The organism is Amycolatopsis sp. NPDC043885, from assembly GCF_056435685.1.
This window is the reverse complement of the sequence record NZ_JBWKEA010000028.1, coordinates 1-57058: the sequence shown is the minus strand read 5'-3', so window position 1 is coordinate 57058 and position 57058 is coordinate 1. Positions and strand designations below refer to the sequence as shown.

The following is a 57058-nucleotide window of genomic DNA, read 5'->3' as shown; positions in this document are numbered from 1 at the left end:
CGTCGACCTCGCCCGCGGTGAGGCCGAAGTCCGCGAGGTCGTACCGGTGCAAGGGTTTCCTTTCCCCGGAACGGCTTTCGGCGTGCACCACGGTCATCGCGTCCCGGGCGGCATCGCTCAGCGGCAGCCCGAAATGCCGGTAGACGTCCTCGACCGTACCGATCGGGTCGGCGACGAAATCCTCGTACCGGACATCGCAGAACTGTGCCGGGTTGTGCCGTTTCCTTGCCTCCAAAGACTTTTCCGCACCGCGCGCCCAGAGGTCCAGCTGGCTGCGGCCGATCACGTCGCCGCGGAAGACGTCGGACCAGCCCGCCGACGCCTGCTCGTTCAAGCTGCACACCGACGCGACGATCGTGCTCGGCGCGCGATGGGTCTGGACGATCAGCGCGTCCGGGTACACCTCCAACAGCGCGTCGAGCGCGAAGAGATGGCTCGGGTTCTTGAGCACCCAGCGTCGTCCGGCGTCCGGCAGGCCGATGAGCTGCAGGTTGCGCCGATGCCTGCGATAGGCGTCGGTCCAGCTCTGCCCGTCCAGCCAGCGCGAGTACGAGGGCACGCGCGCGAGGCATTCGTAGGACACCGATTTCAGCGACTGCCGCAGGAGCTGCCAGCATTCCTCGACCTGATCGGCGGACATATGGTGCAGGCCCATGAATTCGGGATGTTCGACGTGGTGTTTCTCGTAACCCGCCTGTATGCCTTGGAAGACCGGGTTCGCCACCCAGGTCTCGCGCGGCGGACGCGGTTGCGGCACTTCGGTCAGCCAGACTTCCAGCCCCTGGTGCGCCGGGTCCTCGGTGAGCAGTCGGTGCAGTGCCGTGGTCCCCGTGCGCGGCAGGCCGGTGACGAAGATCGGCCGGTCGACGGGAACGTCGGCGTACTCAGGATTCTGCTTCCACGATGCCTCGCTCAACGACCTCGCCACCAGGGCGCCGCGCAGGAACGCGCGATGGATCTTGTTGCCGTACGGGGTCAGGCCCGCCTCGCCGGCGTACGAATCCAGCAGCACGCGGAGACCTTCGAGATGGTCCTCGCCGCCGAAGTCGTCCAACCCGGTGAGTTTCGCCGCCGACGCGTGCAGATCCTCCACGGTGCCGACGTTTTCCCGCCCTGGCAACATGTTCTCCCCTTCAGTGGTGGTATTCGCCGGCGTTGACGTCGAGGCACTGGCCGGTGACGCACCGGGCGAGCGACGAGGCCAGGAACACGACGGTGTCGGCGATCTCGTCCGGTTCCGGGAGGCGGCGCAGGTCGATCGTCTCCGCCGTCTCGGCGTACACCTGCTCCGGCGGCACCCCGCGTTCCTTGGCCAGATAAGCGAAGTACCACTTCAGCGAGTCCGCCCAGATGTAGCCCGGCGCCACGGAATTGACCCGGATCCCACGCGGCCCGAGTTCCGAGGCGAGACTCTGCGCGAGCGCGAGCAGGCTCGCTTTCGCCATCTTGTAGGCGCCGAACGTCCGCCGGGAATGCCGCAGCACGGCCGAATTGATCATCACCACCGAACCGCCGCTCTCGGCGAGCGAAGGCGTGAACAGGCGCGTGAGCCGAAGCGCGGCGAGTACGTTGGTCTCGAAGCCCGCTCGCACGTCGGCGAGGTCGACGTCGGCGAGATCCATGATCGGCGGGATGGCGAAGGCGTTGTTCACCAAGGCATCCACCCGGCCGAACGCCTTCACCGCGGCCTCGGTGAGGTTCGCCGCCGAAGCGTCGTCGGTGATGTCGGTGGGCACGGTGATCGCGCGGCGGCCGAGCGCGTCGACCTCCTGGGCGACCTCCGCGAGCCGGGATTCGGTTCGGGCGGCGAGAACGACGTCGGCGCCCGCCGCGGCGCAGCGCACGGCGATCGACCGGCCGAGCCCAGGGCCGACCCCGGAGACCACGATCACCTTGTCCCGCAAGAGATCTGTCATCCCAGCATCCTCGCCGCGACGGCCTTCTGCCGGGCCGAGATCCGGTCCGCCCATTCCCGCGGGGTCACGCGCGCCTCGTCGTGGAACGGCAGCCGGTCGGCGAGTTCGCCGAACTTCACCACCTCGACCTCGGGGCCGTCGGTCTTGTCCAGCGCGCGGGACAGGCGCTGCCAGCGGATCTGGACGTAACCGCGGTCGTGCCCGGTGCGTTCGAGCCAGTTCGCCAGGCCGGGGTCGCGTTCGCTGATCACGAAGCGGATCTTGCCGTCGGGGTCGACCCGCGCCTGGTCGGTGGTGAGGCTCGTCTGATGGTTGATGTAGTCCAGCGAGAGATACCAGACGCTGCCGAGCTGGATGCCCTGATACGGCGCGTCCGAACGCGGCACCGTCACGATCATGACCTCCTCGTCGCCGAGTTCGTAGTGCCCGGCCGACGAGTACTGCGTGGTCAGGCCGCCCGGCGTCGGGCGCGGTTCGGTCATCGTGTTCACCGGCAGGTTCAGGTAGAACCACTTCGGGAAGGCGAGGAAGGTGCGTAGCCTGCTCAGCAGGATCTTGCCGGTGACGCCGTACCGCTTGGCCAGCCCGTCACGGGTGAGCGGCGCGGGCGCACCGCCCGCGGTGTCGGCGCACTGGATCTGGATCGTGCCGCGGCGTTCGGTGGCCCAGTCGCTGTAGACCTCGCGCACCACGAGCATCGACGAACCCGGGCCGAGGACGAAGTAGTTGGGTCCAGGGTCGGGTTTCGCCGGCCCGAAGCGGAGTTCGAACGAGCCGTCCTCGGCGATCTCGATCTCGCGATCGTCGAAGGCGGCGAGACTGTCGGGCACCTCGACGGGTGAGTAGTCGCCGTTGAGAACCTGGAAGCTGACGTCGGCCGTGCTCCCCCGCGTCCCGGTGACGACGTATTCGCGGTCCTCGCGGATGTTCGCGTTGAAGTACAGCGTGTCCGGGTTGTCCAGGCCCATCTTCGTGTACGGCCCGGTGGACTGGGTGAAGAACGGATAGTCCCGTTCGTAGGCCCACGCCATCTGCAGGGACGCGCGGATGCTGCCCGCGAGGTAGTCGTACCCCTCGACCAGATCCTGTTCGGTCCGGATGTGCGGCGCCTCCGCGATGATCTTCTCTGCTTCGACGATCGCGTCCGCGAACGGTTGAGTGAGCACCGGCGACTCCTCATACTGGTACAAATACGTACCGGCCTGGTACGTTCTTCGTGTCATCAGACTAGAACGCGTTCTAAGGATGGGTCAATGACCCGGCGCTCACCGCCCACCGAGCGAGTCGTGCGGCTGCTCGACTTCTTCGCCGCGCACCCAGGCCGTCGCTTCGGCCTGTCGGAACTCGCCCGCCGGCTGGACCTGGCCAAACCGACCTGTCTCGGCATCGTCACCGAGCTGACGGCGGGCGGTTATCTGATCCGGGACCCTCAGCCGGTCACGTACCGGCTCGGACCGGCGATGGTCGCCGCCGGCCGCGTCGCGAGCGAAGGATTCGGTGCGAGCGCGGTCGCGCGCCGTCATCTGGAGGAGCTGAGCAGGCGATACGGCACCACGTGCACGGCGTCGGCCGTGGTCGGCGACCGGATTCTGATGTTGCAGAGCGCCGGTCCCGGCCGGATCAAACTGGGCGAGACCTACCCGTTCGCGCCGCCGGTCGGCCTGATGTACGTGCTGTGGGATTCCGACGCGGCGTTCGACGCGTGGCTCGCCAAACCGCCGGCGGTTCCGGTGCGGCTGGACGAAGCGCACCTGCGTCGCGTCGTCGCCGAATGCCGGGAGCACGGTTACCTGGTGGAGAGCCTGACGGCCGCGGGGCGGCGGCTCTACGCGCTGATGGCGGGCGTCGGCGCGGAGGAACTCCCGCCGGAAGTGCGGGGCCTGGTGGGAGAACTCGTGTCGAGCCTAGGCGAGCGCGTCTACCTCGGCGCCGATCTGGAGCCGCGCCGCAAGCACGCGGTGAGCCTGCTCGCCGCGCCGACGTTCGACGCTTCGGGACGGCAAGAGCTCGTGCTCACGCTCTCGGTCGGCGAACCGATCACCGGCGCGGAGATCGCGCGGCGGGGCGCGGCGCTGGTCGCCACCGCCGACGCCGTCACCGCCGAATCCGGAGGCCGCCACCCCCGCGTTTAGCCCTCTGAATGCGATAGTCGCGTGTTCCGGGTTCGTGCGGGTCAGGAAGCCCACCGGTTCGCGGTGAGCTTCAGGCTCGGCACGTCGTCCATCGACATCATCGTCTCGTACAGCCGGTCGTATTGGGTCGAGGCGGTCAGCCACACGCCGTCCACCCGCCGATAGGTGTCCTCGTAGTACGCGGCGCCCTCGATCACCACCCGGTGTTCGGGCACGATCACCTTGTCCCGCATCAGCCACGTGCCCGTCGCGGTGTCGCCGTCGACGTCGATCTCCGGCTGGCCGGCGAAGTGCACCGTCGTGACGCCGGGGCCGACCGCGTTCCGGAAGAACTCGACGATCGCTTCGCGGCTTTCGAAGGTCAGTGGTTTGCCGTACGACGGCGTGCCGTAGCGCGCGTGCGCGTCGGCGGTCAGGGTCTCGGCCATCTCGTCCCACAGCTTGAGGTCGAGGCAGCGGAGGTAGCGGGCTTTCAGGCGACGGATCTCTTCGAGCGCGACCAGGTCCATGCCGACAGCGTCCCCCAGCCCTTGACCAAGCACAAGAACTAGTTCTACTTTTCTGATCTCGAACCACGGAGGTCACGATGGCGTCCCCGGCATACGAGCTCACCCACCTCGAAGCACTGGAAGCCGAAGCCGTGCACATCTTCCGCGAGGTCGCGGCGACCTTCGAACGGCCGGTGCTGCTGTTCTCCGGCGGCAAGGACTCGATGGTGATGCTCCACGTGGCGGCCAAGGCGTTCTGGCCGTCACCGCCGCCGTTCCCGGTGATGCACGTCGACACCGGGCACAACTTCGACGAGGTCGTCGAATTCCGTGACCGCACCGTCGACAGGTACGGGCTCAGGCTCGTCGTCTCCAGCGTCCAGGACGACATCGACGCCGGCCGGGTCGTCGAAGACCCGAAGGCCGGCCGCAACCGTCTTCAGACCGCCGCCCTGCTCAGGGGAATCCGCGAGCATACCTTCGACGCCGTGTTCGGCGGAGCGCGGCGCGACGAGGAGAAGGCCCGCGCGAAGGAGCGCGTGTTCAGCTTCCGTGACGAGTTCGGCCAGTGGGACCCGCGCAATCAGCGGCCGGAACTCTGGGACCTCTACAACGGCAGGCACCGCAAGGGCGAGCACATCCGCGTCTTCCCGCTGTCGAACTGGACCGAACTCGACATCTGGCAGTACGTCGAAGCCGAGAACGTCGACCTGCCGTCGATCTACTACTCGCATCGGCGTCCGGTCGTCCAGCGGGACGGGATGCTGCTCGCGCACACCCGGTTCCTCACCCTGAACGAAGGCGAAAGTCCTTACGAGGCAACGGTTCGTTTCCGGACCGTCGGCGACGCGACCTGCACCGGCTGCGTCGAGTCGACGGCGACGTCGCCGGGTGAGGTGGTCGCCGAGGTCGCCGTCAGCAGGCTCACCGAACGCGGCGCCACCCGCGCCGACGACCGGATCTCCGAGGCGGGCATGGAAGACCGGAAGAAGGAAGGCTACTTCTGATGAGCGCTTCGCTGGTCCGCCTCGCGACCGCGGGCAGTGTCGACGACGGGAAATCGACCCTGATCGGCCGTCTGCTGTTCGATTCGAAGACGGTGTTCACCGACCAGCTCGAAGCCATCGAACGCACCAGCCGCGACCGCGGCGAGGCGTACCCGAACCTCGCGCTGCTGACCGACGGTCTCCGCGCGGAACGCGAACAAGGCATCACCATCGACGTCGCCCACCGCTACTTCGCCACGCCCCGGCGGAAGTTCATCATCGCCGACACGCCGGGGCACGTGCAGTACACCCGGAACATGGTCACCGGGGCGTCCACCGCGGATCTCGCGCTGATCCTGATCGACGCCCGCAAGGGCGTGCTCGAACAGTCGCGGCGGCACGCGTTCCTGGCCAGCCTGCTGGGCATCCCGCATCTGGTGCTGTGTGTCAACAAGATGGACCTGGCCGGCTGGTCTCAGCAGCGCTTCGAAGAGATCCGCGAGGAATTCCGCCGCTTCGCCATGAAACTCCAGGTGCACGATCTCACCTTCGTGCCGATGTCGGCGCTGCACGGCGACAACGTCGTGCACCGGGGCGCCAGTATGCCCTGGTACGAAGGGACTTCCCTGCTGCACCACCTGGAACAGGTGCATGTCGCCTCGGATCGCAATCTCATCGACGCGCGATTCCCCGTGCAGTACGTGATCCGGGAGCACAGCCGCGACTTCCGCGGCTACGCGGGAACAGTCGCGGGCGGGGTGTTCAAACCCGGCGACGAGGTCGCCGTGCTGCCGTCCGGCTTCACCACGACGGTGCGCGCGATCTGGGGCCCGGGCGGCACCACGGTCACCGAGGCCTTCGCCTCGCAGGCCGTCACGATCGAACTCGGAGACGACCTCGACCTCGGCCGTGGTGACCTGATCTGCCGCCCCGGAAACCGTCCCCACACCAGCAGGGACGTCGACGCGATGGTGTGCTGGTTCTCCGAACAAGGGGCGCTGAAACCCGGCTCCACCTACGTCGTGCGGCACACCACCCGGGAGACCAAGGCCGAGATCCGCGAACTGGACTACCGGCTCGACGTCACCACCCTGCACCGTGACGAGACCGCGGAGTCGTTGTCACTGAACGAAATCGGCCGGATCCGGCTGCGCGCACGGCAGCCGCTGCTGTTCGATTCCTACCGCCGCAACCGCTCCACCGGTGGCTTCCTCCTCGTCGACGAGCACTCCGGGGCGACGGTCGCGGCCGGCATGATCACCGGCCCGGGCGTGACCGCTTCGAACGTCGTCTGGCACACCGCCGCGGTCAGCAGGACGGAACGGGCGACACGCGGGCTGACCGTCTGGCTCACCGGGCTTTCCGCGTCCGGGAAGTCGAGTGTGGCCGTGGAACTGGAGCGGCGGCTGGTCGCGTCCGGCAGGCCCGCGTACCTGCTGGACGGCGACAACCTCCGGCACGGGTTGAACGGGAACCTCGGCTTCAGCCCCGCCGATCGCGCCGAGAACGTCCGTCGCGTCGCCGAAGTCGCGAAGCTGTTCGCCGACGCCGGGGTGGTGTCGGTGGTCTCCCTGATCAGCCCGTACCGGGCCGACCGCGAACTGGCCCGCGCCGCGCACGAGGCGGCCGGGCTGCCGTTCCTCGAAGTCTTCGTCGACACCCCGCTCGAAGTCTGCGAAGACCGCGACCCCAAGGGGATGTACGCGAAGGCACGGGCGGGTGAGATCAGCGGGTTCACCGGGGTGGACGCTCCTTACGAGCAGCCGGAGAGCCCGGATCTGGTGCTGCGCCCGGAAAACGGGGATCCGGCCGCGATGGCCGCGCTGATCCTCGCCGCCCTGGAGTAGCGGAAGGACGCTTTCCCCGCATCACCCAGGAACAAGGCGCGTTGCGAAAGTGGCTTTCGCGACATAAGCACCGACTCGACCGAGCGGGCGTGTCTGATTCGGACTCTTCGGCGGCCTGAGCGACCTGCGCCGTCCCGAGCACGGCGCCCGCGGCGGCGACCGTGCCCAGCCCCCAGCAGGCAACGGCGATCGACGTTGCCTGTCCACTCCGGACCCCTGCCCCGTTCAGCCCGCCGGTGTGACGAATCCGGTGTCGTAGGCCTTGATCACCGCTTGCGTCCGGTCTCTCGCGCCGAGTTTCGCGAGCACGTTCCCCACATGCGTCTTGACCGTCTGTACGCCAAGGTACAGCTCGCCCGCGATCTCCACATTGGACAGTCCGCCCGCCATCAGCCGCAGCACCTCGCTTTCGCGTTCGGTGAGCCCGGCGCCGGCGAGACCGTCCTGCGGGCCCCGGTTCGCCTGTCGCGCGGCCAGCCGCCGGATCGCGGCCGGGAACAGCAGCGACTCCCCCGCCGCCACCGTCCGGATCGCCGCGACGATCTCCTCGGGCCGGGCCCGCTTCAGCAGGAAGCCGCTCGCACCGGCGAGCAGGGCGTCGTAGACGTAGTCGTCGTTCTCGAAGGTGGTCACCACGATCACCTTCGGCGGATTGTCCATAGTGGACATCAAATGGGTGGTCGCGCGGATCCCGTCGACCGAAGGCATCCGGACGTCCATCAGCACGACGTCGGGCCGGAACCGCGAGACCAGCCCCGGCACTTCGGCGCCGTCGGACGCTTCACCCACGACCTCGAGGTCGGGCTCGGAGGCGACGATCGCCCGCAGCCCCGCCCGGATGAGCTGTTCGTCGTCGACCAGCAGTACCCCGATGCTCATCGCCGTTTCCCCCATGGCACCGCCACCTCGACCTTCCAGAATCCGTCCGCACGGCCCGCGGTGATCGTGCCTCCGAGCACTTCCACCCGTTCCGTCATTCCCCTCAGCCCCCGGCCGCCCCCGTCGCGAGAAGGCGCCGCGGCGCCGAGCGGGTTGGACACCCGCAAGCGCAACAGCTCCGTTCCGGCGTCGACGAGGACCGTCACCGGAACCTTACCGGCGTGCCGCAGCGCGTTCGTCAGGCATTCCTGCAGGATCCGGTACGCTTCACGGGAGACGACCGGCGGCACCGAGGACGGTTCACCCCGCACCTCCGCCGCCACCTCGGCGCCCGCCAGCCGTGTCGCCTCGACCAGCGCGGACAGCTCCGCCAGCCCCGATTGCGGGGTCCTCGACGACGCCTCGTCACGTAGCAGCCCGAGCACGTGGTCGAGGTCGTCCAGCGCGGCGCGGGCGGAGTCCTCGATGGCGGTCAGCGCCTGCTCGGTGAAATCGGGATCCGACCTCAGTGTGCGGCGTGCGGCACCGGCCTGGATGGTCACGACGCTCAGCGCGTGCCCGACCGAGTCGTGCAGTTCGCGCGCGAGCCGGTTGCGTTCGGCGAGTTGTTCGGTGCGCTTCTCCAGCTGGGCGATCCGCTCCGCGGCCGAGATCCCCAGCAGGCTCTTGGCGCAGCGGGTCAGCACCGCGCCCGCTCCCCACACGACGTAGGCCAGCGCGACGACGCCGAACAGGAACGCCAGCGGGATCCACGCGCTCGCCCAGCCCTTCGGCACCTCGATCGGGTCCTCGGCGGACAGTGCGATCCGGCCGGTGAACGGGGCCGCGATCGTGAACCCGAACGCGACCGGGACGACCAGGCTCACCAGACTGACGACGCAGCCGGTGCTCACGTGCAGCAGGAACATCGCGGTCGACCGCAGCCGGACGGGCCAGCTCGACGCGGGTCCGAACGTCACGCCGGGGACGGGATCGTCCAGGAGTTCCCGCACGGCCGCGCCCTCCAGCACCCGGACGGCGGGGATGAACGACGACGCGACCATCACCAGGACGACGGTGATCATCGCGACGGAGATGCCGCGTTCCACCGTCACGACGAGGGGAAGCAACGACGGCACCACGATGGCCGCGAAGAGGATGTACGGCACGCTCAGCGCGCCACCGAGGATGAAGTACACCCACCGGCGGTAGGTCGCCCGATCGACGAGCGGGCCGAAAAGTCGCATGCGCTCTTTCTAGCGTGCGCCGGCTTCGCGCGTATCCCTCACGAGTATCTCCGCGATCTCCCTCGCGAGCGTGACGCGGTGCGCGTCCCCGTCGATGCCGGTGTGCGCGACAGCGCCCTCGAGCAGGAGGAAGAGCTGTTCCGCGAGCCGCTCCGGATCGGCCGCGCCGGGGGCGTCCTCGCGGAGGAGCTCGGCGAACTTCGCCCGTACCGCCGCCTTATGCCGCCGGATCACGTCGAGTCCGGGATGCCCAGCGGGCAGTTCGGCGGCCGCGTTCAGGAACGCGCAACCCCGGTCGCTCCCGAGCCGGGGGTGATCGATGTACGCGTCGAAGACCACGAGCGCCCGAGGACGATCGGCTTCGGCCAGCCGCTCTTCGAGGTACGCCCACCAGACGTCGTGACGACGTCGCAAGTACGCGACGGTGAGCTCCGTCTTCGACCCGAAGCACGCGTACAGGGTCTTCTTCGTGACGCCGGCGGCTTCGGCCACGGCCGCGACGCCCACCGCGTTGAGGCCCTCGCGGTAGAAAAGCTCACTCGCGGCGCTCAGGACACGCTCGCCGGCTGGGGTCAGCATGGTTCCGACTATACCGATCGGTTGACGTGTACGCGAAATGCGGGAACACTCCCGAAGTATACCGATCGGTATACACAGGAAGGAGAGCAGCTGGTGTCTTCATACAAACGCGAACTGACCCTCACCGCGGCCGGGTTGTCGCTGATCGCGGTCTCCTACGGACTCGCGCGGTACGCGTACGGCCTCTTCGCGCCGACTCTCCGGACGGAATTCGACCTCGACGGCAGCGCTCTCGGTGCCATCGCGGCGGGAAGCTACGTCGCGTACTGCCTCGCCGTAGTCGCCTCGACCGCCATCACGACCCGCTGGGGAGCGCGGGCGGGTGCGCTCGCCGCCGGGACGACGGCCACCGCGGGAACCGCCTTGATCGCGGCCGCGCCGAACGCCGCCGTGCTCGCGCTCGGTGTCGTCCTCGCCGGCGCCAGCACAGGCCTGGCCTCCCCTTCGCTCGCCGACGCGGTCTCACGCGTCGTCCGGGCAACCCGCCGTGACCGTGCCCAGTCCGTGGTGAACGCCGGGACCGGGCTCGGCGTGCTGATCTCCGGCCCGGTCTCCCTGCTCGCCATCGGTGACTGGCGAATGGCCTGGTGGGCCTTCGCCGCGGCCTCGGCGCTGGTGACCTTGTGGATCGCCCGGGTCGTGCCGCCGGTCAAGGAAGACCGCGCGCGGGGCCTGCCGGTGCCGCTCTTCCCACCCGCCACCGGGCGGCTGCTGCCCGCCGCCGCGACGCTCGGCCTGGCAAGCGCCGCGATCTGGACGTTCGGCCGGGACATCGCCGTGAGCGCCGGCGGGCTCGACGAGACCGCGTCGACGGTGGTGTGGATCGTCCTCGGCGCGGTCGGCCTGGCGGGCGCGTTCACCGCCGAACTGACCTCCCGGGCGGGACTGCGGCGGGCCTGGTCGGCGGGGATGATCCTGTTCGCCTCCGCCACGGCGCTCTTCGCCCTCGCCACTCGGTCGCTCCCCGCGCTCGTCATCGCGGCCGCGCTCTTCGGGGCCGTCTACATCGGACTGACCGGTGTACTGATCCTCTGGGGCACCAGGGCTTACCCGACGGCACCCGCGTTCGGTGTCGGTGTGGCCTTCCTGGCATTGGCGCTCGGCCAGGCCGCCGGGGCACCACTCATCGGTCTCCTCGGCGATCTCCTCGACCTCCGTACGGGCTTTCTCGTGGCGGCGGCGATCGCCGTTCTCGGTGTCCTGTTCGCGCCCCGGGAGGCGACCACGACGTACAACTTCGGGGCCCGCTCCCTCTCAAGGGTGAGTACCGTCCCGCCGGAGCGGGAATCCCCCGCGGACTGCGCGTGATGTGCTCTTCGGCATGAACCTGCTGCTCGGCCTGCTCACCCTGCCCGTCTACGCGCTGATGCTGTGGCCGCTCGTGGTCGCCGCCCGCCGCGTGCTGGGTGTGCGGATCGGCGTGATCCGCGCGTTCTGCGCCGCCGGTTTCGGCTGGCTGGTCGCGGGCGGCATCCTCAGCGCGTTCCCCTCGCCGATGTACATGGGCGGGGCCTTCGCCGGGCTGGTCATCCCGGTGCTGGGCGGCGCGTTCCTCGCGACGCTGATCTTCCTGTTCGTCGCGGAACTCGCGCTGCCGTCGGGCTCCGGGCTGGGGCTCATCGGCAGGATCCGGTCACTTCGCCGCCGCGCGGCGCGGACGCGGCGCTACTCGCAGATCACCCGGATCGCGATCAAGCACGGCCTCGGCCGGTACCTCACCGGCCGTCGCGAACCCGGCCTCGCCCAGGTCCGGCACGCCAAACTGGCGCGATCGCTGCGGCGTGCGCTGGAGGAGGGCGGCGTGACGTTCGTGAAACTCGGCCAACTGCTCTCGACGCGGTCCGATCTGCTGCCGCCGGTGTTCGTCGACGAGCTCAGCAAACTCCAGGATCAGGTCGCCTTCGCCGACGCCGACGAGGTCGCGACAGTGCTGCGGGAGGAACTGGGCGGAAACCCGGACGAGATCTTCGCCGAGTTCGACCCGGAACCGATCGCGGCCGCGTCGATCGCGCAGGTCTACCGGGCGAAGCTGCGCGACGGACAGGAAGTGGTCGTCAAGGTGCAGCGGCCCGGTGTGCAGGCGCTGGTCGACCGGGACCTCGACATCATCCGCCGGGTGGCGGCCGCGCTGGACCTGCGCGCGGGCTGGGCCCGTTCGCTCGGCGTCGTCGACCTCGCCGAGGGATTCGCCGACGCGCTGGTCGAAGAGCTCGATTTCCGCACCGAAGCCAGGAACATCGAAGCGGTCGCCGCGGCGTACCCCGGCACCGAGGTCGCGCTGCCGACCGTCCACAAAGAACTGTCCACCGAACGGGTCCTGGTGATGCGGCGCCTCGAAGGCAAGCCGCTCGCCGCCGCGCGGGAGCAGGTCCCGGCCGCGGAACGGGCCGACCTCGCGCGGTCGATGCTGCGGTGCGTGCTCGGCCAGGTGATGGGCAGCGGTGTCTTCCACGCCGACCCGCATCCCGGCAACGTCCTGCTGCTCACCGACGGCAGGCTCGGCCTGCTCGACTTCGGCTCCGTCGGACGGCTCGACTCGGGCCTGCGCGGCGGGCTGCAGAACCTCATCCTCGCGCTCGACCGCGGCGACCCGGCCGCGCTGCGCGACGGTCTGCTGGAGATCGTCGACCGGCCGGACGAGATCGAGGAACGACGCCTGGAGCGGGCACTGGGTTCCTTGGTGGCCAAGCATTTCAACCACGGACAGGCGCCGGATCTGGACATGTTCACCGACCTGTTCCGGGTGATCGCCGACTTCCGGCTCCGCGTGCCCCCGCCGATCGCCGCGGTGTTCCGCGCGCTGGCCACCCTGGAGGGAACGCTGGCCGCGCTGGCACCGGGGTTCAACATCGTCGTCGAATCCCGCGCCTACGCCGCCGAGCAGGTCGGTGCCGGATTGCGACCGGAATCGCTGCGGTCCACGGCCACCAACGAACTGATGGCGCTGCTGCCGGTGCTGCGGCGGCTGCCGCGCCGCGTCGACCGGATCGGCAACGCGCTGGAACAGGGCAGGCTTTCGGTCAACGTCCGGCTGTTCTCCGACGAACGCGACCGCGACGTGGTCACCGGACTGGTGCACGAGATCCTGCTGGCGTTCGTCGGCGTGGCCACCGGGCTGATGGCCGTGCTGCTGCTGGGCAGCGCGACCGGTCCGGAGGTCCTGGACGGGGTCACGCTGCACCAGATGTTCGGCTACAACCTGCTGGTGGTCAGTGCGCTGGTGGGATTGCGGCTGCTCTTCGTCGTTTTCCGGCGGAGCGGACAACGATCACGATCGCCCCGATGACACCGAGGACGACGAGTCCGGTGCCGGCGAACGCGAGGTTCCGCGAGCTACGGAATCCGGTGTCGGACACGGGATCCCCGGGAAGTCCCGCTTCGACGAAAGCCGTGGTCTGCGAAAAGGGCTCGGCGCTCAGGGTGCTCCCCATGCCGACGACGACTCCGTAAACCTTGGAGAGGGGGACGGCACCGTCGCCCGACATGCCGACGTAGAGCCGCGAGTCCCGGGAGTTGTTCCGCTGATCCCCCGCGACGAACACCGCGCCCGGCGGAACCTGGACGCTGAACGGCATGTGCTCCTTGCGGCCGTACCCGTTGTCGTCCTCGGTGTAGGGCTCTTTGACCGGCTTCCCGTTGACGGTGATCAGGTTGTCGTTCGTACAACAGACGACCTGATCACCACCGACACCGATCACCCGCTTGACGATCCGGCCATCGCCGGGTGCCGCGTCCGGAAACGCGGCGAGATCCATGAGGACGACCGAGCCGCGAGGGATTTCGGGGAGAGCGGTCCAGCGGTACAGCACGACCGACCCCGGCGGGATCGTGGGCGCCATCCCGGTGCTGGGGACGCTCACCATGCGGTAGCTCAGCAGGGTCCAGAACCCATATCCGCCGGTGCCCACGCCGACGATCGCCACCAGGATCATCACCAACAGGAGCGGGGAGAATCTTCGCTTCGGCCCGGGTCTTTCGGGGGGCGGAGCGGGGAAGTCCGTTTCGGTCACAGCGCAGAATAGCGCCGATGGTCCCGGCTCAACCCCGGGGCGCGTACATGATGACCCCGACCCCGGCGAGGCAGATCAAGGCACCGATGACGTCGTAGCGGTCCGGCCGGTAGCCGTCGGCGACCATCCCCCACGCCAGCGAACCCGCGACGAACACTCCTCCGTACGCGGCGAGGATGCGGCCGAAGTTCGCGTCGGGCTGGAGTGTCGCGACGAAGCCGTAGAGACCGAGTGCCACGACGCCCGCGCCGATCCAGAGATAGCCGCGGTGCTCCCGGACGCCCTGCCAGATCAGCCAGGCTCCGCCGATCTCCAGCAGCGCGGCGAGCGCGAACAGCGCGATGGACCGGACGATCATGCCGGGAGCTTATTGCGACGCGCGCGCCGTCGCCGAGCCGTATAGGTCGTTATACGAAAGGGTGACTATATGGCGTTGACCTTGGCAGAGAAGCGCGTGAAGGCCCCCTTCCCTCGGGTGACCCGAGGGAAGGGGGCCTTCACGCGCAAAGAGGTCAGACGGTGAAGCCGAGCGCCCGCAGCTGTTCGCGGCCGTCGTCGGTGATCTTCTCCGGGCCCCACGGCGGCATCCAGACCCAGTTGATCCGGAAGTCCTTGACCAGCCCGGTTCCCCCGCCGACGAGCGCGGCACCGGTCTGGTCCTCGATGACGTCGGTCAGCGGGCAGGCCGCGGACGTCAGGGTCATGTCGATGGTGGCGGTGTTGTCCGCCTCGACCCGGATGTCGTAGACCAGCCCGAGGTCAACGACGTTGATGCCGAGTTCGGGGTCGACGACGTCGCGCATCGCCTCTTCGACGTCCTCGACCTTCGCCACGTCGGCGGCATCCGGGGCGGCGGCGGTCTCGGCGTCGAGGTCGGCGGCCGTGCGCCCCTCGCGGGTTTCGGTCTGCTGTTCGGTCATGCCGTCTCAACTCCGTTGGTCGTGCGGGCGACGGCGTCCTTGAACGCCATCCACCCGAGCAGGGCGCATTTCACGCGGGCCGGGTACTTGGCCACGCCGGCGAAGGCGATGCCGTCCTCCAGCACGTCCTCGTCGGGTTCGATCTGCCCTTTGCCCTGCATCAGCTCGACGAAGGCGTCCATGGTGGTGAACGCCTCCTCCACGGTGTGCCCGACGACGAGATCCGTCAAGACCGACGTGGAAGCCTGGCTGATCGAACAGCCCTGTCCCTCGTAGGAGACGTCGGCGACTTTCCCGTCGTCGACCTTCACCCGCAGCGTCACCTCGTCGCCGCAGGTCGGGTTGACCTGGAACGACTCGGCGTCGAACGGCTCGCGCAGGCCACGGCCGTGCGGGTTCTTGTAGTGATCCAGGATGATCTCCTGGTACATGCTTTCGAGGTTCATCACGCCACCCCGAAGAACTTCCGCGCCTCACGCACACCGTTCACCAAAGCGTCCACTTCGGACAGTGTGTTGTAGACGTAGAACGAAGCGCGCACGGTCGCGGGCACCGAGCAGGCCCGGTGCAGCGGCCACGCGCAGTGGTGCCCGACGCGGACGGCGACACCGAGACTGTCCAGCACCTGACCGGAGTCGTGCGGGTGGACGCCGTCGATGACGAACGACACCAGTCCGCCGCGGTCGGTCATGTCGGTGGGGCCGATGATCCGCACGCCAGGAATCTCGCCGAGCCCGGCGAGCGCCGCCTCGGTGAGGAGGTGTTCGTGCGCGGCGACCCGGTCCATGCCGATCGCAGACAGGTAGTCGGCGGCCGCGCCGAGGCCGACGGCCTGCGACGTCATCGGGGTGCCCGCCTCGAACCGCTGCGGCGGCGCGGCGAAGGTGGTCTGCTCCATGCGGACCAGCTCGATCATCGAGCCGCCGGTCAGGAACGGCGGCATCGCTTCGAGCAGCTCACGGCGTCCATAGAGGACACCGATGCCGTAGGGGCCGACCATCTTGTGCCCGGCGAAAGCGGCGAAGTCGACGTCCAGCGCGTGCAGGTCCACCGGGAAGTGCGGCACCGACTGGCAGGCGTCCAGCACGACCAGCGCGCCGACCTTGCGGGCCTTCTTCACCAGGAAGTCGACCGGGTTGATCGTGCCGAGCACGTTGGACTGGTGCGTGAACGCGAGCACCTTGGTCCGCTCGGTGATCAGTTCGTCCACATTGGACAGATCGAGCCTGCCGTCCGCCGTGACGGAGAACCACTTCAGCGTCGCGCCGGTGCGCTGGCTGAGCTGCTGCCACGGAACCAGGTTCGCGTGGTGCTCCATCTCGGTGATGACGATCTCGTCGCCGGGACCGATCTTGAACCGCTCGGCCCCGGGACCGGCCGTGGCGGCGTTGCTCATCGCGTAGGCGACGAGGTTGATGCCCTCGGTGGCGTTCTTGGTGAACACCAGCTCGTGCGGGGAGGCGCCGACGAACTCCGCGATCCGCACGCGGGCGGATTCGTAGGCGTCGGTCGCCTCCTCGGCGAGCTGGTGCGCGCCGCGGTGCACCGCGGCGTTCGAGGTCTCCAGGAACCGGCGCTCGGCTTCGAGCACCTGCGCCGGTTTCTGGGACGTCGCACCGGAATCCAGATACACCAAGGGTTTCCCGTCCCGCACCGTGCGGGTCAGGATCGGGAAGTCGGCCCTGATGGCCGCTACGTCCAGCGGTACAGAGTTAGCCGTGGTGGTGGTCATCGGGCCAACTCCTCTCGGTGTAGTCGTGAAGTTCAGTGATCAGACGGCGGCGGTCTCGGCGGAGCCGGTGTACTTGACGTACCCGTTCTCCTCCAGCTCGTCCGCGAGTTCACGGCCGCCGGACTCGACGATCTTGCCGCCGGCGAAGACGTGCACGAAGTCGGGCGTGATGTGCCGCAGGATCCGCGTGTAGTGCGTGATCAGCATGACGCCGGCGTCGTTGTTGGCCTTGAACTCGTTGACGCCCTCGGACACGACGCGCAGCGCGTCGACGTCGAGGCCGGAGTCGGTCTCGTCGAGGATGGCGATCTTCGGCTTGAGCAGCGCCAGCTGCAGGATCTCGTGGCGCTTCTTCTCGCCGCCGGAGAAGCCCTCGTTCACCGAACGCTCGGCGAACTCGGACGAGATCTCCAGCTTGCCCATCTCCTCCTTGACCTCCTTGACCCAGTGGCGCAGCTTGGGGGCCTCGCCACGGACCGCGGTGGCCGCGGTGCGGAGGAAGTTGGACATGGACACGCCCGGAACCTCGACCGGGTACTGCATGGCGAGGAACAGGCCCGCGCGGGCGCGCTCGTCGACGCTCATCTCCAGCACGTCCTCACCGTCGAGCAGGACCTGCCCGGAGGTGACTTCGTACTTGGGGTGACCGGCGATGGCGTAGGACAGCGTGGACTTGCCCGAACCGTTGGGGCCCATGATCGCGTGGGTCTCGCCCGACTTGATGGTCAGGTTGACGCCCTTGAGGATCTCCTTGGGGCCCTCCTCGGTCGTGACCGAGGCGTGCAGATCCTTGATTTCCAGCGTAGGCATTTCTTTCCTAAAGTCTGATGTGGACGGACGAGGGCTTAGACGCCCACGGCTTCGAGCTCGGCTTCGATCGCGGCCTCGAGACGCTCGCGCACCTCGGGAACGCCGATCTTGACCAGGATCTCGTGGAAGAACCCGCGTACGACCAGGCGACGCGCGGCGTCTTCGCCGATTCCGCGCGACTGGAGGTAGAACAACTGCTCGTCGTCGAACCTTCCCGTCGCGCTCGCGTGGCCCGCGCCTTCGATCTCGCCGGTCTCGATCTCCAGGTTCGGGATCGAGTCCGCCCGCGCGCCCGGCGTCAGCACCAGGTTGCGGTTGAGCTCGTAGGTGTCGGTGGCCTCGGCGGCCGCCCGGATCAGCACGTCGCCGACCCACACGGTGTGCGCGTCGTCGCCCTGCAGCGCGCCCTTGTACATCACCCGCGACTTGCAGTTCGGCACCGCGTGGTCGACGAAGAGCCGGTGCTCCTGGTGCTGGCCCGAGTCGGCGAAGTACAGGCCGAGCATCTCGACGTCGCCGCCCTTGTCGGCGAACGTCGCCGTCGGCGAGACGCGGACGAGGTCACCGCCCAGGGTGATGACGATGTGCTTGAGCGTGGCGTCGCGGCCGAGCTTGAGGTGCTGCTCGGAGACGTGCACCGCGTCGTCGGCCCAGTCCTGGACGCTGACCACGGTCACGTTCGCCGAATCGCCGATGACGAACTCGACGTTGTCGGCGTAGGTGCCGGAACCGACGTGGTCGAGGACGATGACCGCTTCGGAGAACTGCTCGGCGCGGACCTGCACGTGCCCGTAGGCGACCTTGCCCTCGCCGGGGCCGGTGATCTTCACCGTCGACGGCTTCGACGTCTTCGTCTCCTTGGGCACCGTGATGACGGTGGCCTCGGTGAACGAGGAGTACGCCTGCGCGGCGATCCGGTCGCTCGGGACACCCGCGGCGCCGAGGCGCTCGTCGTCCCGGCCGACCGTCTCGATCTTCAGTTCGGGCGCGGCGTCGGCGTCCACTGCGGCCGAACCCGAAGCGGCGGCGGACCCGTCGTGCAGGCCACGCAGCCGCTTCATCGGAGTGAAACGCCAGTTCTCCTCACGACCGCCAGGGACCTCGAAGGCCTCGACGTCGTAGGAGGTGAAGCGCTCCGCGCGGGACGTGGCCGGCACAACTGTGCCTCCAGAGCCGGCGGGCTCGCCAACGCCCTCGCGCATCGCTTCGGAAACGTTGTTCTCGGTAACCGACATGACTAGCCGACGGACCCTTCCATCTGAAGCTCGATCAGGCGGTTCAGCTCGAGCGCGTACTCCATCGGCAGCTCACGCGCGATGGGCTCGACGAACCCGCGCACGATCATCGCCATGGCCTCGGCCTCGTCGAGACCGCGCGACATGAGGTAGAACATCTGGTCTTCGCTGACCTTCGAGACGGTCGCCTCGTGGCCCATGGAGACCTCGTCGTTGCGGATGTCGACGTACGGGTACGTGTCCGACCGCGAGATCGTGTCGACCAGCAGCGCGTCACAGACCACGCTGGACCGCGAGTGGTGCGCCCGCTTCGCGACCTTGATCAGGCCGCGGTACGAGGTGCGGCCACCGCCGCGCGCCACCGACTTCGACACGATGGTCGAGGAGGTGTGCGGCGCCAGGTGCTCCATCTTCGCGCCGGCGTCCTGGTGCTGGCCCTCGCCCGCGAACGCGACCGAGAGGACCTCGCCCTTGGCGTGCTCGCCCATGAGGAACACGGACGGGTACTTCATCGTGACCTTGGAACCGATGTTGCCGTCGATCCACTCCATGGTCGCGCCCTCTTCGCACTTGGCGCGCTTGGTGACCAGGTTGTAGACGTTGTTCGACCAGTTCTGGATGGTCGTGTAACGGCAGCGGGCGCCCTTCTTCACGATGATCTCCACGACCGCCGAGTGCAGCGAGTCGGACTGGTAGATCGGCGCGGTGCAACCCTCGACGTAGTGCACGTAGGCGTCTTCGTCGACGATGATCAGGGTCCGCTCGAACTGACCCATGTTCTCGGTGTTGATGCGGAAGTACGCCTGCAGCGGGATGTCCACCTTGACGCCCTTGGGGACGTAGATGAACGAGCCGCCGGACCACACCGCGGTGTTCAGCGCGGAGAACTTGTTGTCCCCTGCCGGGATCACGGAGCCGAAGTACTCCTTGAAGATCTCCGGGTGCTCCTTGAGCGCGGTGTCGGTGTCCAGGAACAGGACGCCCTGCGCCTCCAGGTCCTCGCGGATCTGGTGGTAGACGACCTCGGACTCGTACTGCGCCGCGACACCGGCGACGAGGCGCTGCTTCTCCGCCTCGGGGATGCCCAGCTTGTCGTACGTGTTCTTGATGTCCTCGGGCAGGTCTTCCCAGGAAGTGGCCTGCTTCTCCGTGGACCGCACGAAGTACTTGATGTTGTCGAAGTCGATCCCGGAGAGGTCCGCACCCCAGTTGGGCATCGGCTTCAAGTCGAAGAGCTTGAGCGCCTTGAGTCGCGCTTCGCGCATCCACTCCGGCTCGGACTTCTTCGAGGAGATGTCGGTGACGACGTCCTCATTCAGTCCGCGACGGGCCGTTGAGCCCGCCTCGTCGGAGTCCGCCCAGCCGAACGCGTACTTGCCAAGGGACTCGATGGTCTCTTCCTGGCTCATGGGCGCGGTGGTGGGAGTGCGCTGCTCGGCAGCGGCAGTCATGCGGGTTTCCCTCCATTCGGGATCCGTGCTGTGCGCCCCGGGGAGGGCGCCGTGCTTCCCGGCCCGGGTGTGGCCGGGTGACCCGCCGAGACGACGGGTACGTGTGTGGTGCACGCGTTGTCACCGCGTGCGATGGTCGCGAGCCGCTGGACGTGAGTACCCAGAAGTTCCGCGAAAGCCTCTGTCTCGGCTTCGCACAACTGAGGGAACTCGGCGGCGACGTGGGCGACCGGGCAATGGTGCTGGCAGAGCTGTTCGCCGACACCGACCTGACGGGTCGACGCAGCGTAACCCTCCCTGGTCAGCGCCGCAGCGAGGGCCTCGGCGCGCGAGGCGGGGTCCGTGTGCTTGGTGATCGCGTCCTGATGCGGGCCGACCAGCGAAGCGACCCGAGCCTCCGCGAAGGCCTTCACGGCGTCTTCGCCGGCGTGCTCGGCGAGGAAGCGGATGGCCGAGGACGCGAGGTCGTCGTAGGCGTGCCCGAACCGGGCGCGGCCGGCTTCGGTGAGCAGGAAGTTCTTGGCCGGACGGCCTCGTCCGCGGGGGCCGCGGCGGGGCGCGTCCCGGGTTTCGGCCTCGCCGTCGGCGAGCAGCGCGTCGAGATGACGGCGGACGGCGGCGGCGCTGATCCCCAGCTGCTCGGCCACCACGACGGCGGTCATCGGCCCCTGTTCCAGCAGCAGGCGGGCCACTTCGTGCCTGGTCCGGCCCTCGGGGCCGACCTGCGCGGGGACAGGCTGGACCTCGGCGCGGGGCATGTCGCCACCGGCCTCGTCCCGCGTCCCCGTCTTTTTCACAACACAAGTGTGACGTATTTCCGGGGAGACGGCAAAGAGGGGTGCCTCACGGAGTGGCGTGGGTCACGTCGGCCCGGCTGAGCACAGGGGTAACCACGTACCCGCCCGGTCTGTTCCCGGCATCGCTACCCTTCGTGCGTGGCAGTGGGCGATCACCCGGCACAGCGGGACATGGACGGGGCAGAGCCGGAAGACCGGGCCGTGGAGTCGGCGGGGTCGGTGGCGACGCTCGTCCCCGGGCGCCCGCACGATCCGGAACCCCTGGACGACAAGGAACTGCGCGGGCTGAACGTGGTCCGCCGGTTCGGCGCGGTCGGTTCCCTGTTCCTCGCCCTCGGCTCGCTCGGCGCGGGCGCCGCCCCGGTGATCAACCCGGTCCAGGAGATCCCGGTCCTGCGGCTGTTCACCCGGATCCCCATGGTCTCGCTCGCGATGGGCCTGGCGGGCATGGCGATCATCGTGCTCAGCTGGCTGCTGCTCGGCCGGTTCGCGCAGCCCGCGCGCCGCCGCCTCGCCACCCAGGGCCAGCTCGCCCGCACCATCGCGCTCTGGTGCGCGCCGCTGCTGTTCATCCCGCCGCTGTTCTCCCGCGACGTCTACAGCTATCTGGCGCAGAGCGAGATCGTCGCCCGCGGGATGGACCCGTACTCCCTCGGCCCGGCCGAAGCGCTCGGCGTCTCCGATCCGCTGACCTCGGGCGTCTCCAACATGTGGCGCGAGACCCCGGCACCGTACGGCCCGCTGCTGCTCCGCCTCGGCGGCTGGCTCGCCCCGCTGAGCAGTGGCAACATCGTCACCGGGGTCCTGCTGCAGCGCGGGCTCGCGCTGATCGGCGTCATCCTGATCATCTGGGCGCTGCCCCGGCTGGCCCGGCGGTTCGGCGTGCAGCCCGCCACCGCGCTGTGGCTCGGCGCGGCGAACCCGCTGCTGATCTTCCACTTCGTCGCGGGCGCCCACAACGACGCGCTCGCGATCGGGCTCATGGTGGCCGGGCTGGAGGTCGGTCTCCAGCGGATGCCGGTGCGGTTCAAGAACGACGAGCCGCCCCCGCCGGCCAAGGGCGAACTCCTCTACATCGGGCTCGGGGTGGTGCTCATCACCCTCGGCGTCGCGGTGAAGATCAACGCGATCCTGGCGCTGCCGTTCTTCACGGTGATGGTGGCCAGACGATGGCACGGCCGGATCAAGGACCTGGTCACCGCGGCGGTGCCGATGGCGTTGCTGTTCGGCGTGACCCTGGTGGCGGTCTGTTACGGCACGGGCCTCGGTTTCGGCTGGGTCGGCGCGCTCGGCACGCCGGGACTGGTCCGCTCCTGGATTTCGCCGACGTCGGAACTCGCCGCGCTCGGCGGTGTCCTCGGCATCGCGCTCGGTCTCGGCAACCACACCAACGCGATGGTGCCGATCCTCGGCTCGCTCGGCTATCTCGTCGCGGGCGCGGTGACGGTCAAGTTCCTCTGGGACAGCTTCAAATGGCGCTACCGGCCGATCATCGGCCTCGGTGTCTCCCTCGGCGCGGTGATGGTGCTGCACGTCGCGCTGCAGCCCTGGTACCTGCTGTGGGCGATCATCCCGCTCGCCGCGGCGGCGGGGACCTCGCGGTTCCGCATCGCCGCGACGATCGTCACCGCCGTTCTGCCGTTCCTGCTGCCGACGACGGGAAGCACCTTCGAGGGCCGCGGTTTCGTCCTGCCGTTCGCGTGGGCCGCCGCCGGGGTCGTCACGCTACTGGGGCTGTTCATCGTCCACCGCCTCTCACCACTGCTGCTGTCCAGACCGTCCCCGGAGCATTCGGTCCCGGCGTGAGGCCGTATCGTGACCTGTCGTGAACGCCCCCGCCGTCGAGATCACCGGGCTGGTGAAACGCTACGGATCCACCACCGCCGTCGATGGACTCGATCTGCGGATGGACCGTGGCGCACTGCTCGCTCTGCTCGGCCCGAACGGAGCCGGCAAGACCACCACCGTCGAGATCTGCGAAGGCTTCCTGCGGCCTGACGACGGCGAAGTCCGTGTGCTGGGCCTGGACCCGGCGCGCGACGGCGCCGCGCTGCGGCCCCGGATCGGCGTGATGCCCCAGGGCGGCGGCGCGTATCCCGGCGTCCGCGCCGACGAGATGCTCGGGCTGGTCGCCGCGTGCGCGGCGAACCCGCTCGAACCCGCCTGGCTGCTGGACGTCCTCGGGCTCGCGGGAGCGAGGAAGACTCCGTTCAAACGGCTTTCCGGCGGGCAGCAGCAGCGGCTCTCGCTCGCCTGCGCGCTCGTCGGACGGCCGGAACTGCTCTTCCTCGACGAACCGACGGCGGGCATGGACCCGCAGGCCCGCCGCCTGGTCTGGGACCTGCTCGAAGCGCTGCGCGCCGACGGGGTCAGCGTCCTGCTCACCACGCATTTGATGGAGGAGGCCGAAACGCTGGCCGACACCGTGGTGATCGTGGACCACGGCAAGGTCGTCGTCGAAGGTTCCCCGCAGTCGCTGACCGTCGAAGCCGGTGAGAGCGCACAGCTGCGGTTCAAGGCCAGGACGCGGCTCGACACCGCACTGCTGACCGCGGCGCTGCCCGAGGGGCACCTCGTCCACGAGTCGGCGCCGGGCACGTATCTCGTCGAAGGCGCGATCGACCCGCAGGTGGTGTCGACGGTGACGGCGTGGTGCGCGCAGCAGGGTGTCATGCCCGAGGAGCTGCAGGTCGGCAGGCGCACGCTGGAAGAGGTCTTCCTGGAGCTGACCGGACGGGAACTGCGCGCATGACCACGACGCCCACTCCCCGGTTCGCCCCGGGCACGTTCACCCCGGCTCCCGGCCGCGGTTCGCTCGGCAAGATGCTGCGCACGCACGCGAAGGTCGAAGCGAGCCTGACGCTGCGCCACGGCGAGCAGATCCTGCTGACCCTGCTGATCCCGCTCGCGCTGCTGATCGGCCTGTCACTGCTGGACATCCTGCCGTCGTCGCAACTCGGCGATTCGTCCAAAGCAGACTGGATCACGCCGAGGATCCTGGCGCTGGCGGTGATGTCTTCGGCGTTCACCGGACAGGCCATCGCGCTGGGGTTCGACCGCCGCTACGGCGTCCTCAAACGCCTTTCCGCCACCGCACTGCCCCGCTGGCTGCTCGTCGCCGGCCGGGTGGCCGCCGCGCTGGTGGTGGTCGCGCTGCAGGCGGTGATCCTCGGTGCCGTCGCCGCGCTGCTGGGCTGGTCGCCGTCGCTCGGCGGGATCCTCGGCGCGATCCCGTTCCTGATCGTCGGCACGCTCGCGTTCGGCGCGCTGGGCCTGCTGCTCGGCGGGGCGCTGCGCGCGGAGGCCGTGCTGGCGCTGGCGAACATCGTCTGGTTCGTGCTGCTGCTCGCGGGCGGCATCCTGCTGGCGCCGTCGACCATGCCGTCCGGCGTCGCGTGGATCGTCGAACTGCTTCCCTCGGGCGCGCTCGCCGAAGGCCTGCGGTCGGTACTGCTGGACGGTTCGTTCGGCTGGGGCCCGTTCGCGGTGCTCGTCGGCTGGGGCGTCGTCGCGGGCGCGCTGGCGAGCAAGACCACCCGCCTGACCTGAGGCGGCCGACACACCGGGTGCGGCCGGTGGAACGCTCTCAGGAAGGGCGTTCTAGCATCGGACGGTGCCGTTCCAGAGCCTTGTAGCGCGTCTGCCGTATCCCTCGTTCGCGGTCCAGCGAGCGGTCGCGATAGCGGCGGTGATCGCGCAGGCCGGAATCGGCGTCACCGGCTCGGTCGTCCGCGTCACGGGTTCGGGCCTCGGCTGCCCGACGTGGCCGCAGTGCGTCGAAGGCAGCATCGTGCCGGTCGCGCACCCCGAGTTCGACACGCTCACCCAGTGGATCGAGTTCAGCAACCGGATGCTGACCGGGGTGGTCATCCTGGTCGCCGCGCTGTGCGTGATCACCGCGTGGCGCGTGCAGATCGAACACCCGAGCCGCCGCCGTCTGGTGAAGCTGGCCTGGACGATGCCCGCCGGCGTGATCCTGCAGGCCGTCGTCGGCGGGATCACCGTGCTCGCGAAACTCGAATGGTGGACCGTCGCGCTCCACTTCCTGGCCTCCACTCCTCTGGTCTGGCTCGCGGTCCTGCTGCTGCGCGCGTTCAAGGAGGGTGACGAGCCCGCCCGCTGGCTGATCCCGGACGCGGGACGCAAGACGCTGATCGCGCTCGCCGTGTCCATGTGGGCCGTCCTCGTGACGGGAACCACCGTGACCGGGGCGGGCCCGCACGGCGGCGACCCCGGCACCCACCGGCTCCAAGCCCCCATCGAGACGCTCACCCAGGTCCACGGTGGTCTGCTGGTGGTCTACCTGATCGTGCTGGCCGTCTTCGGGCTCCAGCTGATGCGTGGCGAGACGCCGAAGCAGTTGTGGAAGCGGTACACCATCGTGTGGGTCGTCGCGGTCCTCCAGGGCGTCGTGGGCTCGGTGCAGTACGCCCTCGGTGTCCCGGAGGCGCTGGTCTCGTTCCACGTCCTCGGCTCCGCGCTCGTGATCATCTCGACGGCGGCGCTGTGGTGCGGCTCGCGCGACCGTGGTCCCGTGTCCTCGGCCACGGCTCCGGAACGCGAACTCGCCACCTCGAACTGAACCGGACGTAACCCCCAGGCGGCGTGCTCGCCAGACGGTGCCCTTACGCTGCGCTCGGTGCCCCACACGGGGGTCACCACCCAGTCGAGGCACGAGGTGTCGCATGACCGCCAGCACCGAGCCGGACGCACCGGCCAGTCCGTCCAAACCCCTGATCTCCCACCGCCGAGGCTCCGGGGAGATGCTGATACTCAAGACCTTCCTGCTGGTCCCGTTCGTCGCGCTGCTCGCCGCCGTGCCGATCGTGTGGGGCTGGGGCATGACCTGGGTCGACCTGGCGCTGGCGGCCGTGTTCTACACCGTCGGGACGCTCGGGGTGACCGTCGGATACCACCGCTACTTCACCCACGGCGCCTTCAAGGCCGGGCGGCCACTGCGCGTGGCGCTCGCCATCGCCGGCAGTTTCGCCGTGCAGGGTTCGGTCATCTTCTGGGTGGCCAGCCACCGTCGCCACCACGCCTTCGCCGACCGCGAAGGCGACCCGCACTCCCCCTGGCTGTTCGGGACGTCGCCCTCGGCGCTGCTACGCGGCTTCTGGCACGCGCACATGGGCTGGATGTTCAGCCGCGAGGTGACCAACTACGACCGTTTCGCGCCGGACCTGGTGGCCGACAAGGATCTTCGCGTGGTGAACCGCTACTTCTGGCTGTGGATCACGCTGAGCCTCGCGCTGCCCGCGGTGCTCGGCGGGCTGATCAGCTGGTCGTGGTGGGGTGTGGTGACCGGGTTCTTCTGGGCCGGGCTGGTCCGGATCGCGTTCCTGCACCACGTCACCTGGTCGGTGAACTCGATCTGTCACCTGGTCGGCGAGCGCCCGTTCGCCAGCCGTGACAAGGCGGCGAACTTCTGGCCGCTGGCGATCCTGTCCATGGGCGAGTCGTGGCACAACTCCCACCACGCCGACCCCACCTGCGCGCGGCACGGTGTCCTGCGCGGACAGGTCGACGTGTCGGCACGGGTGATCTGGCTGTTCGAGAAGTTCGGCTGGGCACGGGACGTGCGGTGGCCGAAGCCGGAGCGCTTGGCCGCGAAACTCGCCAAACCCGCCTGACCCCCGTCGCACTTAGTCCTCTGAATGCGGTAGTTGCACACGCAAGGATCGCATTCAGAGGACTAAATGCGGGGCGTCAGGCGAGTTGCTGCCGTACGGCGGAGGCGAAGCGCCAGGCCGCGGCGGCATCGGTCTGCCGGAACCCGAGCGAAGGTTCGACGAGCTCCAGTTCCAGCAGCAGCGGCCTGCCGTCCGGACCGGCGACGAGGTCGACGCGGGCGTAGAGCAGTTCCGCGCGCAGGATGCCGAGCAGTGCCGCCGTCGCGTCCAAAGCGTCTTCGGCCAGCGCGCGGAATCCCGCGGCGGGCTGCACGGGCGCGAGCTTCTCCGTCACGTACAGCCCGGACTCGTCGAGTTCCCGGCCCAGCATCGCCGCCTTCGAGAACGCGTGCGAGTACACACCGCCGAAGTACACCAGCGCGATCTCCCCCGCACTGTCCACACTGGACTGATACGGCTGGAGCAGCACGGTGTTCCCGTCGGCCTGCAACCCGGAGAGATGCGCGGCGGCCGCGTCGCCCGCCGTGAACCGGCCCGCTCCCCGCGAGCCGGCGCCGATGGCGGGCTTCAGCACGAACTCGCCCTTGGGCCAGCGTGGGGCCTTCTCGTCCGGCGCGATCAGGGTCGTCGGCACGATCGCGACCCCGGCGTCGCCGAGTTCGGCCAGATAGGACTTGTCGGTGTTCCACCGCGCGACCTCGGCCGAATTGGACAGCGTCGGCACGGTCTCGGTCCAGGACAGGAACTCGTCGCGGCGCTCGGCGTAGTCCCAGGTGGCGCGCAGCACGACGATGTCCGCGGCGGCGAAGTCGACGGTCGTGTCATCCCAGGCGGCCCATCGGGTCTTGAAGCCCAGGTCGGCCAGCGCCTCGGGTACGGCGTGCTCGTCGCCGTCACCTTCCGGCAGCGCGGAGCAGGCGGCGAAGATCGCGGAGCCGCTCACTTCCCCGCCATCCGGCGGCGGTGCTCGGCGCCGATCTTGGTGGCCTTCACGGTCTCGCTGTCCCACTCGGCGGGCTCGAGGTCTTCGACGGCCTCGACCAGCGCCTCGCCCGCCGCCACGGAGGCGACGACGACATCGCCGAGCGCGCCGTCGGCACCCACGAGCACGACCCGCGCGCCGATCCGGCCGATGTTCTCCACCACCGCGCGCGACGGCTTCCCGTGCCGCTTCACGAAGTCGCGAGCGGCCGCGACCTGGCGCGACGTGGGGGCGGCGGTCTCGGTCTTCTCTTCGGTCTCAGCCACGCGCCGAGCTTAACCGCGAAAGGCCCGGGACGCGGAATAACCGTGGCGTCGGCCATAGTTGTCCCGGTCGGAACGACCTTGAACGAGGAGGATGTATGCCCGCGGCAGTGCAGATCCGGCGAACCGGTGGTCCCGAAGTCCTTGAACTGTCCGAAGTCGAGGTAGGCGAACCCGGATCCGACGAACTGCTCGTGGACGTCGCGGCGGCGGGCGTCAACTACATCGACACCTACCACCGCGAGGGCATCTATCCGGTCGACACCCCGTTCATCCTGGGCATGGAGGGTGCCGGGACGGTGGCCGCGGTCGGCGCGGACGTGACCGGTTTCGCCGTCGGCGACCGGGTCGCCTGGCAGGGTTCGCTGGGCAGCTACGCCCAGCGCCGTCTGGTTCCCGCCACGATCGCGGTGAAGATCCCGGACGGCGTGTCCGAGGAGACCGCCGCCGCCACGATGCTCCAGGGGATCACCGCGCACGCGCTGATCGCCTCGACCTACGAGGTCAAGGCCGGTGACGACGTGCTGATCCACGCCGCGGCGGGTGGAATGGGCCTGCTGCTGGTCCAGCTGGCCAAGGCGCGCGGCGCCCGGGTGATCGGCACCGTCTCCACCGACGAGAAGGCCGAACTCGCCAAGCAGGCGGGCGCGGACGACGTCATCCGCTACGACCAGGTCGACTTCGCCAAGGCCACCCGCGACCTCACCGGCGGCAAGGGCGTCGAGGTCGTCTACGACGGCGTCGGCAAGTCCACTGTGGACGGCAGCCTCGCGAGCCTGAAGATCCGCGGCCTGCTCGCCCTCTACGGCGCGGCCAGCGGCCCGGTCCCGCCGATCGACCCGCAGCTGCTCAACCGCAGCGGCTCGGTGTACCTCACCCGCCCGACCTCCGCGCACTACGTGCTCACCCGCGAGGAACTGGAGTGGCGCGTGAACGAACTGTTCGCCGCCGTCCAGGACGGCTCACTGAACATCCGGATCGGCGGCCGCTACCCGCTGGCCGACGCCCGTCAGGCGCACGAAGACCTCCAGGGCCGCCGCACCACCGGCAAGCTCCTGCTGATCCCGTGACGACGCTCTGGCCGGAGGAAGTCCGGCTCACCGGCGAAGGGCTCGTCCTGCGGGAGTGGGTCGAAGACGACATCGCGTTCATGCCGGGGCTGTTCGACAATCCCGCTGTCGCGCGGTTCACGCCATTGCCTTCCCCGTTCGACGAGGTGGCGGCGAAGGCGCACTACGCGAAGGCCGTCGCCCGTCGCGCCGAGGGCAACGGGCTGCGCCTGGCCATCACGGCCGACGGCGGCGATCCGCTCGGCGAGGTGGTGCTGTTCCTGAAGGAGGATGCGGCCGAACTCGGGTACGCCGTCGGTCCCGCGCACCGCGGGCGGGACCTGGCGGCGCGGTCACTGCGGGTCCTCACCGCCCACGCGCTGGACCTCGGGCGCGGACCGCTCCAGCTGAAGATCGACGCCGAGAACGCCGCCAGCGAAGCCGTCGCTCGCCGCGTCGGCTACGCCCTAACCGACGCGGCGCCCGAGCCCAAGGTCGAGAAGGGACTGGAGATCACTCTGCTCACCTGGGAGTACGCCGGCTGAGCGGGACGCCGTGAAGGCCTCCTTCCCTACTCTGAAGGTAGGGAAGGAGGCCTTCACGGACTTCAGCCCATCGCGCGGGCCCAGAGCGCTCGGAGCCGGAACTCGTCCTGTTCCGCGTGCTCGACGGTCAGCTCGACCTCGTCGCCCACGTCGAGCTTCCGGAATTCTTCGGGCCCGAAACCCTTCAGCATCGAATAGTGGACCCAGATCGGGTCGGCGAAGTCGGCCGACTCGACCACTCCCCAGCCATCGTCCACCAGCCAGGAACGAACCCGGCCTCGGTGGACGCGGCCGTCGGAAGGTCCCATCAGCCCTTGTCGGTCGGGACGCTCACCGCGTCGGTCACGAACACCAGGGTCTCGTTCGGCGCGATGCCGTTCCCGCCCTGGCCGTAGCCGAGGTCAGGCGGGATGATCAGCAGCCGCCGCGCGCCCTGCTTGATCCCTTCGAGACCCTTGTCCCAGCCCTGGATGACCATGCCGGCGCCGAGCGTCAGCTCGAACGGTTCGCCGCGGTCGAACGAGCTGTCCAGCTTCTGCTTGTTGGACCAGGTGACCAGCGAATAGTTCATCTTCAGGTTCGCGCCCGCCTTGGCGCCCTCGCCGGTACCGGGCTCGAGGTCCTTGGTGATGAGCTTCTTCGGCGGGTCGCAGTCGTCCGGGATGGTGATGGTCGGCGCTTCGCCGAACTTCCCGGTGGTCTTCACGTCCTCGGCCGTGCATTCCTTGCCCTTCGGGGCGGCCGGAGCCGACGAAGACGCCGACGCGGGGGCCGCGCCGGAGGTCTGGGCCGAACCTGCGGTGTTCTGTTTCTCGCCACAGGCCGCCAGGGCGAGGACGCCCGCGCCGATGACCACGATCTTGCCGAATGTGCGCATGCGGCCGACCTTAGCCAAGACCCTCCAGCGCGGGAACAAGGTCACCGGTCTGCACTACGCCCATCCGCCGGGTCGCCCTGGTCAGAGCCACATAAAGATCGTTGAGCCCGCGCGGCGACTCGGCGACGACCTCGTCCGGGGACACCAGCAGCACCGAATCGAACTCCAGGCCCTTCGCCCGCTCGACCGGCATCACCGACACCCGATCCCCCGCCTCGCCGAGTGTCTCCGAGAGCGAAGCGACCAGGGGCGACGGACACAGCACGGCGACCGTCCCACCGTCCACAGCGGACAGTTCGGCATCGACGAGGCCGGGCAGTTCCGCGGTGAGATCCGCCGGGTCCACGGAACGCAGCCACGGCTCGAAACCCGTCTCCCGCACCGAAACCGGCGCTTCGAGTTCCGGGTTGACCTCAGCGAGCACCCGGGACGCGACGGCCATGATCTCCGCCGGGGTCCGGTAGTTGACGGTCAGTTCTTCGAGCCGCCAGCGATCGGCGACGTACGGCGAAAGCGCCTCGCCCCACGTCCGCGCCCCACCGGCCGCCCCGGTCTGGGCGACGTCGCCGACCAGCGTCATCGACCGGTTCGGCGACCGGCGCATCAGCAGCCGCCAGTCCATCGCGGTCAGTTCCTGCGCCTCGTCGACGATCACGTGCCCGAAGGTCCACGTCCGGTCCTGGGCGGCCCGCTGCGCCGCGGTCATCTCGCTGCGGCGCTGCTGACGTTCGGCGAACAGCTCCGCGTCGAGGACGTCACCCACCCGCAGCAGCTCCTCGTCGACGATCTCCTCGTCCTGTTCGAGGATGTCGAGCACGCCCTCCGCGTAGGCGCGGTCTTCCCGCTCGCGGCGAGCGGCCTCGGCACGGGCTTCGGTGTCGTCCTCGCCGAGCAACTCGGCGAGTTCGTCGAGCAGCGGGACGTCCGACGGGCTCCACTTCGCGTCGGTCGGGCTGTAGAGGTGCTCACGATCGGTGTCCGACAAGGCCTTTCCGGCCGCGCTGCGCAACCGTTCGCGGTCGGCGAACAGCTCGTCGAGCACGATCTCGGGGGTGAGTTTCGGCCACAGCCCGTCGATCGCGGCGGCCACGTTCCTGTCCGCGGCGACCTCGGCCCGGATGTCCTGGACGTCCCGCGCGTCGAGCAGGTCCTCCCCCAGTTTGCGGGCGGCCTGCCGGGTCAGCGCGTCGAGGAGGTCCGAGACGAAGATCCGCCGGGCGAGGTTGTGCGGACGGCGCGACCGGCGGGCCCGTGTCCGCGCCTCGGTGCAGGTCTTGCGGTCGAGCATGAGGATCTCGCGCTCGAACTCGATCTCCAGGACCGGTTCCGGCACCCGCTGCCGGTCTCGGACCGCGTTGGCGAGCACGTCGGCCATCACCGGACGGCCCTTGATCTCGGCGGCCTCGCGGGTGACGGGGCCGTCGGCGTCCAGCCCCGGGTACAGCTGTCCGATCGTGGCCAGCAGCACCCCGGTCTCCCCCAGCGACGGCAGGACCTGCCCGATGTAGCGGAGGAACGTGCTGTTCGGCCCGACCACCAGCACGCCACGGGTGGTCAGCTGCTGGCGATGCGTGTAGAGCAGGTACGCCGCGCGGTGCAGCGCGACGGCGGTCTTGCCGGTTCCCGGGCCGCCCTGGACCACGAGCACTCCGTTCGGCGACGCGCGGATGATGCGGTCCTGTTCGGCCTGGATGGTGGCGACGATGTCGCTCATCGCGCCGGTGCGACGACGTTCGAGCGCGGCCAGCAGCGCCGCCTCGCCCGCTAGGCCGAGGTCTTGGCCCTGGTCGGCGGCGGAGAGGTCGAGGATCTCGTCGTCGACGCCGACGACCTTCCGGCTCAGCGACCGGATGTGGCGGCGGCGCCGCACACCTTCGGGTGAAGCGGCGGTGGCGAGGTAGAAGGGCCGCGCGACCGGCGCGCGCCAGTCGACGAGCAGCGGACGGTAGTCGTCGTCCTCGTCGAACAGCCCGAGCCGCCCGATATAGGTGGTCTCCTCGTCGTGCTCCGGAAGGAAGTCGAGGCGGCCGAAGCACAGGCCCTGCTCGACGGAGCTCAGCTGGGCCAGCCTGTCGGTGTACAGCGTCGTGGCGACGTCGCGTTCGGTGCGCGCCTGCGGGGTGCCGCCGGTCTGGCGCAGCGTCTCGTCGAGCCTGCGCTGCGCGTCGACGCGTTCGGCGTCGAGCTTGCGGTAGAGGGTGGTGACGTACTGCTGCTCGAGCGCGACGTCCTGCTCGAGCGCGTCGGGTTCCCGGTCCGGGGACACGGACAAAAGCAGCCTGCTTTCGAGAGGTGGGACAGGGGCCGAATGAACTACAACGGCGCCCGCCATCATCTCATTCCCGCGCTCTCACCCGGGCCAGGAGGAAGGCGGCGAGGGACAGGACGGTGGCCACACTCGCCCACACGACGTTCTCGTGGAGCAGCGCGGCGAAGGTGGCGGCGACACCCGCGATGGACTGCGCGACGAACCCGCACAGCGCGACGGCGTACGCGCCGTACCCGGGCACCTCGCTCACCGCGACGGCCATGCCGCTGGGGAAGAGCGCGGCCTGGCCGAACGTGGTGCCGCAGTAGAGCGCGACGAATGTCACGAAGGCTGCCGTGAGCGGGATCGCGGGCACGGGCCACAAGACGATCGTCAGCAGGCCGGCGCCGGTCATGACCAGCGCGCCCGCGCGCATCAGCCACGGCGAGCCTTTGCGCCCGGCCAGCCGGTTCACCAGCAGCGCGCCGGCGAAGTAGGCCAGCCCGAAGAGGAGGCCGAGGCCGCCGTACTGGTCCACGCTCAGCCCGAAGTGCTGCTGGAAGACGAACGGCGAGACCACCTGCAGGAGCACGATCGTCGCGAAGCCGAGTCCTGCCGCGATCGTCGGCCGCAGGAACGCCGGAACCGTGAGGATCCGGAGGTGGATCCGGATCATGCCCGTCTTTTCGCCGCGGCTCTTGTGGAGCGGAATCGTCAGCGTGCCCAGGACACAGAGCACGCCCGCCGCCGTCAGCACCGCGAAACCGCCCTGCCACCCGCCGATCAGCCCGCCGGCGAACTGCCCGCCGCCGAGCGCCGTGACGAACGCGATGGACAGCACCGAAAGCCGTTGGGCGAGCGCGTCGCCGTCGCCGAGGTCCCGCACGACGATACGGGCGATGATGGCCGCGCCTCCGGCACCGATCTCTTGCAGGGAACGGAGCCAGCATCGCGGCCCGGCGCCCGAGACGGTCGGCCGCCCGGCCCCACAGCACCACCGGCGCCGCCGCGCCGGACGGTACTGACGGGTAACCGGGCTGGGCAACGCGCGCCACCAGGCGGGAAGCCGGGCTGCGGCGGATCTCCTGGTCGCGTGGGTCGTGAGTGGCGATTCGTGTTCTAACCCGAAACGCCACTCACGACCACCTGGACCGAACCTCACCTCCGCCGTCCCACCCCCGACACGCGTGAAGGCCCCCTTCCCTCGGCTGAGCCGAGGGAAGGGGGCCTTCACGCGCTACAAGATCAGAAAGGCAGCCCGATGGCCGGCAGCCCGATCGCCGAGTCGACGGCCAGCGCGACGAACACGATCATCAGGTACGTGTTCGACCGGTGGAACAGCGACATCGGCTTGGTCTCCTCGCCCCGCCGCACCGCCGCGTTAAGGCTGTGCGCGTAGAAGAGGAACCAGCCACCGGCGAGCAGGGCGAACGTCGTGTAGATCCAGCTCGTCACCGGGACCAGCAGCAGCGTCCACGCGACCATCACCCACGAGTAGATGACGATCTGCCGCGCCACGTGCTGCGGGGTGGCGACCACCGGCAGCATCGGCACGCCGGCGCGCTCGTAGTCCTCGCGGTACTTCATGCCCAGCGCCCAGGTATGCGGCGGGGTCCAGAAGAAGATGACACCGAACATCACGAACGCGGGCCACTCGACGGTGCCGGTGACGGCGGCCCAGCCGATGACGACCGGCATGCAGCCCGCCGCGCCGCCCCAGACCACGTTCTGTGACGTACGCCGCTTCAGCACCAGCGTGTAGACGAAGATGTAGAAGAGGATCGTCACGATCGCGAGGATCGCCGAGAGCAGGTTCACCGTGAAATAGAGCACGACGAACGACAGGACGCCGAGCACGAGACCGAAGATCAGGGCGCCGCGCCGGGGCACCGATTCCTTCACCAGCGGGCGACGCTTGGTGCGGTTCATCACCTTGTCGATGTCCGCGTCGATGACGCAGTTCAAGGCGTTGGCGCTGCCGGCGGCCATGGTGCCGCCCACGAGCGTCGCGAGCACCAGCCACGGCGACGGGATTTCCCGGCCTGCCAGGAACATCGCGGGGATCGTGGTGACCAGGAGGAGCTCGATCACCCTGGGCTTCGCGAGGGCGGCGTACGCGCCGACGACCTGGCGGATTGTTCGCCGGCCACCGTGCGGTCGTTCACCGGTCGGATGTACGGCGCTGGTGCTGTCACTGCGTCCGTGCGCAGCGTTCACCAACGACATTTCACTCCCTGCGTCAGTTTTCGGGGCGGGGTCCACCAGGCTTCCGGGTGATGTGGCGGCCCCGGATCCGGAGTGTTCTGGACCCTTCCCCGATGTTAGACGTGCTGTTTCCAGAGGGTGATCGCGGGTCCTCGACCGGCCGAACCATTAGGCTGGCCGCGGTAGCTCGCGGCGTACCTCTGCGAACGGCCCGGACCAGGAATATCGTCCCTTCCGGATCGATTGAGATTAGTAGCGGTACACGTGGGTTACTCACGAGGGAAGAGAAGCCACAACCTGATGACGGGGAGTTCGAGTTCAGTGTCCGAAACCGCCTCTACCAGCGAGAAGAACCCACTCCTCCGGCGCAACGTGCCCGCCGACTGGACCGACCTCGACACGCGGGCCGTCGACACCGTGCGGGTGCTCGCCGCGGACGCGGTCGAGAACTGCGGCAGCGGTCACCCCGGCACCGCGATGAGCCTGGCGCCGCTCGCGTACACGCTCTTCCAGCGGACGCTGCGTCATGACCCGGCGGACCCCGAGTGGCCCGCTCGTGACCGCTTCGTCCTCTCCGCCGGTCACTCGAGCCTCACCCTCTACATCCAGCTGTACCTCGCCGGGTTCGGCCTGGAGCTGGAAGACCTGAAGCAGCTGCGCAAGTGGGACTCGAAGACCCCGGGTCACCCGGAGTACCGGCACACCAAGGGCGTCGAGACCACCACCGGCCCGCTCGGACAGGGCCTGGCCAACGCGGTCGGCATGGCGATGGCGGCCCGTCGCGAGCGCGGCCTGCTGGACCCGGACGCCCCGCAGGGCGAGAGCATCTTCGACCACTACGTCTACGTCGTCGCCTCCGACGGTGACATCGAAGAGGGCGTCACCGCCGAGGCCTCCTCGATCGCCGGCCGCCAGGAGCTGGGCAACCTGATCGTCTTCTGGGACGACAACGAGATCTCGATCGAGGACGACACCAAGATCGCGCTGTCCGAGGACGTCGTGAAGCGCTACGAGGCCTACGGGTGGCACACCCAGGTCGTCGAAGGTGGCGAAGACGTCGTCGCGATCGAAGAGGCCATCAAGGCCGCGAAGGCCGAGACCGAGCGTCCGTCGTTCATCGCGCTGAAGACCGTCATCGGGTACCCGGCGCCGAAAAAGATGGGCACCGGCAAGGCTCACGGCGCCGCGCTCGGCGCCGAAGAGGTCGCCGCGGTCAAGGAGATCCTCGGCTTCGACCCGGAGCAGAGCTTCCAGGTCGACGACGAGGTCATCGCGCACACCCGCCAGGCCGTCGACCGCGGCAAGACCGCCCGCGCAGAATGGCAGGAGAAGTTCGAGGCGTGGGGCGCCGCGAACCCGGAGCGCAAGAAGATCGCGGACCGGATGGCCACCCGCTCGCTGCCCGAGGGCTTCGCGGACAACCTGCCGAAGTGGGAGCCGGACGCCAAGGGCATCGCGACCCGCAAGGCCTCCGGTGAGGTGCTCAACGCCCTCGCCGAGCCGCTTCCCGAGCTGTGGGGCGGTTCCGCGGACCTCGCGGAGAGCAACAACACCACCATGAAGGGGGCCGACTCGTTCGGCCCGGAGAAGGCTTCCACCGACATGTGGAAGACCAGCCCGTACGGCCGGACGCTGCACTTCGGCATCCGCGAGCACGCGATGGGCTCGATCCTCAACGGCATCGCGCTGCACGGCGGCACCCGTCCCTACGGCGCGACGTTCCTGATCTTCTCCGACTACATGCGCCCGCCCGTGCGGCTGGCCGCGCTGATGAAGGCGCCGGTCACCTACGTGTGGACGCACGACTCGATCGGCCTTGGCGAGGACGGCCCCACCCACCAGCCGATCGAGCAGCTCTCCTCGCTGCGCGCGATCCCCGGCCTCAACGTCGTCCGCCCGGCGGACGCCAACGAGACCGCGTACGCGTGGAAGGCCGTCCTGGAGGACGTCCACCACCCGTCGGGCCTGGCGCTGACCCGGCAGAACGTGCCGGTGCTGGAGGGCACCAGCGCCGAAGGCGTCAAGCGGGGCGGTTACGTCCTCGCCGAGGCGTCCAACGGCAGCCCCGAGGTCGTGCTGATCGCGACCGGCTCCGAGGTCCAGCTGGCCGTCGAGGCCCGCAAGACCCTCGAGGCCGACGGCATCCCGGCGAGCGTCGTCTCGATGCCGTGTGTCGAGTGGTTCGACGCGCAGGACCAGTCCTACAAGGACTCGGTCATCCCGCCGTCGATCAAGGCACGCGTCTCCGTGGAGGCCGGTGTCGCCCAGTCGTGGCACCGCTTCACCGGTGACGCCGGGGTGAACGTTTCGATCGAGCACTTCGGTGCGTCGGCCGACGCCGCCACACTGTTCCGTGAGTTCGGTTTCACCGCGGAGGCAGTCGTCGAGGCCGCCCGTCGCTCGATCGCCAACACCAAGAACTGAAGGGGATGACACAGCAGATGAGCAACGACAAGCTCGCGCAGCTGTCCGAGGCCGGGGTGTCGATCTGGCTCGACGACCTGTCCCGTGAGCGCCTGAACACCGGCAATCTCGCCGGCCTGATCCGCGACAAGCACGTCGTGGGCGTGACGACCAACCCGACGATCTTCGCCAACGCGATGTCGAAGGGCGAGGCGTACGACGAGCAGACCCGCGAGCTCGCCGCCCGCGGCGCCGACGTCGAGGCCACCATCCGCGAGCTGACCACCACCGACGTGCGCAACGCCGCGGATCTGTTCCGCGACGTCTACACCGCCACTAACGGGGTCGACGGCCGGGTGTCCATCGAGGTGGACCCGCGGCTGGCCAAGGACTCCGACAAGACGGTGGCCGAGGCGCAGGACCTGTGGAAGACCGTGGACCGGCCGAACGTGCTGATCAAGATCCCGGCCACCGAAGAGGGTCTCCCGGCGATCACCAAGACCCTGGCCGAGGGCATCAGCGTCAACGTCACGCTGATCTTCTCCGTCGAGCGGTACCGGGCGGTCATCGAGGCCTACTTCGCCGGGCTGGAGCAGGCCAAGGCCAACGGCCACGACCTCAAGGGCATCCACTCGGTCGCGTCGTTCTTCGTGTCCCGTGTGGACACCGAGATCGACAATCGCCTCGACGCGATCGGCACCGACGCGGCCACCGCCCTGCGCGGTGAGGCCGCCATCGCCAACGCGCGGCTCGCGTACGCGGCGTTCGAGGAGCTGTTCGCTTCGGACCGCTGGAAGGCACTCGCCGAGGCGGGCGCGAACCCACAGCGTCCGCTGTGGGCCTCCACCGGCGTGAAGGACCCGCAGTACTCCGACACCCGCTACGTGGACCAGCTCGTCGTCAAGGACACGGTCAACACGATGCCGGAGAAGACCCTCGAAGCCGCGGGCGACCACGCCGAGATCACCGGTGACACGGTGACCGGCAAGGGCCCCGACGCGCAGGTCGTCTTCGACAAGCTGCGTGTGGTCGGCATCGACATCGACGACGTGTTCAAGGTCCTCGAGGACGAGGGCGTCGAGAAGTTCGAGAAGTCGTGGACCGAGCTTCTCGAGACCGTCACCGGGCAGCTGGAAAAGGCAAAGGACTGATCTGGACCATGGCAGGGGAAACGACCGGCGTCGAAATCGTCGACGCCGCCCTGGCCGGCGAAGCCGCTCCGTTCGCGGAGCGGCTCGTCGCCGACCAGGTCGCATCGAAACTGGCGTCCCAGGACGCCACACTGTGGGGTCCCGAAGCCGAGTCCGAAGCGTCGATCCGTCTCTCGTGGACGACGCTGCACAAGTCCTCGCGGCCGTTGATCGGCGAGATCGAGGCACTGCGGACCGATCTGCGTTCCGAGGGCGTCGACCGCGTCGTCCTCGCGGGCATGGGCGGTTCGTCGCTGGCCCCCGAGGTCATCACCGCGACCGACGGCGTCCCGCTGACGGTCCTCGACACCACCGACCCCGGCCAGGTCGCCGACGCGCTCGCCGGTGACCTGGAGCGCACGGTCATCGTCGTGTCGTCGAAGTCCGGCGGCACCGTCGAGACCGACAGCCACCGGCGGATCTTCGCGAAGGCCTTCGCCGACGCGGGTATCGACGCGGCCCGGCGGATCGTGGTCGTCACCGACCCCGGCTCGCCGTTCGCGGAACTGTCCGAAAAGGAGGGTTACCGCAAGGTCTTCCTCGCCGACCCGAACGTCGGCGGCCGCTACTCGGCGCTGACCGCGTTCGGGCTCGTCCCGGCCGGGCTCGCCGGCGCGGACGTCGCCCGCCTGCTCGACCAGGCCGCTTCGGTGGCCGACGAGCTGGCCACCGACTCCGTGGACAACCCCGCGGTCAAGCTCGCGGCGGCGTGGGTCGCGGCGCACGAAAAGGGCGCCGAGAAGGTCGTCATCGGCGACACCGGTTCCGGTATCAAGGGTTTCGCCGACTGGGCGGAGCAGCTGATCGCCGAGTCCACCGGCAAGCAGGGCACCGGTCTCCTGCCGGTAGCCGTCGAGGGCCCGAGCGCTCCCGGCTTCGCCGACGCCAAGGCCGACGCCACCCCGGTGGCGGTCGGACCGGCGGAAGGCGCGGCGAAGATCTCCGTGACCGGCTCGCTCGGCGCGCAGTTCCTGCTGTGGGAGTTCGCCACCGCGCTCGCCGGACGGTTGCTCGGGATCAACCCGTTCGACCAGCCCGACGTCGAGGCCGCCAAGAAGGCCGCGCGTTCGCTGCTCGACAACCCGGACAAGCTCAAGGGCGGCGAGAAGCCGTCCACTGTGGACGGCGCGGTCGAGGTGTCCGGCTCGGCAGGCGTGGCCACCGACGGAAAGCTCGCGGACATCCTGCGGGCTTTCTTCGATTCCGCCCCGGAAACCGGCTACATCGCGGTGCAGGCGTACCTCGACCGTCTCGACGACGCGTCGACCGCGGTCCTGCGCGGCGAGATCGCCAAGCGGACCGGCCGCCAGACCACCTTCGGGTGGGGGCCGCGGTTCCTGCACTCGACCGGGCAATACCACAAGGGCGGGCACCAGAACGGTGTCTTCCTGCAGATCACCGGCGCCGTCGAAGACGATCTCGACGTTCCGGACCGGCCGTACACGCTCGGCGTGCTCCAGCACGCGCAGGCACTCGGCGACGGCCAGGTGCTCGCGGAGCACGGCCGCCCGGTGCTGCGCCTGCACCTCACCGACCGGGCCGCCGGCCTGGCCGGACTGGTCCGCGCGGTACAGGAGGCCGGCGAGTGACACGAGCCTGGAACAACCCGCTGCGCGATCCGCGCGACAAGCGGCTGCCGCGGATCGCCGGGCCGTCCAGCCTGGTGATCTTCGGCGTCACCGGTGACCTCGCCCGCAAGAAGCTGATGCCGGCGATCTACGACCTCGCCCACCGTGGCCTGCTGCCCGCCGGGTTCTCGCTCGTCGGGTTCGCCCGGCGGGACTGGGAGCACCAGGACTTCGGCGAGCTCGTGCACGATTCGGTCAAGGAGCACGCGCGGACGCCGTTCAAGGAGTCGGTGTGGAACCGGCTCGCCGAAGGGATCCGCTTCGTCCAGGGCACCTTCGACGACGATGACGCCTTCGACCGGCTCGCGCAGACGGTCAAGGACCTCGACGCCGAGCGTGGCACCGGTGGTAACACCGCGTTCTACCTGTCGATCCCGCCGAGCGCGTTCCCGGTGGTGACCAAGCAGCTCGCCCGCTCCGGCCTCGCCGAGGCGAGCGAGGACACCTGGCGCCGTGTCGTCATCGAGAAGCCCTTCGGCCGCGATCTCAAGAGCGCCAAGGAGCTCAACGAGATCGTGAACGACGTCTTCCCCGAGGAGTCGGTGTTCCGCATCGACCACTACCTCGGCAAGGAGACGGTGCAGAACCTGCTGGCGCTGCGCTTCGCGAACCAGCTGTTCGAGCCGATCTGGAACGCCAACTACGTCGACCACGTGCAGATCACCATGGCCGAGGACATCGGTCTCGGCGGCCGCGCGGGGTACTACGACGGCATCGGCGCCGCACGCGACGTCATCCAGAACCACCTGCTGCAGCTCCTCGCGCTGACGGCGATGGAGGAGCCGGTCTCGTTCGCTCCGCGCGCGCTCCGTGCGGAGAAGGTCAAGGTGCTTTCGGCGACCAAGCCGCTGGCGCCGTTCGACGAGACCACCGCGCGCGGGCAGTACGCGGGCGGCTGGCAGGGCGGCATGAAGGTGCCGGGCCTGCTGCAGGAAGGCGGTTTCGAGAAGGACTCGACCACCGAGACCTACGCCGCGGTGACGCTGGAGGTGCAGAACCGCCGCTGGGCGGGCGTGCCGTTCTACCTGCGCACCGGCAAGCGGCTGGGCCGCCGGGTCACCGAGATCGCCGTGGTGTTCAAGCGGGCGCCGCATCTGCCGTTCGACTCGACCTCGACCGAGGAACTGGGCCAGAACGCGCTGGTGATCCGGGTGCAGCCCGACGAGGGCATCACGCTGCGGTTCGGGTCGAAGGTGCCGGGGACCACGATGGAGGTCCGCGACGTCACCATGGACTTCGGCTACGGGCACGCGTTCACCGAGTCGTCCCCGGAGGCCTACGAACGGCTGATCCTGGACGTGCTGCTCGGCGAACCGTCGCTGTTCCCGGTGAACGAAGAGGTCGAACTGTCCTGGGAGATCCTGGACCCGATCCTCGACCACTGGGCCAAGAAGGGCGCGCCCGAGGCGTACCCGCCCGGATCGTGGGGACCGCCGTCCGCGGACGAAATGCTGGAGCGTACCGGCCGGAACTGGAGGCGTCCGTGATCATCGACCTGCCGTCGACCACGACGTCGCAGCTGAACAAGAAACTCGTCGAGATCCGCGAACAGGGCGGGCAGGTGGCGCTCGGCCGGGTGCTGACGCTGGTCATAGTGGCCGACGACGACGACAAACTCGAAGAGGCGATCGAGGCCGCCAACGAGGCCAGCCGGGAACACCCCTCGCGGGTGATCGTGGTGGCCAAGGGCGCGCGGACCGCGGCGCCGCGGATCGACGGCCAGATCCGGGTCGGCGGCGACGCCGGCGCGAGCGAGGTCATCGTCCTGCGGCTCTACGGCCCGCTGGCCTCGCAGGGGCAGAGCGCGGTCGTGCCGCTGCTGCTGCCGGACGCGCCGATCGTCACCTGGTGGCCGGGCACCGGTCCGAAGGCTCCGGCCAAGGACCCGCTCGGTGAGCTGGCACAGCGCCGGATCACCGACTCGGCGGCGGAAAAGGCGCCCATAAGGGCACTCACCACGCGGTCGAAGTCCTATGTGGAGGGTGACACCGACTTGGCGTGGACCCGGCTGACCCGGTGGCGCGCGCAGCTGGTGTCCGCTCTGGACCTTCCGCCGTACGAGAAGGTCACCGGTGCGACCGTGACCGGCGAGGCCGACTCGCCGTCGACCGAACTGCTCGCCGGCTGGCTGGCCGAGTACCTCAAGGTGCCGGTGAAGCGGGTCAAGAGCAGCGGTGCCGCGGGCATCATCTCGGTGACGCTGGACCGGCGGTCGGGACCGGTGGAACTGCACCGGCCGGATGGACGGGTCGGCATGCTGACCCAGCCCGGCCAGCCGACGCGCCGGATCTCCCTGCAGCGGCGGGACAACAAGGACTGCCTGATCGAAGAGCTGCGACGGCTCGACCCGGACGAGGTCTACGAGGCTTCGCTGAACGGGCTGAGCAAGATCTCGTCGGGCACCGCGGCCAAGGCCGCTCCGGCGAAGAAGGCGGCTCCGGCCAAGAAGGCACCCGCCAAGACCGCGAAGAGCGCCTCATGAGCAAGACCGAGGTCGTCGTCTACGAGAACCCGGACCTCCTGGCCGCCGCCGCGGCGGCCAGGCTGGTCACCCGGATCGTCGACGTCCAGGCCGCCAAGGGCTCCGCTTCGGTGGTGCTCACCGGCGGTGGCACCGGGATCGCGATCCTGCGCGAACTGCGCGACTCCAGTGCCCGTGACGCCATCGACTGGTCGCGACTGGACCTCTACTGGGGCGATGAGCGCTTCGTCCCGGCGGACTCGGACGACCGCAACGAGAAGCAGGCCCGCGAGGCGCTGCTCGACCACGTCCCGCTCGACCCGAAGCGGGTGCACGCCATGGCACCCTCGGACGGCGAGTTCGGCGACGACGTCGACGCGGCGGCCGCGGCCTACGCGGAGGTCCTGGCGGCCAACGACGCGGCGTTCGACATCATGCTGCTGGGCCTCGGCGGGGAGGGGCACACCGCCTCGATCTTCCCCGACAGCCCGGCGGTGCACGAGAAGGAGCGCTCGGTCGTCGCGGTACGGGATTGCCCGAAGCCGCCGCCGACCCGGATCTCGCTGACCCTGCCCGCGATCCGTCGCGCGCAGGACATCTGGCTGGTCACCGGCGGCGACGCCAAGGCGGACGCCGTCGCGCAGGCGCTGGCCGGTGCGGGCGAGGTCGAGATCCCGGTGGCGGGGGCACGCGGCAGCCGTCGCACGCTCTGGCTGCTGGACCGGGGTTCCGCCTCGAAGCTGACGAAGGTCTACCAGCCACCTACGGGCTGACGCTTTCGCGCGTGAAGGCCCCCTTCCCTCGGCTGAGCCGAGAGAAGGGGGCCTTCACGCGCATCCGGCAACGTGCCCCAAGGCGTGCCTCGCGTGCTCAGAGACGTGACTCGCGTGCTTGGAGGCCGCACACGCGAGATCCGTGTCTGAGCACGCGAGTCACGTGTTGAGCACGACTTGCCCGGCGAGGTCGATGGAGACACCCCCATGGCGGAAGTCCGTGAAGGCCTCCTTCCCTACCCTGAAGGTAGTGAAGGAGGCCTTCACGGCATCACGCCTTTTGTAACCGTCTGGGGGCGGAAAGTGACAAAGATCAACTCCTGCCGGCTTTCACATCAGAGACGGTCCGTTCGCGCGTCGGAACGATCAACGGACCACCGAGCCCGGGTGGTCCGGTCCGCGCCTTGACCGACCGAACGTTCATGCACTTGTCCGCAGAGCGGACAGCGACCGGACAGTCGCTAGCCCGACTGGGGGAAACTTACCGCCCTTGTACATCCACCCGTTAGCATCCGCACATTTGTTCGTTCCTGCGCGTCCCGATCGGGCGAAGAACACGTCTCACCATTCAAGTCCACAAGACGAGTGAGGTCGCCAGCGATGAGCACAGAGGGTCTCTCGATGCCAGGTATCTCGGTGGGCGGCTCCGGAGCGGACGCCGCCGACCGGATGCGCCGTGCCGCCGGGGTCATGTCGTTCGCCAAGATCAAACGCCCGGCGCTGGTCGCGCTGGGCATCGACACACTCGCGATCTTCCTGGCCGCGCTCGACGTGTGGCTGGTGATCCCCGAGAAGGCTCAGCCGTACTCGATCTACCTGTCCGGCGCCGCGTGCCTCGGCCTCGCCTTCCGGCGCAAGCTGCCGTTCCTCGCGGTGATCGTCACCGTCCCCGGGTTCCTGGCGGGCTGGTCACAGCTGGCCGCGATGATCGCACTCGGCTTCCTCGCCACCCGCAAACAGATGCACTGGCAGACCTGGACCGGGTTCGCGCTCGTCTTCACCTGCCGGTTCGTCCAGTGGCCGCTGGCCGACTTCGTCGAGCTCAGCTGGCGTGAGCACGTCCTGGACGGCATCTACGGCGTCATCGTCGCCGGGATGCCGGTGGCGATCGGCCTGCTCATCGGAGCGCGGACCGAGATTTCGCAGAAGCTCACCGAACTCGCCGCCAGCCGCGACCGCGAGCGCCGCTTCCACGCCGACGCCGTCCGCGCGGAAGAGCGTGCCCGCCTCGCGCGGGAGATGCACGACGTCGTCTCGCACCAGATCACGCTGATCGCGATGCAGGCCGGCGCGCTGCAGGCGCAGACCACCGACGCCCGCTCGCTCGAAACCGCGCAGGTCATCCGGAAGCTGAGCACCAAGACGCTCGAAGAGCTGCGTTCACTCGTGAGCGTGCTCCGCTCGAGCTCCGAAGACGACGGGCCCCGGCCGGGGATCAACGAACTCGACCGGCTGATCCGCGGCTCGGACGTCCCGGTGCATCTGACCGTCGAGCGGATCCCCGACCTCCTGCCCAGCCAGGTTTCGGCGGCGGCCTATCGGACCGTGCAGGAATGCCTGACCAACGTGCACAAGCACGCGCCCGGCGCCACCGCGACCATCCGGATCCAGGGCGAGCACGGTTCGCTCAAGGTCGAAATACGCAACGAGCGCGCTCGGACCCCCGGTGCGGCCCTGCCCTCGGGAGGGCACGGGCTGACCGGGCTGGCCGAACGCGCTCGACTGCTGGGTGGGAGTTTCGAAACCGCCGACACCGAGGACGGCGGGTTCCGGGTGCGTGCCCGGTACCCGCTCGACCGGTAGGCCTCGGGGAGTCTCAGATCTCCCGGCGCTGGCGCAACCGCTCCAGCGCCTCGGCGAGAATGGCCTCGCCGTCGGCGTCGGAACGCCGTTCCTTCACGTACGCGAGGTGAGTCTTGTAAGGCTCGGTCCGCGGCGCGGCAGGAGGGTTCTTCTCGTCCTGCCCACCGGGGAGCCCGCAGCGCGGGCAGTCCCACTCGTCGGGAATCTCGGCGTCCATCGAGAACGAGGGCTGTGCCTCGTGCCCGTTGGCGCACCAGTAGGAAATGCGGCGCCGCGGCGCCGACTCACCCCGTTCCGATTCGCCCGAAGGACCGGCACCCACACGGGTGCCCCGAATCGCGTTACCGCCAACCATGAATCCTCACACCTATAGGGATCGGCGGCGCGCCCCCCATAGGCACGCCGAAACACCTGGATCGATCAGACCTTGAGCAGGAGCCCGAGGCCGATGATGCTGATCAGCCACACCGCGCCCAGCAGCAGCGTGATCCGGTCGAGGTTCTTCTCGGCCACGCTCGAGCCGGAGAGGCTCGACTGCATACCGCCACCGAACAGCGAAGACAGACCGCCACCACGGCCGCGGTGCAGCAACACGGCGACCACCAGCAGCACGCTGGAGGCGATCAACAGGATTTGCAGGAACAGCTTCATGTCATCCTCTGCGCTCTTGGAGAATGCAGGAAAACGGTGTGCCACCGGCGGCTGTCGACCGCCAGAACACACCGTACTCCTGGACTCGTCCACTGCTGTGTGACGGACCGGATACCCAGGTTACCCGGTAGGTGCCCCGATCAGGGCAGGGGCCCGCCCGCGGCGAGTGCGCAGAGTTTGGTGAACTCGTCACCATCCAGGCTGGCACCACCGACGAGCGCACCATCGATGTTCTCGCAGGCGACGAGGTCACTGATGTTGTTGGCCTTGGCAGAGCCGCCGTAGAGTACGCGGACCGAGGACGCGACCTCGGCACCGTACTTCTCGGCGAGGGTGGCACGGATGGCTCCGCACACCTCCTCGGCGTCCGACGGGGTCGCGACCTTGCCGGTCCCGATGGCCCAGACGGGCTCGTAGGCGACGACGACGTCCTTGACCTGCTCGGCCTTGAGCCCCTTGAGGCCCTCGACCAGCTGGGTCGTGGTGTGGGCGATGTGCTCGCCGGCCTCGCGGACCTCGAGCTTCTCCCCCACGCACAGGATCGGCTTGATGCCGTGCTTGAGCGCGGCCTTGACCTTCTTGTTCACCAGTTCGTCGGTCTCGCCGTGGTACTCACGCCGCTCCGAGTGCCCGACGGTGACGAAGCTGCACCCCAGCTTCGCCAGCATCGGACCCGACACATCGCCGGTGTAGGCACCGGAGTCGTGCGGCGACAGGTCCTGGGCGCCGTAGGTGAGCGACAGCTTGTCGCCGTCGGTCAGCGTCTGGACGCTGCGGATGTCGGTGAACGGCGGCAGGACCGCGACGTCGACCTTCGCGTAGTACTTCTCCGGCAGGGCGAAGGCGATCTTCTGAACCAGCGCGATGGCTTCGAGGTGGTTCAGGTTCATCTTCCAGTTGCCGGCGATGAGCGGTTTGCGCGCCACTAGTCGTTCTCTCCCAGCACAGCGACTCCGGGCAGTTCCTTGCCCTCCAGGTACTCCAGCGACGCACCGCCGCCGGTCGAGATGTGCGAGAAGCCGTCCTCCGGCAGGCCGAGCTGCCGCACGGCCGCGGCGGAGTCTCCCCCGCCGACCACGGTGAAGGCGTCGCTCTTGACCAGCGCTTCGGCCACGGCACGGGTGCCGCCGGCGAAGGACTCGAACTCGAACACGCCCATCGGGCCGTTCCAGAACACGGTCGCCGCGTCGGCCAGCTTGCCCGCGAACAGTTCCCGCGACTTCGGGCCGATGTCGAGACCCATGCGGCCGGCCGGGATGGCCTTCGCGTCGACGACGTCGAACTCCGCGTCGGCCGCGAAACCCGTCGCGGCGAGGACGTCCACCGGCAGGATCAGCTCGACGCCGCGCTTCTCCGCCTCGGCGAGGAAGCCGAGGACCTGGTCCAGCTGGTCCTCCTGCAGCAGCGAGTTGCCGACCTCGTGGCCCTGGGCCTTGAGGAAGGTGTACGCCATGCCGCCGCCGATGAGCAGCCTGTCGACCTTGGTCAGCAGATTCGCGATGACACCCAGCTTGTCCGACACCTTCGCGCCGCCGAGGACGACGACGTACGGCCGCGCGAGGTCCTCGGTGAGCTTCTTGAGGACATCGACCTCGGCCAGCACGAGCCCGCCCGCGTACGCCGGAAGCGCCCGCGCGATCTCGTAGACCGAGGCCTGCTTGCGGTGCACGACACCGAAACCGTCGGAGACGAACGCGCCGCCCGGGACGAGCGCGGCCAGCTCGGCGGCCAGCTCCTGCCGCTCGGCCTCGACCTTGCTGGTCTCGCGCACGTCGAAACGCACGTTTTCCAGCAGGGCCACCTGGCCGTCGGCCAGACCGGCGACGGTGGCCTTGGCGGACTCGCCGACCAGGTCACCGGCCAGCGGGACGTCGACGCCGAGCAGCTCGGTGAGCTTCGCGGCGACGGGCGCGAGCGAGAACTTCGGGTCCGGCTCGCCCTTCGGACGGCCGAGGTGCGCCGTGACGACCACCTTCGCGCCCGCCTCGGCGAGGCGCTTCAGGGTCGGCAGGGCCGCGCGGACGCGGCCGTCGTCGGTGATCTTGTCCCCGTCGAGCGGGACGTTCAGGTCGGAACGCACGAGTACGTACCGGCCCGAAACGTCCCCGCTCAGCAGGTCTTCGAGGTTCTTCAGCGCCATGGCTCAGGAGAGCTTGGTGCCGACGAGCTTGACGAGGTCGGCGAGGCGGTTGGAGTAGCCCCACTCGTTGTCGTACCAGCCGACGACCTTGACCTGGTTGCCGATGACCTTGGTCAGCGGCGCGTCGTAGATGCAGGACGCCGGGTCCGTGACGATGTCGGCCGAAACGATCGGGTCGTCGCTGTAGCGCAGGATGCCGGCCAGGGGGCCCTCGGCGGCGGCCTTGTACGCGGCGTTGATCTCGTCGAGGGTCGCGCTCTTGGTCAGCGTGACGGTGAGGTCGGTGGCCGAACCGGTCGGGACCGGGACTCGGACCGCGTAGCCGTCGAGCTTGCCGTTGAGTTCCGGCAGGACCAGGCCGATGGCCTTGGCGGCACCGGTCGAGGTCGGGACCATGCTCAGCGCGGCGGCGCGGGCGCGGCGCAGATCCTTGTGCGGCGCGTCCTGCAGGTTCTGGTCCTGCGTGTACGCGTGGATCGTGGTCATCAGGCCCTGCTCGATGCCGAACGCGTCGTTGAGGACCTTGGCCAGCGGGCCGAGGCAGTTGGTGGTGCAGGACGCGTTCGAGATGATCGTCTGCGAACCGTCGTACTTGTCGTCGTTGACGCCCAGCACCACGGTCAGGTCCTCGCCCTTGGCGGGCGCGGAGATGATGACCTTCTTGGCGCCACCGGCGATGTGCGCCTTGGCGGCGTCACCGTTGGTGAAGAAACCGGTCGACTCGACGACGACGTCCACGCCGAGGTCGCCCCAGGGCAGGTTGGCCGGGTCGCGCTCGGCGAGGGCCTTGATCGTCTTGCCGTCGACGACGATGCCCTCGTCACTGACGCTGACCTCGCCAGGGAAACGGCCGAGGATGGAGTCGTACTTGAGCAGGTGGGCCATGGTGGCGACGTCGCCGAGGTCGTTGAACGCGACCACCTCGATGTCGTGACCGGCGGCCTGCACGGCCCGGAAGAAGTTGCGGCCGATGCGGCCGAAGCCGTTGACACCTACGCGAACCGTCACTGCTGCCACTCCCTTGAGACTCGTCCGGGATCGCCCCGGTAAGACGTCCTTTACTCGGGCGCAACCCTAGCGTGCGTGCTCGGGCGACCCTCTTTGCCCTGACGAGACTTCCACCACTCGGTGGGTCAGGTCAAGAATCGATTAAGACCATCGCTACCAGGCCGTCTTGTCAAAACTCTCAGCTTCCTTGTGCTAGCCGTCGCTCCAACGGTGTCCGCATCCGTGGCGTGACTCGCACCTCTCCGAACCACTCGGCCAGGTGGTTCGCCTCCGCCTCGACGGCCCGTTCGACGTCCGCTCCGACGTCCTCCAGGAAGTGGTGGACGACCTCGCCGTCCGGGCGCTGCGCCCAGCCGCCGACGATGCGGCCGCCGGCCCAGACGGTGGGCCCGATGTTGCCGGTGCCGTCGAACAGCGGTGCCTTGTGCGGGCCGAGATACCAGTCGCGCTCGATCCAGCCCATCGACGTCGGATCGAGGGACGGGAGCAGCGCGACCCACGGTCCGGGCTCCTCGACGGGCTCAAGATCGTCGGCGAGAACCACGCCGGGAACGCCGTCGAGATCGACCTCGACCGGCTGGATCGCCGCGAGCGCCTTCTTGGTCTGGCCAGCCGTCCAGCCCGTCCACCAGCGGAGGTCCGCGATCGGGGCCGGACCGTAGGCGTAGAGCCACCTCCGGGCGAGCTCGGCCCTGGCGGCGTCGGCGTCCCATTCGACCAGGCCCTGGGGTAGCCAGTCCGTCATCGGCGCCCAGTAGTACTGGCTGCTGATCCAGCTGCCGCGCGGGCGGCCGCGCACGATGCGGCCGTCGACCGCGAGCTGGAACAGGACACGGCTGGTGACGTTGGCGATCGCCTCGTACGGCTTGCCCTTGGCCATCAGCAGCTGCTGTTTGAGGCGTGGCTCGTCCTCGGACAGCTGCTGTGCCGTGGCGGAACCGCGGGCCTTCAGCGCACGCTCGATCGCGTCCTCGACCTCGGCGAGCCAGCGCTCCGGCTCCGGCACGTTCTCCGGGTGTCCCTGCGTGCCGAGGTGCTGTTCGAGCAGGCGGCGCTGCTTCCTGGCGATGTCGGCGGAGCACGCGGCCTGCACGAGCGCCGCGTTCTCGTGGCCGAGGACGAAGACCGTGCGGCGCATGCCGAGCATCCGGATCAGCGTGCGCTCCTCGTACAGCGCGCTTTCCAGCTCGGCGACGCCGTCGCCCTTCACACGCGCCCACGCCGACAGGTGCACCGACGCCGGGTCCGTGGCGTGCAACGCGACGACCGCGTCCGCGGCGGCGTGCACCGACTCGGCGGGCGTGACGAGGCGATGGCGCGTCGCGAGGCGGGCACGGCGCTGCCGGATATCGATCTTGGGGGTCACGGATCGTTCCTACCACCGGCCCCCGACAAAACTCCGGATCGGACCGGGGCACCGTACGGCTTCGGTCCGTGAAGGCCTCCTTCCCTACCCTGAGAGTAGGGAAGGAGGCCTTCACGGACCGCGCTCACCGCTACCGCGGACGCCGTGCCTGCGGGTGAGGCGGCGGCGCGGGAGGGACGGCCGGAATCACCTGGGTGATCTCGGTGTCCGGGTGCGGCGCGGGTTTTCCCTTGCCGGACCGGGGTTCGCCCGGCGCACGGAGGTAGATTCGCAGCTTCTGCGTCGGCCGTTCGATCAGCCGCCAGGACACCACCCCGCAGGCGTACGCGGTGGGCACCGCGAGCACGATCAGCAGGTACGAATTGCGGACCCCGGCGAGGGTGTACAGCTGCTGCACCGGCATTCCCCACACGTACATCCCGTAGCTGGGGTAGACCCACTGGTCGTAGCCGTCCAGCCGGCGCGGCCAGTGGTACGCCCAGGTGATCGCGCCGTAGCCCGCGGCGATGGGCAGGATGAAGCGCGTCGCGGGTTCGATGGGCGGGGTGAAGTTCGCGACGAGGTAGAGCGCCACCAGCGCGTACGCGACCGCCGGGCGCAACGGGATGAGGTCCCGGTAGCTGTGCAGCAGCATGCCGATGACGAACGCCACCAGGAACGCCACCATCGATCCCAGCGGCACGCTGAACAACGTGCCCGCGTCGCCCTGGAAGCCCACCGAGGCCCCGATGATCCCGTCCGCCACCATGAACGCCAGCAGCAGCGGGAACAGGACTATCCGTCCGCGCGCGAGGCCGCCCACCAGGCCGATGACGAGCACGATCAGATACCCGGTGGTCTCCATCGGGAGTGTCCAGATCGAACCGTTCGCGGAGTACGGGTACGGGTTCTCGGTGAACACCCCCGGCAGCAGGTGCTGCAACGGGTACAGCATCGCGTTGTGCACCACGTAACCCCAGGTGTCGGGATTCCCCCAGTACTCGCGCGGGCTGAGCACCGTCACCAGTGGCCCGATCACGAACGCCGTCACCATGACCACGAACAGCAGCGGCGGCCAGATCCGCAGCACCCGCTTGAGCAGGTAACGCCACCACGAGGAGTCACGCTGCCAGCTGTCCGCGATCTGGTAGCCGCTCATGGCGAAGAAGCCCATGAGCGCGAAATACCCCAGCGAGATGTTCCAGCTCGACGGCAGGCTGGTGATCCGGCTCGGTTCGATGATCGGGAAACAGTGCTCGAAGACGACCAGGATCGCCCCGAACATCCGCAGCCACGCGAACCCGGTGTCCGGTTTCGCGTAGGTCTTCGCGCCCGGGCTACTCATGGACCACCGGGGCGAGCAGTCCGCTCAGGGTCTCGCGGGCCACCCCTGGCCCGAACTGGTCCGCGACGGCGACCCGGCCCGACTCCGAAAGCCGTTGCCACAAAGCGTCGTCGATGAGCAGGGTGACGATCTTCTCTGCGATCTCTTCAGCCGTCTCACCGGTCAGTACCTCCTCGCCATCGCGCAGCCGCATACCTTCGAAGGCCAGCGGGGTACCGACCACCGGCACCCCGAAGGCGAGGCTCTCGCCCACTTTTCCTTTGACGCCCGAGCCGAACCGCAACGGCGCCAAGGCCATCCGCGTGGCGGCGTAACGCGGCTCGAGTTCGGCGACCCAGCCGCGGACGACGACGCCGTCACCGGCCAGCGCGTGGATATCGCCGGTGGGGTCGGCGCCGACGAGCTCGAGCTCGGCCAACGGGCATTTCCGCCGCACGGCGGGCCAGATCTCACCGGCCAGCCAGAACGCGGCGTCCCGGTTCGGGCCGTGTTCGAAGCTGCCGACGAACATCGCGCCCGCCCGTCCCTCGGGGCTGGTGGGTTCGCTGCTGAAGGGATGCACATTGGACAGCACGTCGACCTTGGCCGATGGCACCAGTTCGGCGAGCAGGTCCCGTTCGGCCTCGGACACCACCAGCGTGCGGTCGGCGGACCGGACCAGCGCCAGCTCCAGTTCGCGGTACAGCTCGGCACGCCGCCGCAGCATCACCGCGATCGCCGGATCGCCGATCCGCTCGACGAGATCGGCTTCCCTGCCGAGCCGGACGAAGTGCAGATCGACGGTGTCATAGGCCAGAACCGCCTGTGGCGCGCAGATCTGGATCCGCTCGGCCATATGCCAGGCGACCGTCGGCCGGGACAGCAGCACCAGGCTCAAGGCGCTGCCCGCCTCTTCGAGGAACTTCTCGCGGTCGGCCGGTTCGAGCAGAACGGTGACCCCGGCGCGTCTGAGGTCTTCGGTGTATTCCGGCGGCTGGACGCCGTCCATCGGGCAGAACACCACCCGCTGCCCGAGCGCGAGCAGCTCGTCCACGAGCCTGCGCATCCGGACCGAGCCGGAATCCTTGTCCGGTGCGGGCACCCGCAGATCGGCGATCAGCACGATGCCGGTGTCACGGGGTGCTTTCCCGGGCATCCGCTGCCGCCCGAGCCACAGTCCCGCCGGGCTCGGCCCGGCGATCTGCCTGGTCAGGGTCTCCGCCCACTTCTCGGCGAACACCGGCCGGTTGGTCTCCTGGAAGCGTTTGTGCCCCGAGTTCGGGTCCGTGCCGTTCGAGACGCCCTCGTGGTGCACCACGACCGCGGCCGGTTCGACCACGGTCCGGAAGCCGGCGGCACGCACCGCGAACGCCAGGTCGGTGTCCTCGTAGTACGCGGGCGCGTAGCACTCGTCGAACCCGCCGAGCTGCTCGAAGAGTTCGCGGCGGATCATGATCGCCGCGCCGGAGCAGTAGTCGACGTCGCGGACCGAGGCGTAGCGGGCGTCGTCCGGGTCGTCACCGTGGCCGTAGTTCGCCGCGCCGGCGTCCGCCCACACGATCCCGCCGCATTCCTGCAAAGTGCCGTCCGGGTAGACCAGTTTCGCGCCGGCCAGGCCGATCCGGTCGTCGCGATAGACCGCCTCGGCGAGCGAGTCCAGCCAGCCCGGCTTCGGCTCGGTGTCGTTGTTCAGCAGGACCAGCAGTTCGCCGCGGGCTTGGGCGGCGCCGAGGTTGGTAGCCTTCAGGAAACCGACGTTGGTGCCGGTGCGGACCAGCCGCACGCCGGGACATTCGGCGAGCACCCGCGCGGACGCGTCGGGCGAATCGTCGTCGACGACGATCACCTCGAACGGCACCCGCGGCCGTCCTTCCTCGATCGAAGCCAGGCACTGCCGCGTGTAGTCCCATTTGCCGTGAACCGGGATGACGATGCTGACCAGCGGTTCGGTACTGGTGGTCACGGCCACCGGTTCGAGGCCGTGCTCCTCCTGCGGGACCTCGTCGGTGCGCCCGAGCGCGCGCTCGTAGGCGCTCCGGACCGCGCTACCCCTCGGCGCGTACTTTTCGATGGCGCCCCGGTACTTCTTGACCAGGCGGTTCACCGTGGCCGAGTGGCCGTCGCTCAGTACCGCGTTCTCCTCGGCGAGCCGGGCCACCTCGGCGCTGTACCGCTCGGCGGTCTCCGTCCGCCACGCCAGCCGCGCCGCGTCCAGTTCCGCCTCCCGGCGGAGTTCGGCGACCTCGGCCGTGAGCCGGTCGCGTTCCTCCCTCAGCCGGGCCGGCTCCTCCTCCGCCTCGGCGTGCCTGGATGCTCCTTGTTCCCTCATCGCTCCCAGCAGCGAAAGCTGAGGGTCGAGCAGGGTGCCGACGGCCGGGACGGCGTCCAGCGGGCCGTCGGAGGCGATCCCGATGAGGTAGGTATGCGGGCTCCCGTCGGTGACCGTCCAGCCGTTTTCGCAGATCCGGGTCAGGCTCTGGTTCAGCGCCGGTCCCGTCGCGTGCGGCTCGCCGGGATCGGCGGCCAGCAGCGAACCCACCGCGATGTTCTGCCGCAGCACGGCCACGTTCCCGAAATGGCCGCCGAGGAGCGCGCGGAACTCCTCCTCGGTCAACTCCTTGACGTGGAAGGGATTGTCGTTGCCGTGTTCGTGGCTGTAGACCCGGAGGTCCGGGGTGCTGCCGAGGAAGATCCCGCCGGGGGCGAGCCGGACGCGAACCAGGCTCATCAGATCGTCGTGTTCGACGACGTGCTCGATGGCTTCGAAACAGGTGATCACATCGAAGCGGCCGGCGTCGGAAAGCAGTCCCTGGTCGATGATCGACCCCTGGGCGAAACTGAGATTCTTCCGCCCTGCGTAGGTGTTTCGCGCGTGTTCGACGGCCGACTCGTCGATGTCGACCCCGACGACCTCGGCGGCGGTCGTGGCCATCAGCGCCGCGCCATAACCTTCACCACTGGCGAGGTCGAGTACGCGCTTGCCCGCGACGAATCGGGAAGCGAGCGCATACCGGTGGTAGTGCTCGTAGATCATCTGAATGTCCCCGGCCCACGGCACACACCGCTCGCCGGTCCATTCGATCAACCGATGAGAGTCTCCCGAACCCGCCATGCGCGGCAGGCTACCGGGGCCTTGCCAGGGTCCGTGCAAGATACCGATACTTCTGGTGAAAAAGTACCGACGCCAGCCATCACTGAACACGGAGAGCACAGAAGGAGTGACCCAAGGTGATCGAGCCCGATCGTTCACGCCGGGAACTCAACCTGGGACTGGTGGTGATCGTGGTGCTGTTCATCGTCCTGGAGGCCGCGGTGATCGGTTACCTCGTCACCTCGAACTGAGCGACGGCCGGGCTGTCAGGCGTTCACCGGACTCCCACGGCTCTTCGAACCCGATACTTTTCTCTCTGTCAACAGACCGCGGCCCACCATTTCGTGCGCACGCACAATTCGGCTGGCTACCGCTGTCCTCTGGTTGAAAGAGTGGGGAAATCCATGTCCAAAATCGGGAGAATCATCACCTCGTCCGCCGCGACCGCGGTAATGGCGGGAACGGCGATGTTCGGCCTGCTCGCCGCGCCGGCCCAGGCCGCGGAAACGGCCGCGTCGAGCGAAATCGGCATCGCGTCCTCCGACGACGGCGCCTGCAAGACGAAGAAGACGGTCGGAAACGCGCGGAACAAGGGAGATGTCTTCCACTCCTACGCCAAGACCTCCGTGTTCAAGCACAACCACGTCGGCATCTACTACACGACGAAGACGATCGTCGAGGCACCCGGCAAGGGCAGCAAGAGCAGGTCCGTCACGGCGTCCACGCTGAAAAAGTGCGGCCCCATCTACAAGATGTCCGTCAACGCCAAGCAGTCCAGCCGCGACAAGGCGGCCAACCACGCCTACAACAAGTTCCGCGGCCTGGCCTACGACGCGGACTTCGCGAACAACAAGTACAACAACAACGGGAAGCTGAACTGCTCCGAGCTGGTGTGGAAGGCCTACAAGGATTCCGTCGACATCGACTTGGACAAGAACGGCGGACTGGGCGTCTACCCCGACAACATCAAGGATGACGGCAGCACCGTGGTCTACGCGACCATCAAGTAACGACATTCGATGGACGGGTGCGGCCTGCCGGGTGCGGGCCGCACCACCCACCGCCTGAGAGGATTCGGCCCGGTGCGCCTCCCCCGACTCGTCGCGCTCGCCGCCTGCGCGCTTCTGGCCGTGACGGCCTGCACTTCGCCGGACGGCGGAGCGGAGATGAACATCGCCGATCCCGATGTGGTGAAGCTCGGCGAAACCGTCGTCGCGTTCTACCTCAGCCCGGACACCTCCGCCGACAAGCCGGCGGAAAAGCGGCAGCCTGCCTATCTGGTCCTGATGCGGGCGGACGGTGGCACACAGCTGATCGAGACCGGCGGCATGACCGAGTCGCATATCGCGTGGTCGGAGGCCGGGCTGTTCTTCAGCGACGACACCCGCGACTACATCCTCGGCAAGGACGGTCTGGCCAGCTTCGAGAACAAGAAGGCAGGGCATCAGCAGTCGGCTTTCGCGCTACCCGGCGACAAGGGTTTCGTCGCGGTCTACAACGAAGGCTTCTCAGAATCCGGTTACACCAATCAGGTGGCCGTCACCACTTCGACCGGTTCCCAGCTCTACCGGGTCGAAGGAAACTACTTCATGAACGCGCTGTGCGGCGGCGTCCTCAACGGAATCGCCACCGACGCGGGAGCTCATTTCGCGGATTCGGTCAAAATTCCCGGCATGCGCTCGAAGGCCGATCCCGGTGCGCAGCCGGAGCTGCTTTCGCAGCTGTACCCGGCAACCGAAGGAAAGGAAAAGGTCCTCGCCTGGCGAGGAGTCTTCGACGCGGGAGACCACAACCGTCACGTTCCCTGCCAGGACGGTGTCATCACGTTCCTTTCCGATTACACCGACGCCGACGGCAAGCCCCATCTGGCCATCGTTTTGTGGAACACCGGCGACGGTAAGTACAACGAACAGCCACTCGTCGACGCCGAGGGACGCCCCATCACCGAGAAACTGGTCGACCCCGAGACGTTCTCCCAGAAGACGTACGACGCCAAGGCCGTGCGGGAAGGCCGCCTCGAATGGCTCGCCGCGGACGGCCGGATCATGAGTACCGAAATCGCCTCCGGGATCACCACGCCGCGGTTCGACACCGGGTTCACCTCGGACAGCGATTCGTCCAGCCAGGCCGTCTTCACGGACCGGTCGATAAATCTGATCCAGGAGACGTTCGACGGCAAGACCCCCGTCAGGATCAAGCGGTTCGATCGCGTCACCGGGAACCTGATCACCGAAATCACCGTGCCCGGCCTGGCGGAACGGTTCGGCATCCAGTTCAACTTGCGCGGTATGGCCGTTCCCCCGTCGTCGTGAGTGGCAAGGACGGTTAGAACCGTCTGTCCTGTTTCAGGACCTCACGGACAGATGTGTTTCAGGACATGTCGGACAGTTTTGGGTTGGTCAGTGGTTGGTAGCGTATTGCTCTGTTGAGG

General features: G+C 68.8%; 52 protein-coding genes (1 of these 52 cut by a window edge). 21 read left to right on the top strand and 31 right to left on the bottom strand.

Features of this window, described 5'->3' with window-relative positions:
- The 3 genes in view from AC069I_RS42450 to AC069I_RS42440 are tightly spaced (at most 10 nt apart) and all read right to left on the bottom strand, a layout consistent with a single transcriptional unit that may run on beyond the window.
- Positions 1 to 1123 carry the 5' portion of a sulfotransferase family protein gene (locus AC069I_RS42450; RefSeq protein WP_478227561.1) on the bottom strand. It extends 38 nt beyond the left edge of the window, so 1123 of the gene's 1161 nt are visible here — the first part of the coding sequence; its start codon is at positions 1121 to 1123; its stop codon lies beyond the left edge, outside the window.
- 10 nt (positions 1124 to 1133) lie between these two features.
- Positions 1134 to 1916: an SDR family oxidoreductase gene (locus AC069I_RS42445; RefSeq protein WP_478227560.1), complete on the bottom strand. Its 783-nt coding sequence runs from the start codon at positions 1914 to 1916 to the stop codon at positions 1134 to 1136.
- Entirely contained in the window at positions 1913 to 3082 is a 1170-nt protein-coding gene (locus AC069I_RS42440) for a hypothetical protein (RefSeq protein WP_478227559.1), read from the bottom strand. The genes AC069I_RS42445 and AC069I_RS42440 overlap by 4 nt, the downstream gene beginning before the upstream one ends.
- Positions 3083 to 3169: 87 nt before the next feature.
- Here AC069I_RS42440 and AC069I_RS42435 point away from each other — a divergent pair, with 87 nt between their 5' ends.
- Positions 3170 to 4048: a helix-turn-helix domain-containing protein gene (locus tag AC069I_RS42435; RefSeq protein WP_478227558.1), complete on the top strand. Its 879-nt coding sequence runs from the start codon at positions 3170 to 3172 to the stop codon at positions 4046 to 4048.
- A 41-nt stretch (positions 4049 to 4089) separates the two neighbouring features.
- On the opposite strand, the gene AC069I_RS42430 is transcribed toward AC069I_RS42435, so the two are convergent.
- Positions 4090 to 4557: a nuclear transport factor 2 family protein gene (locus tag AC069I_RS42430; RefSeq protein WP_478227557.1), complete on the bottom strand. Its 468-nt coding sequence runs from the start codon at positions 4555 to 4557 to the stop codon at positions 4090 to 4092.
- Positions 4558 to 4634: 77 nt separating this feature from the next.
- Here AC069I_RS42430 and cysD point away from each other — a divergent pair, with 77 nt between their 5' ends.
- Together cysD and cysC are read left to right on the top strand one after the other, a co-directional pair.
- Entirely contained in the window at positions 4635 to 5543 is a 909-nt protein-coding gene (cysD, locus tag AC069I_RS42425; protein WP_478227556.1) for a sulfate adenylyltransferase subunit CysD, read from the top strand.
- Positions 5543 to 7369, top strand: a complete 1827-nt coding sequence (gene cysC / locus AC069I_RS42420; protein WP_478227555.1) for an adenylyl-sulfate kinase — start codon at positions 5543 to 5545, stop codon at positions 7367 to 7369. The genes cysD and cysC overlap by 1 nt, the downstream gene beginning before the upstream one ends.
- 225 nt (positions 7370 to 7594) lie before the next feature.
- On the opposite strand, the gene AC069I_RS42415 is transcribed toward cysC, so the two are convergent.
- From AC069I_RS42415 to AC069I_RS42405, 3 genes are read right to left on the bottom strand one after another with little or no spacing between them, the layout of a single operon-like run.
- Positions 7595 to 8248 carry a response regulator gene (locus AC069I_RS42415; protein ID WP_478227554.1) on the bottom strand — a complete coding sequence of 218 codons (654 nt, stop codon included), beginning with the start codon at positions 8246 to 8248 and terminating at the stop codon, positions 7595 to 7597.
- Complete coding sequence (locus tag AC069I_RS42410) at positions 8245 to 9474, bottom strand: sensor histidine kinase (protein ID WP_478267879.1); 1230 nt, start codon at positions 9472 to 9474, stop codon at positions 8245 to 8247. The genes AC069I_RS42415 and AC069I_RS42410 overlap by 4 nt, the downstream gene beginning before the upstream one ends.
- 9 nt (positions 9475 to 9483) lie before the next feature.
- On the bottom strand, positions 9484 to 10053 hold the full coding sequence (locus AC069I_RS42405) for a TetR/AcrR family transcriptional regulator (RefSeq protein WP_340683088.1): 570 nt from the start codon (positions 10051 to 10053) through the stop codon (positions 9484 to 9486).
- Between the two features lie 93 nt (positions 10054 to 10146).
- Between AC069I_RS42405 and AC069I_RS42400 the strand changes: the two genes are divergently transcribed.
- Positions 10147 to 11361 carry an MFS transporter gene (locus tag AC069I_RS42400; protein ID WP_478227551.1) on the top strand — a complete coding sequence of 405 codons (1215 nt, stop codon included), beginning with the start codon at positions 10147 to 10149 and terminating at the stop codon, positions 11359 to 11361.
- A gap of 13 nt (positions 11362 to 11374) precedes the next feature.
- Positions 11375 to 13339 carry an ABC1 kinase family protein gene (locus tag AC069I_RS42395; RefSeq protein ID WP_478267878.1) on the top strand — a complete coding sequence of 655 codons (1965 nt, stop codon included), beginning with the start codon at positions 11375 to 11377 and terminating at the stop codon, positions 13337 to 13339.
- Here AC069I_RS42395 and lepB read toward each other — a convergent pair.
- The 9 genes from lepB to AC069I_RS42350 all read right to left on the bottom strand — a co-directional run bounded on the left by lepB (position 13263) and on the right by AC069I_RS42350 (position 21008).
- Positions 13263 to 13985, bottom strand: a complete 723-nt coding sequence (gene lepB / locus AC069I_RS42390; RefSeq protein WP_478267877.1) for a signal peptidase I — start codon at positions 13983 to 13985, stop codon at positions 13263 to 13265. The genes AC069I_RS42395 and lepB overlap by 77 nt on opposite strands.
- 106 nt (positions 13986 to 14091) lie before the next feature.
- Complete coding sequence (locus AC069I_RS42385) at positions 14092 to 14421, bottom strand: YnfA family protein (protein WP_125687586.1); 330 nt, start codon at positions 14419 to 14421, stop codon at positions 14092 to 14094.
- A 154-nt stretch (positions 14422 to 14575) separates the two neighbouring features.
- Positions 14576 to 14983, bottom strand: a complete 408-nt coding sequence (locus AC069I_RS42380) for a metal-sulfur cluster assembly factor (RefSeq protein ID WP_034311811.1) — start codon at positions 14981 to 14983, stop codon at positions 14576 to 14578.
- Positions 14980 to 15429, bottom strand: a complete 450-nt coding sequence (sufU, locus tag AC069I_RS42375) for a Fe-S cluster assembly sulfur transfer protein SufU (protein WP_007029705.1) — start codon at positions 15427 to 15429, stop codon at positions 14980 to 14982. Before sufU ends, AC069I_RS42380 begins: the two co-directional genes overlap by 4 nt.
- Positions 15429 to 16715 carry a cysteine desulfurase gene (locus tag AC069I_RS42370; protein ID WP_478227548.1) on the bottom strand — a complete coding sequence of 429 codons (1287 nt, stop codon included), beginning with the start codon at positions 16713 to 16715 and terminating at the stop codon, positions 15429 to 15431. Before AC069I_RS42370 ends, sufU begins: the two co-directional genes overlap by 1 nt.
- Positions 16716 to 16754: 39 nt before the next feature.
- Positions 16755 to 17525 (bottom strand): Fe-S cluster assembly ATPase SufC, encoded by a 771-nt coding sequence (sufC, locus tag AC069I_RS42365; RefSeq protein WP_007029703.1) that lies wholly within the window; start codon positions 17523 to 17525, stop codon positions 16755 to 16757.
- Between the two features lie 35 nt (positions 17526 to 17560).
- The gene (gene sufD / locus AC069I_RS42360; protein ID WP_478227547.1) at positions 17561 to 18760 is read right to left on the bottom strand and encodes a Fe-S cluster assembly protein SufD; all 1200 of its coding nucleotides are present in this window, start codon (positions 18758 to 18760) and stop codon (positions 17561 to 17563) included.
- A 2-nt stretch (positions 18761 to 18762) separates the two neighbouring features.
- Positions 18763 to 20169, bottom strand: coding sequence for a Fe-S cluster assembly protein SufB (gene sufB / locus AC069I_RS42355; RefSeq protein ID WP_478227615.1), 1407 nt, complete (start codon positions 20167 to 20169; stop codon positions 18763 to 18765).
- Between the two features lie 38 nt (positions 20170 to 20207).
- The gene (locus AC069I_RS42350; protein ID WP_478267876.1) at positions 20208 to 21008 is read right to left on the bottom strand and encodes a helix-turn-helix transcriptional regulator; all 801 of its coding nucleotides are present in this window, start codon (positions 21006 to 21008) and stop codon (positions 20208 to 20210) included.
- Between the two features lie 171 nt (positions 21009 to 21179).
- Between AC069I_RS42350 and mptB the strand changes: the two genes are divergently transcribed.
- The 5 genes from mptB (at position 21180) to AC069I_RS42325 (ending at position 26641) form a co-directional block, all read left to right on the top strand.
- A complete protein-coding gene (gene mptB, locus AC069I_RS42345) occupies positions 21180 to 22814 on the top strand; it encodes a polyprenol phosphomannose-dependent alpha 1,6 mannosyltransferase MptB (RefSeq protein WP_478227614.1) in 1635 nt (544 codons plus the stop codon).
- Between the two features lie 19 nt (positions 22815 to 22833).
- Positions 22834 to 23760: an ABC transporter ATP-binding protein gene (locus AC069I_RS42340; RefSeq protein ID WP_478227545.1), complete on the top strand. Its 927-nt coding sequence runs from the start codon at positions 22834 to 22836 to the stop codon at positions 23758 to 23760.
- Positions 23757 to 24557, top strand: a complete 801-nt coding sequence (locus AC069I_RS42335) for an ABC transporter permease (protein ID WP_478227544.1) — start codon at positions 23757 to 23759, stop codon at positions 24555 to 24557. Before AC069I_RS42340 ends, AC069I_RS42335 begins: the two co-directional genes overlap by 4 nt.
- A 64-nt stretch (positions 24558 to 24621) precedes the next feature.
- A complete protein-coding gene (locus AC069I_RS42330) occupies positions 24622 to 25590 on the top strand; it encodes a COX15/CtaA family protein (RefSeq protein WP_478267875.1) in 969 nt (322 codons plus the stop codon).
- A gap of 103 nt (positions 25591 to 25693) precedes the next feature.
- Positions 25694 to 26641, top strand: a complete 948-nt coding sequence (locus AC069I_RS42325; RefSeq protein ID WP_340683096.1) for an acyl-CoA desaturase — start codon at positions 25694 to 25696, stop codon at positions 26639 to 26641.
- 76 nt (positions 26642 to 26717) lie between these two features.
- Here AC069I_RS42325 and AC069I_RS42320 read toward each other — a convergent pair whose 3' ends face one another.
- Positions 26718 to 27584: an ATP-grasp domain-containing protein gene (locus tag AC069I_RS42320; RefSeq protein ID WP_340683097.1), complete on the bottom strand. Its 867-nt coding sequence runs from the start codon at positions 27582 to 27584 to the stop codon at positions 26718 to 26720.
- Positions 27581 to 27889, bottom strand: a complete 309-nt coding sequence (locus tag AC069I_RS42315; protein WP_478227542.1) for a hypothetical protein — start codon at positions 27887 to 27889, stop codon at positions 27581 to 27583. Before AC069I_RS42315 ends, AC069I_RS42320 begins: the two co-directional genes overlap by 4 nt.
- A 95-nt stretch (positions 27890 to 27984) precedes the next feature.
- On the opposite strand from AC069I_RS42315, the gene AC069I_RS42310 reads away from it, so the two are divergent.
- Positions 27985 to 28956 carry a quinone oxidoreductase family protein gene (locus tag AC069I_RS42310; protein WP_478267874.1) on the top strand — a complete coding sequence of 324 codons (972 nt, stop codon included), beginning with the start codon at positions 27985 to 27987 and terminating at the stop codon, positions 28954 to 28956.
- Positions 28953 to 29480: a GNAT family N-acetyltransferase gene (locus AC069I_RS42305; protein ID WP_478267873.1), complete on the top strand. Its 528-nt coding sequence runs from the start codon at positions 28953 to 28955 to the stop codon at positions 29478 to 29480. Before AC069I_RS42310 ends, AC069I_RS42305 begins: the two co-directional genes overlap by 4 nt.
- 62 nt (positions 29481 to 29542) lie before the next feature.
- Here the strand turns inward: AC069I_RS42305 and AC069I_RS42300 are convergent, their stop codons facing one another.
- From AC069I_RS42300 to AC069I_RS42280, 5 genes are all read right to left on the bottom strand, one after another.
- Complete coding sequence (locus AC069I_RS42300; protein ID WP_478267872.1) at positions 29543 to 29788, bottom strand: cold-shock protein; 246 nt, start codon at positions 29786 to 29788, stop codon at positions 29543 to 29545.
- Positions 29788 to 30357 carry an FKBP-type peptidyl-prolyl cis-trans isomerase gene (locus AC069I_RS42295; RefSeq protein ID WP_219153041.1) on the bottom strand — a complete coding sequence of 190 codons (570 nt, stop codon included), beginning with the start codon at positions 30355 to 30357 and terminating at the stop codon, positions 29788 to 29790. The genes AC069I_RS42300 and AC069I_RS42295 overlap by 1 nt, the downstream gene beginning before the upstream one ends.
- Positions 30358 to 30367: 10 nt before the next feature.
- The gene (locus AC069I_RS42290) at positions 30368 to 32629 is read right to left on the bottom strand and encodes a HelD family protein (RefSeq protein WP_478267871.1); all 2262 of its coding nucleotides are present in this window, start codon (positions 32627 to 32629) and stop codon (positions 30368 to 30370) included.
- A gap of 64 nt (positions 32630 to 32693) precedes the next feature.
- Positions 32694 to 33650 carry an MFS transporter gene (locus tag AC069I_RS42285; RefSeq protein ID WP_478267870.1) on the bottom strand — a complete coding sequence of 319 codons (957 nt, stop codon included), beginning with the start codon at positions 33648 to 33650 and terminating at the stop codon, positions 32694 to 32696.
- Between the two features lie 200 nt (positions 33651 to 33850).
- Positions 33851 to 34831 carry a heme o synthase gene (locus AC069I_RS42280; RefSeq protein WP_125736362.1) on the bottom strand — a complete coding sequence of 327 codons (981 nt, stop codon included), beginning with the start codon at positions 34829 to 34831 and terminating at the stop codon, positions 33851 to 33853.
- Between the two features lie 300 nt (positions 34832 to 35131).
- Here AC069I_RS42280 and tkt point away from each other — a divergent pair, with 300 nt between their 5' ends.
- The 7 genes from tkt to AC069I_RS42245 all read left to right on the top strand — a co-directional run bounded on the left by tkt (position 35132) and on the right by AC069I_RS42245 (position 45068).
- Entirely contained in the window at positions 35132 to 37234 is a 2103-nt protein-coding gene (gene tkt, locus AC069I_RS42275; RefSeq protein WP_478267869.1) for a transketolase, read from the top strand.
- 17 nt (positions 37235 to 37251) lie between these two features.
- A complete protein-coding gene (gene tal, locus AC069I_RS42270; RefSeq protein WP_478267868.1) occupies positions 37252 to 38364 on the top strand; it encodes a transaldolase in 1113 nt (370 codons plus the stop codon).
- Positions 38365 to 38372: 8 nt separating this feature from the next.
- On the top strand, positions 38373 to 39992 hold the full coding sequence (locus tag AC069I_RS42265) for a glucose-6-phosphate isomerase (protein ID WP_478267867.1): 1620 nt from the start codon (positions 38373 to 38375) through the stop codon (positions 39990 to 39992).
- A complete protein-coding gene (gene zwf / locus AC069I_RS42260) occupies positions 39989 to 41518 on the top strand; it encodes a glucose-6-phosphate dehydrogenase (protein WP_478227532.1) in 1530 nt (509 codons plus the stop codon). The genes AC069I_RS42265 and zwf overlap by 4 nt, the downstream gene beginning before the upstream one ends.
- Complete coding sequence (gene opcA, locus AC069I_RS42255; protein WP_478227531.1) at positions 41515 to 42513, top strand: glucose-6-phosphate dehydrogenase assembly protein OpcA; 999 nt, start codon at positions 41515 to 41517, stop codon at positions 42511 to 42513. The genes zwf and opcA overlap by 4 nt, the downstream gene beginning before the upstream one ends.
- Entirely contained in the window at positions 42510 to 43265 is a 756-nt protein-coding gene (gene pgl / locus AC069I_RS42250; RefSeq protein ID WP_125674957.1) for a 6-phosphogluconolactonase, read from the top strand. Before opcA ends, pgl begins: the two co-directional genes overlap by 4 nt.
- Positions 43266 to 43865: 600 nt before the next feature.
- Complete coding sequence (locus AC069I_RS42245; protein ID WP_478227529.1) at positions 43866 to 45068, top strand: sensor histidine kinase; 1203 nt, start codon at positions 43866 to 43868, stop codon at positions 45066 to 45068.
- Between the two features lie 13 nt (positions 45069 to 45081).
- Here AC069I_RS42245 and AC069I_RS42240 read toward each other — a convergent pair whose 3' ends face one another.
- From AC069I_RS42240 to AC069I_RS42205, 8 genes are all read right to left on the bottom strand, one after another.
- Complete coding sequence (locus AC069I_RS42240; protein ID WP_034311760.1) at positions 45082 to 45423, bottom strand: RNA polymerase-binding protein RbpA; 342 nt, start codon at positions 45421 to 45423, stop codon at positions 45082 to 45084.
- 65 nt (positions 45424 to 45488) lie between these two features.
- Positions 45489 to 45719 (bottom strand): preprotein translocase subunit SecG, encoded by a 231-nt coding sequence (gene secG, locus AC069I_RS42235; RefSeq protein WP_016333144.1) that lies wholly within the window; start codon positions 45717 to 45719, stop codon positions 45489 to 45491.
- 140 nt (positions 45720 to 45859) lie between these two features.
- Positions 45860 to 46645: a triose-phosphate isomerase gene (gene tpiA, locus AC069I_RS42230; protein ID WP_478227528.1), complete on the bottom strand. Its 786-nt coding sequence runs from the start codon at positions 46643 to 46645 to the stop codon at positions 45860 to 45862.
- The gene (locus tag AC069I_RS42225) at positions 46645 to 47853 is read right to left on the bottom strand and encodes a phosphoglycerate kinase (protein WP_478267882.1); all 1209 of its coding nucleotides are present in this window, start codon (positions 47851 to 47853) and stop codon (positions 46645 to 46647) included. The genes tpiA and AC069I_RS42225 overlap by 1 nt, the downstream gene beginning before the upstream one ends.
- A gap of 9 nt (positions 47854 to 47862) precedes the next feature.
- On the bottom strand, positions 47863 to 48867 hold the full coding sequence (gap, locus tag AC069I_RS42220; protein ID WP_240597410.1) for a type I glyceraldehyde-3-phosphate dehydrogenase: 1005 nt from the start codon (positions 48865 to 48867) through the stop codon (positions 47863 to 47865).
- Between the two features lie 178 nt (positions 48868 to 49045).
- Complete coding sequence (locus AC069I_RS42215; protein ID WP_478267866.1) at positions 49046 to 50233, bottom strand: winged helix DNA-binding domain-containing protein; 1188 nt, start codon at positions 50231 to 50233, stop codon at positions 49046 to 49048.
- Between the two features lie 130 nt (positions 50234 to 50363).
- Complete coding sequence (locus AC069I_RS42210; RefSeq protein ID WP_478227526.1) at positions 50364 to 51557, bottom strand: acyltransferase family protein; 1194 nt, start codon at positions 51555 to 51557, stop codon at positions 50364 to 50366.
- Complete coding sequence (locus tag AC069I_RS42205; RefSeq protein ID WP_478267865.1) at positions 51550 to 54648, bottom strand: glycosyltransferase; 3099 nt, start codon at positions 54646 to 54648, stop codon at positions 51550 to 51552. Before AC069I_RS42205 ends, AC069I_RS42210 begins: the two co-directional genes overlap by 8 nt.
- 383 nt (positions 54649 to 55031) lie before the next feature.
- Here AC069I_RS42205 and AC069I_RS42200 point away from each other — a divergent pair, with 383 nt between their 5' ends.
- Positions 55032 to 55637: a YiiX/YebB-like N1pC/P60 family cysteine hydrolase gene (locus tag AC069I_RS42200; protein ID WP_478233851.1), complete on the top strand. Its 606-nt coding sequence runs from the start codon at positions 55032 to 55034 to the stop codon at positions 55635 to 55637.
- 72 nt (positions 55638 to 55709) lie between these two features.
- Positions 55710 to 56939 (top strand): hypothetical protein, encoded by a 1230-nt coding sequence (locus tag AC069I_RS42195; protein ID WP_478267864.1) that lies wholly within the window; start codon positions 55710 to 55712, stop codon positions 56937 to 56939.
- Positions 56940 to 57058: the final 119 nt, after the last annotated feature.

What these genes read in the sequence shown, in the direction of transcription:
- AC069I_RS42445 (WP_478227560.1), bottom strand. Translation starts at nt 1,916, where the DNA reads ATGACAGATCTCTTGCGGGACAAGGTGATCGTGGTCTCCGGGGTCGGC.
- AC069I_RS42435 (WP_478227558.1), top strand. Translation starts at nt 3,170, where the DNA reads ATGACCCGGCGCTCACCGCCCACCGAGCGAGTCGTGCGGCTGCTCGAC.
- AC069I_RS42430 (WP_478227557.1), bottom strand. Translation starts at nt 4,557, where the DNA reads ATGGACCTGGTCGCGCTCGAAGAGATCCGTCGCCTGAAAGCCCGCTAC.
- cysD (WP_478227556.1), top strand. Translation starts at nt 4,635, where the DNA reads ATGGCGTCCCCGGCATACGAGCTCACCCACCTCGAAGCACTGGAAGCC.
- cysC (WP_478227555.1), top strand. Translation starts at nt 5,543, where the DNA reads ATGAGCGCTTCGCTGGTCCGCCTCGCGACCGCGGGCAGTGTCGACGAC.
- AC069I_RS42415 (WP_478227554.1), bottom strand. Translation starts at nt 8,248, where the DNA reads ATGAGCATCGGGGTACTGCTGGTCGACGACGAACAGCTCATCCGGGCG.
- AC069I_RS42410 (WP_478267879.1), bottom strand. Translation starts at nt 9,474, where the DNA reads ATGCGACTTTTCGGCCCGCTCGTCGATCGGGCGACCTACCGCCGGTGG.
- AC069I_RS42405 (WP_340683088.1), bottom strand. Translation starts at nt 10,053, where the DNA reads ATGCTGACCCCAGCCGGCGAGCGTGTCCTGAGCGCCGCGAGTGAGCTT.
- AC069I_RS42395 (WP_478267878.1), top strand. Translation starts at nt 11,375, where the DNA reads ATGAACCTGCTGCTCGGCCTGCTCACCCTGCCCGTCTACGCGCTGATG.
- lepB (WP_478267877.1), bottom strand. Translation starts at nt 13,985, where the DNA reads ATGATCCTGGTGGCGATCGTCGGCGTGGGCACCGGCGGATATGGGTTC.
- AC069I_RS42385 (WP_125687586.1), bottom strand. Translation starts at nt 14,421, where the DNA reads ATGATCGTCCGGTCCATCGCGCTGTTCGCGCTCGCCGCGCTGCTGGAG.
- AC069I_RS42380 (WP_034311811.1), bottom strand. Translation starts at nt 14,983, where the DNA reads ATGACCGAACAGCAGACCGAAACCCGCGAGGGGCGCACGGCCGCCGAC.
- sufU (WP_007029705.1), bottom strand. Translation starts at nt 15,429, where the DNA reads ATGAACCTCGAAAGCATGTACCAGGAGATCATCCTGGATCACTACAAG.
- AC069I_RS42370 (WP_478227548.1), bottom strand. Translation starts at nt 16,715, where the DNA reads ATGACCACCACCACGGCTAACTCTGTACCGCTGGACGTAGCGGCCATC.
- sufC (WP_007029703.1), bottom strand. Translation starts at nt 17,525, where the DNA reads ATGCCTACGCTGGAAATCAAGGATCTGCACGCCTCGGTCACGACCGAG.
- sufD (WP_478227547.1), bottom strand. Translation starts at nt 18,760, where the DNA reads ATGTCGGTTACCGAGAACAACGTTTCCGAAGCGATGCGCGAGGGCGTT.
- sufB (WP_478227615.1), bottom strand. Translation starts at nt 20,169, where the DNA reads ATGAGCCAGGAAGAGACCATCGAGTCCCTTGGCAAGTACGCGTTCGGC.
- mptB (WP_478227614.1), top strand. Translation starts at nt 21,180, where the DNA reads ATGGACGGGGCAGAGCCGGAAGACCGGGCCGTGGAGTCGGCGGGGTCG.
- AC069I_RS42335 (WP_478227544.1), top strand. Translation starts at nt 23,757, where the DNA reads ATGACCACGACGCCCACTCCCCGGTTCGCCCCGGGCACGTTCACCCCG.
- AC069I_RS42325 (WP_340683096.1), top strand. Translation starts at nt 25,694, where the DNA reads ATGACCGCCAGCACCGAGCCGGACGCACCGGCCAGTCCGTCCAAACCC.
- AC069I_RS42310 (WP_478267874.1), top strand. Translation starts at nt 27,985, where the DNA reads ATGCCCGCGGCAGTGCAGATCCGGCGAACCGGTGGTCCCGAAGTCCTT.
- AC069I_RS42300 (WP_478267872.1), bottom strand. Translation starts at nt 29,788, where the DNA reads ATGGGACCTTCCGACGGCCGCGTCCACCGAGGCCGGGTTCGTTCCTGG.
- AC069I_RS42295 (WP_219153041.1), bottom strand. Translation starts at nt 30,357, where the DNA reads ATGCGCACATTCGGCAAGATCGTGGTCATCGGCGCGGGCGTCCTCGCC.
- AC069I_RS42280 (WP_125736362.1), bottom strand. Translation starts at nt 34,831, where the DNA reads ATGTCGTTGGTGAACGCTGCGCACGGACGCAGTGACAGCACCAGCGCC.
- tal (WP_478267868.1), top strand. Translation starts at nt 37,252, where the DNA reads ATGAGCAACGACAAGCTCGCGCAGCTGTCCGAGGCCGGGGTGTCGATC.
- AC069I_RS42265 (WP_478267867.1), top strand. Translation starts at nt 38,373, where the DNA reads ATGGCAGGGGAAACGACCGGCGTCGAAATCGTCGACGCCGCCCTGGCC.
- pgl (WP_125674957.1), top strand. Translation starts at nt 42,510, where the DNA reads ATGAGCAAGACCGAGGTCGTCGTCTACGAGAACCCGGACCTCCTGGCC.
- AC069I_RS42245 (WP_478227529.1), top strand. Translation starts at nt 43,866, where the DNA reads ATGAGCACAGAGGGTCTCTCGATGCCAGGTATCTCGGTGGGCGGCTCC.
- AC069I_RS42240 (WP_034311760.1), bottom strand. Translation starts at nt 45,423, where the DNA reads ATGGTTGGCGGTAACGCGATTCGGGGCACCCGTGTGGGTGCCGGTCCT.
- secG (WP_016333144.1), bottom strand. Translation starts at nt 45,719, where the DNA reads ATGAAGCTGTTCCTGCAAATCCTGTTGATCGCCTCCAGCGTGCTGCTG.
- AC069I_RS42210 (WP_478227526.1), bottom strand. Translation starts at nt 51,557, where the DNA reads ATGAGTAGCCCGGGCGCGAAGACCTACGCGAAACCGGACACCGGGTTC.
- AC069I_RS42205 (WP_478267865.1), bottom strand. Translation starts at nt 54,648, where the DNA reads ATGGCGGGTTCGGGAGACTCTCATCGGTTGATCGAATGGACCGGCGAG.
- AC069I_RS42200 (WP_478233851.1), top strand. Translation starts at nt 55,032, where the DNA reads ATGTCCAAAATCGGGAGAATCATCACCTCGTCCGCCGCGACCGCGGTA.